This is a genomic window from Flagellimonas sediminis (assembly GCF_010500845.1).
Taxonomy (GTDB): Bacteria; Bacteroidota; Bacteroidia; order Flavobacteriales; family Flavobacteriaceae; genus Flagellimonas; species Flagellimonas sediminis.
On sequence record NZ_JAAAMI010000007.1, the window covers coordinates 1 to 56,506 of the forward strand.

61 protein-coding genes and 1 tRNA gene (1 of these 62 cut by a window edge) are annotated in these 56,506 nt (G+C 42.5%); 30 read left to right on the forward strand and 32 right to left on the reverse strand.

Annotated features, from left to right (window positions below):
• Positions 1-122: 122 nt before the first annotated feature.
• Positions 123-196, reverse strand: a tRNA-Arg gene (locus GTK07_RS13360).
• Between the two features lie 63 nt (positions 197-259).
• Between GTK07_RS13360 and GTK07_RS13365 the strand changes: the two genes are divergently transcribed.
• Positions 260-772 carry an adenine phosphoribosyltransferase gene (locus tag GTK07_RS13365; RefSeq protein WP_163635756.1) on the forward strand — a complete coding sequence of 171 codons (513 nt, stop codon included), beginning with the start codon at positions 260-262 and terminating at the stop codon, positions 770-772.
• Here the strand turns inward: GTK07_RS13365 and GTK07_RS13370 are convergent.
• From GTK07_RS13370 to GTK07_RS13380, 3 genes are all read right to left on the reverse strand, one after another.
• Complete coding sequence (locus GTK07_RS13370; protein WP_163635757.1) at positions 769-918, reverse strand: SsrA-binding protein; 150 nt, start codon at positions 916-918, stop codon at positions 769-771. The genes GTK07_RS13365 and GTK07_RS13370 overlap by 4 nt on opposite strands.
• A gap of 557 nt (positions 919-1,475) precedes the next feature.
• Positions 1,476-3,164 carry a M56 family metallopeptidase gene (locus GTK07_RS13375; protein WP_163635758.1) on the reverse strand — a complete coding sequence of 563 codons (1,689 nt, stop codon included), beginning with the start codon at positions 3,162-3,164 and terminating at the stop codon, positions 1,476-1,478.
• Positions 3,164-3,523: a BlaI/MecI/CopY family transcriptional regulator gene (locus GTK07_RS13380; protein WP_163635759.1), complete on the reverse strand. Its 360-nt coding sequence runs from the start codon at positions 3,521-3,523 to the stop codon at positions 3,164-3,166. Before GTK07_RS13380 ends, GTK07_RS13375 begins: the two co-directional genes overlap by 1 nt.
• Positions 3,524-3,672: 149 nt before the next feature.
• On the opposite strand from GTK07_RS13380, the gene GTK07_RS13385 reads away from it, so the two are divergent.
• Entirely contained in the window at positions 3,673-4,611 is a 939-nt protein-coding gene (locus tag GTK07_RS13385) for a calcium/sodium antiporter (protein ID WP_163635760.1), read from the forward strand.
• Positions 4,612-4,667: 56 nt separating this feature from the next.
• Here the strand turns inward: GTK07_RS13385 and GTK07_RS13390 are convergent, their stop codons facing one another.
• Entirely contained in the window at positions 4,668-5,678 is a 1,011-nt protein-coding gene (locus GTK07_RS13390; RefSeq protein WP_163635761.1) for a glutamine synthetase beta-grasp domain-containing protein, read from the reverse strand.
• Between the two features lie 211 nt (positions 5,679-5,889).
• Between GTK07_RS13390 and GTK07_RS13395 the strand changes: the two genes are divergently transcribed.
• The 7 genes from GTK07_RS13395 to GTK07_RS13425 all read left to right on the forward strand — a co-directional run bounded on the left by GTK07_RS13395 (position 5,890) and on the right by GTK07_RS13425 (position 12,811).
• A complete protein-coding gene (locus GTK07_RS13395; protein WP_163635762.1) occupies positions 5,890-8,076 on the forward strand; it encodes a glutamine synthetase III family protein in 2,187 nt (728 codons plus the stop codon).
• A 75-nt stretch (positions 8,077-8,151) separates the two neighbouring features.
• A complete protein-coding gene (locus GTK07_RS13400; protein ID WP_163635763.1) occupies positions 8,152-9,330 on the forward strand; it encodes an AIR synthase related protein in 1,179 nt (392 codons plus the stop codon).
• Positions 9,331-9,375: 45 nt separating this feature from the next.
• Positions 9,376-9,816 carry a QcrA and Rieske domain-containing protein gene (locus GTK07_RS13405; RefSeq protein WP_163635764.1) on the forward strand — a complete coding sequence of 147 codons (441 nt, stop codon included), beginning with the start codon at positions 9,376-9,378 and terminating at the stop codon, positions 9,814-9,816.
• Positions 9,809-10,273, forward strand: coding sequence for a thioredoxin family protein (locus GTK07_RS13410; RefSeq protein WP_313790814.1), 465 nt, complete (start codon positions 9,809-9,811; stop codon positions 10,271-10,273). Before GTK07_RS13405 ends, GTK07_RS13410 begins: the two co-directional genes overlap by 8 nt.
• Complete coding sequence (locus GTK07_RS13415) at positions 10,270-11,268, forward strand: FAD:protein FMN transferase (RefSeq protein WP_163635765.1); 999 nt, start codon at positions 10,270-10,272, stop codon at positions 11,266-11,268. The genes GTK07_RS13410 and GTK07_RS13415 overlap by 4 nt, the downstream gene beginning before the upstream one ends.
• Before the next feature lie 9 nt (positions 11,269-11,277).
• Positions 11,278-11,487, forward strand: coding sequence for a DUF4266 domain-containing protein (locus GTK07_RS13420; protein ID WP_163635766.1), 210 nt, complete (start codon positions 11,278-11,280; stop codon positions 11,485-11,487).
• 10 nt (positions 11,488-11,497) lie between these two features.
• Complete coding sequence (locus GTK07_RS13425) at positions 11,498-12,811, forward strand: DUF3570 domain-containing protein (RefSeq protein ID WP_417939397.1); 1,314 nt, start codon at positions 11,498-11,500, stop codon at positions 12,809-12,811.
• Here GTK07_RS13425 and GTK07_RS13430 read toward each other — a convergent pair.
• Entirely contained in the window at positions 12,780-13,457 is a 678-nt protein-coding gene (locus tag GTK07_RS13430) for an ATP-binding cassette domain-containing protein (protein ID WP_163635767.1), read from the reverse strand. The genes GTK07_RS13425 and GTK07_RS13430 overlap by 32 nt on opposite strands.
• Before the next feature lie 354 nt (positions 13,458-13,811).
• On the opposite strand from GTK07_RS13430, the gene prfA reads away from it, so the two are divergent.
• Both prfA and pyrF read left to right on the forward strand, forming a co-directional pair.
• Positions 13,812-14,888, forward strand: coding sequence for a peptide chain release factor 1 (gene prfA / locus GTK07_RS13435; protein WP_163635768.1), 1,077 nt, complete (start codon positions 13,812-13,814; stop codon positions 14,886-14,888).
• A 56-nt stretch (positions 14,889-14,944) separates the two neighbouring features.
• Positions 14,945-15,772 (forward strand): orotidine-5'-phosphate decarboxylase, encoded by an 828-nt coding sequence (gene pyrF, locus GTK07_RS13440; protein ID WP_163635769.1) that lies wholly within the window; start codon positions 14,945-14,947, stop codon positions 15,770-15,772.
• Here pyrF and GTK07_RS13445 read toward each other — a convergent pair.
• From GTK07_RS13445 to purU, 5 genes are all read right to left on the reverse strand, one after another.
• Complete coding sequence (locus tag GTK07_RS13445; protein ID WP_163635770.1) at positions 15,769-15,963, reverse strand: hypothetical protein; 195 nt, start codon at positions 15,961-15,963, stop codon at positions 15,769-15,771. The genes pyrF and GTK07_RS13445 overlap by 4 nt on opposite strands.
• 447 nt (positions 15,964-16,410) lie before the next feature.
• Positions 16,411-17,112, reverse strand: coding sequence for a DUF4197 domain-containing protein (locus GTK07_RS13450; RefSeq protein ID WP_163635771.1), 702 nt, complete (start codon positions 17,110-17,112; stop codon positions 16,411-16,413).
• A 127-nt stretch (positions 17,113-17,239) separates the two neighbouring features.
• Complete coding sequence (locus GTK07_RS13455; protein WP_163635772.1) at positions 17,240-19,099, reverse strand: glycoside hydrolase family 13 protein; 1,860 nt, start codon at positions 19,097-19,099, stop codon at positions 17,240-17,242.
• Positions 19,100-19,188: 89 nt separating this feature from the next.
• Positions 19,189-20,541 (reverse strand): MFS transporter, encoded by a 1,353-nt coding sequence (locus tag GTK07_RS13460; protein WP_163635773.1) that lies wholly within the window; start codon positions 20,539-20,541, stop codon positions 19,189-19,191.
• Between the two features lie 172 nt (positions 20,542-20,713).
• Positions 20,714-21,562 (reverse strand): formyltetrahydrofolate deformylase, encoded by an 849-nt coding sequence (purU, locus tag GTK07_RS13465; protein ID WP_163635774.1) that lies wholly within the window; start codon positions 21,560-21,562, stop codon positions 20,714-20,716.
• 142 nt (positions 21,563-21,704) lie between these two features.
• Here purU and GTK07_RS13470 point away from each other — a divergent pair, with 142 nt between their 5' ends.
• Positions 21,705-25,157, forward strand: a complete 3,453-nt coding sequence (locus tag GTK07_RS13470; protein ID WP_163635775.1) for a methylmalonyl-CoA mutase family protein — start codon at positions 21,705-21,707, stop codon at positions 25,155-25,157.
• 7 nt (positions 25,158-25,164) lie between these two features.
• Here GTK07_RS13470 and GTK07_RS13475 read toward each other — a convergent pair whose 3' ends face one another.
• Positions 25,165-25,566: a hypothetical protein gene (locus tag GTK07_RS13475; RefSeq protein WP_163635776.1), complete on the reverse strand. Its 402-nt coding sequence runs from the start codon at positions 25,564-25,566 to the stop codon at positions 25,165-25,167.
• 123 nt (positions 25,567-25,689) lie between these two features.
• Between GTK07_RS13475 and GTK07_RS13480 the strand changes: the two genes are divergently transcribed.
• The 3 genes from GTK07_RS13480 to GTK07_RS13490 are packed head-to-tail and all read left to right on the forward strand — an operon-like array spanning position 25,690 to position 28,285.
• A complete protein-coding gene (locus GTK07_RS13480) occupies positions 25,690-26,142 on the forward strand; it encodes an Lrp/AsnC family transcriptional regulator (RefSeq protein WP_163635777.1) in 453 nt (150 codons plus the stop codon).
• A gap of 59 nt (positions 26,143-26,201) precedes the next feature.
• Positions 26,202-27,617, forward strand: a complete 1,416-nt coding sequence (locus GTK07_RS13485) for an alpha/beta hydrolase family protein (RefSeq protein WP_163635778.1) — start codon at positions 26,202-26,204, stop codon at positions 27,615-27,617.
• Positions 27,618-27,649: 32 nt separating this feature from the next.
• Positions 27,650-28,285: a DUF1684 domain-containing protein gene (locus tag GTK07_RS13490; RefSeq protein ID WP_163635779.1), complete on the forward strand. Its 636-nt coding sequence runs from the start codon at positions 27,650-27,652 to the stop codon at positions 28,283-28,285.
• Positions 28,286-28,339: 54 nt separating this feature from the next.
• Here the strand turns inward: GTK07_RS13490 and GTK07_RS13495 are convergent, their stop codons facing one another.
• The 5 genes from GTK07_RS13495 to GTK07_RS19280 all read right to left on the reverse strand — a co-directional run bounded on the left by GTK07_RS13495 (position 28,340) and on the right by GTK07_RS19280 (position 32,328).
• Positions 28,340-29,401 carry a porin gene (locus tag GTK07_RS13495; protein ID WP_163635780.1) on the reverse strand — a complete coding sequence of 354 codons (1,062 nt, stop codon included), beginning with the start codon at positions 29,399-29,401 and terminating at the stop codon, positions 28,340-28,342.
• 127 nt (positions 29,402-29,528) lie between these two features.
• Positions 29,529-30,812, reverse strand: coding sequence for an ammonium transporter (locus tag GTK07_RS13500; RefSeq protein WP_163635781.1), 1,284 nt, complete (start codon positions 30,810-30,812; stop codon positions 29,529-29,531).
• Positions 30,813-30,846: 34 nt separating this feature from the next.
• A complete protein-coding gene (locus tag GTK07_RS13505) occupies positions 30,847-31,185 on the reverse strand; it encodes a P-II family nitrogen regulator (RefSeq protein WP_119640875.1) in 339 nt (112 codons plus the stop codon).
• A gap of 270 nt (positions 31,186-31,455) precedes the next feature.
• The gene (gene crcB, locus GTK07_RS13510) at positions 31,456-31,830 is read right to left on the reverse strand and encodes a fluoride efflux transporter CrcB (protein WP_163635782.1); all 375 of its coding nucleotides are present in this window, start codon (positions 31,828-31,830) and stop codon (positions 31,456-31,458) included.
• A 309-nt stretch (positions 31,831-32,139) separates the two neighbouring features.
• Positions 32,140-32,328: a hypothetical protein gene (locus GTK07_RS19280; protein ID WP_235932871.1), complete on the reverse strand. Its 189-nt coding sequence runs from the start codon at positions 32,326-32,328 to the stop codon at positions 32,140-32,142.
• 40 nt (positions 32,329-32,368) lie between these two features.
• Here GTK07_RS19280 and GTK07_RS13515 point away from each other — a divergent pair, with 40 nt between their 5' ends.
• Positions 32,369-32,755 (forward strand): pyrophosphohydrolase domain-containing protein, encoded by a 387-nt coding sequence (locus tag GTK07_RS13515; RefSeq protein ID WP_163635783.1) that lies wholly within the window; start codon positions 32,369-32,371, stop codon positions 32,753-32,755.
• A gap of 38 nt (positions 32,756-32,793) precedes the next feature.
• On the opposite strand, the gene GTK07_RS13520 is transcribed toward GTK07_RS13515, so the two are convergent.
• Positions 32,794-33,861, reverse strand: a complete 1,068-nt coding sequence (locus GTK07_RS13520; RefSeq protein ID WP_203583799.1) for a branched-chain amino acid aminotransferase — start codon at positions 33,859-33,861, stop codon at positions 32,794-32,796.
• Positions 33,862-33,967: 106 nt separating this feature from the next.
• Between GTK07_RS13520 and GTK07_RS13525 the strand changes: the two genes are divergently transcribed.
• The 10 genes from GTK07_RS13525 (at position 33,968) to GTK07_RS13570 (ending at position 43,458) form a co-directional block, all read left to right on the forward strand.
• On the forward strand, positions 33,968-34,438 hold the full coding sequence (locus GTK07_RS13525; RefSeq protein ID WP_163635784.1) for a DUF4920 domain-containing protein: 471 nt from the start codon (positions 33,968-33,970) through the stop codon (positions 34,436-34,438).
• Between the two features lie 3 nt (positions 34,439-34,441).
• Positions 34,442-35,104: a tRNA (5-methylaminomethyl-2-thiouridine)(34)-methyltransferase MnmC2 gene (gene mnmC2 / locus GTK07_RS13530; protein ID WP_163635785.1), complete on the forward strand. Its 663-nt coding sequence runs from the start codon at positions 34,442-34,444 to the stop codon at positions 35,102-35,104.
• Between the two features lie 136 nt (positions 35,105-35,240).
• The gene (locus tag GTK07_RS13535) at positions 35,241-36,203 is read left to right on the forward strand and encodes a TIGR01777 family oxidoreductase (RefSeq protein WP_163635786.1); all 963 of its coding nucleotides are present in this window, start codon (positions 35,241-35,243) and stop codon (positions 36,201-36,203) included.
• A 135-nt stretch (positions 36,204-36,338) separates the two neighbouring features.
• Entirely contained in the window at positions 36,339-36,914 is a 576-nt protein-coding gene (locus GTK07_RS13540) for a nucleotide exchange factor GrpE (protein ID WP_163635787.1), read from the forward strand.
• 6 nt (positions 36,915-36,920) lie between these two features.
• Complete coding sequence (gene dnaJ / locus GTK07_RS13545; RefSeq protein ID WP_163635788.1) at positions 36,921-38,036, forward strand: molecular chaperone DnaJ; 1,116 nt, start codon at positions 36,921-36,923, stop codon at positions 38,034-38,036.
• A 182-nt stretch (positions 38,037-38,218) separates the two neighbouring features.
• The gene (locus GTK07_RS13550; RefSeq protein ID WP_203583800.1) at positions 38,219-39,157 is read left to right on the forward strand and encodes an ABC transporter ATP-binding protein; all 939 of its coding nucleotides are present in this window, start codon (positions 38,219-38,221) and stop codon (positions 39,155-39,157) included.
• Positions 39,147-40,487 (forward strand): ABC transporter permease, encoded by a 1,341-nt coding sequence (locus GTK07_RS13555; RefSeq protein WP_163635789.1) that lies wholly within the window; start codon positions 39,147-39,149, stop codon positions 40,485-40,487. Before GTK07_RS13550 ends, GTK07_RS13555 begins: the two co-directional genes overlap by 11 nt.
• A 6-nt stretch (positions 40,488-40,493) precedes the next feature.
• Positions 40,494-41,381 (forward strand): mechanosensitive ion channel family protein, encoded by an 888-nt coding sequence (locus GTK07_RS13560; RefSeq protein ID WP_163635790.1) that lies wholly within the window; start codon positions 40,494-40,496, stop codon positions 41,379-41,381.
• A 45-nt stretch (positions 41,382-41,426) separates the two neighbouring features.
• Positions 41,427-42,284: a DUF6268 family outer membrane beta-barrel protein gene (locus tag GTK07_RS13565; protein ID WP_235932872.1), complete on the forward strand. Its 858-nt coding sequence runs from the start codon at positions 41,427-41,429 to the stop codon at positions 42,282-42,284.
• A 10-nt stretch (positions 42,285-42,294) separates the two neighbouring features.
• Positions 42,295-43,458, forward strand: coding sequence for a sigma-54-dependent transcriptional regulator (locus GTK07_RS13570; protein ID WP_163635791.1), 1,164 nt, complete (start codon positions 42,295-42,297; stop codon positions 43,456-43,458).
• A 4-nt stretch (positions 43,459-43,462) separates the two neighbouring features.
• On the opposite strand, the gene GTK07_RS13575 is transcribed toward GTK07_RS13570, so the two are convergent.
• A complete protein-coding gene (locus tag GTK07_RS13575; RefSeq protein ID WP_163635792.1) occupies positions 43,463-44,170 on the reverse strand; it encodes a hypothetical protein in 708 nt (235 codons plus the stop codon).
• A gap of 178 nt (positions 44,171-44,348) precedes the next feature.
• On the opposite strand from GTK07_RS13575, the gene GTK07_RS13580 reads away from it, so the two are divergent.
• Together GTK07_RS13580 and GTK07_RS13585 are read left to right on the forward strand one after the other, a co-directional pair.
• On the forward strand, positions 44,349-45,233 hold the full coding sequence (locus GTK07_RS13580; protein WP_163635793.1) for a PPK2 family polyphosphate kinase: 885 nt from the start codon (positions 44,349-44,351) through the stop codon (positions 45,231-45,233).
• On the forward strand, positions 45,230-46,627 hold the full coding sequence (locus GTK07_RS13585; RefSeq protein WP_163635794.1) for a M20/M25/M40 family metallo-hydrolase: 1,398 nt from the start codon (positions 45,230-45,232) through the stop codon (positions 46,625-46,627). The genes GTK07_RS13580 and GTK07_RS13585 overlap by 4 nt, the downstream gene beginning before the upstream one ends.
• Before the next feature lie 11 nt (positions 46,628-46,638).
• Here GTK07_RS13585 and GTK07_RS13590 read toward each other — a convergent pair whose 3' ends face one another.
• The 7 genes from GTK07_RS13590 to GTK07_RS13620 form a co-directional block, all read right to left on the reverse strand.
• A complete protein-coding gene (locus GTK07_RS13590) occupies positions 46,639-47,223 on the reverse strand; it encodes a TMEM175 family protein (RefSeq protein WP_163635795.1) in 585 nt (194 codons plus the stop codon).
• A 6-nt stretch (positions 47,224-47,229) separates the two neighbouring features.
• Complete coding sequence (locus GTK07_RS13595; RefSeq protein WP_163635796.1) at positions 47,230-47,838, reverse strand: PepSY domain-containing protein; 609 nt, start codon at positions 47,836-47,838, stop codon at positions 47,230-47,232.
• A gap of 118 nt (positions 47,839-47,956) precedes the next feature.
• A complete protein-coding gene (locus tag GTK07_RS13600) occupies positions 47,957-48,244 on the reverse strand; it encodes a hypothetical protein (RefSeq protein ID WP_163635797.1) in 288 nt (95 codons plus the stop codon).
• A 112-nt stretch (positions 48,245-48,356) separates the two neighbouring features.
• On the reverse strand, positions 48,357-48,785 hold the full coding sequence (locus GTK07_RS13605; RefSeq protein ID WP_163635798.1) for a PH domain-containing protein: 429 nt from the start codon (positions 48,783-48,785) through the stop codon (positions 48,357-48,359).
• Between the two features lie 25 nt (positions 48,786-48,810).
• Positions 48,811-48,987 carry a hypothetical protein gene (locus GTK07_RS13610; protein WP_163635799.1) on the reverse strand — a complete coding sequence of 59 codons (177 nt, stop codon included), beginning with the start codon at positions 48,985-48,987 and terminating at the stop codon, positions 48,811-48,813.
• Between the two features lie 46 nt (positions 48,988-49,033).
• The gene (locus tag GTK07_RS13615; RefSeq protein ID WP_163635800.1) at positions 49,034-49,855 is read right to left on the reverse strand and encodes an alpha/beta hydrolase; all 822 of its coding nucleotides are present in this window, start codon (positions 49,853-49,855) and stop codon (positions 49,034-49,036) included.
• A 54-nt stretch (positions 49,856-49,909) separates the two neighbouring features.
• Positions 49,910-50,467, reverse strand: a complete 558-nt coding sequence (locus GTK07_RS13620) for a dihydrofolate reductase family protein (RefSeq protein ID WP_203583801.1) — start codon at positions 50,465-50,467, stop codon at positions 49,910-49,912.
• Between the two features lie 282 nt (positions 50,468-50,749).
• Here GTK07_RS13620 and GTK07_RS13625 point away from each other — a divergent pair, with 282 nt between their 5' ends.
• Positions 50,750-51,682: a peptidylprolyl isomerase gene (locus GTK07_RS13625; RefSeq protein WP_163635953.1), complete on the forward strand. Its 933-nt coding sequence runs from the start codon at positions 50,750-50,752 to the stop codon at positions 51,680-51,682.
• A gap of 448 nt (positions 51,683-52,130) precedes the next feature.
• Here GTK07_RS13625 and GTK07_RS13630 read toward each other — a convergent pair whose 3' ends face one another.
• The gene (locus GTK07_RS13630) at positions 52,131-52,325 is read right to left on the reverse strand and encodes a cold-shock protein (protein WP_163635801.1); all 195 of its coding nucleotides are present in this window, start codon (positions 52,323-52,325) and stop codon (positions 52,131-52,133) included.
• A gap of 85 nt (positions 52,326-52,410) precedes the next feature.
• A complete protein-coding gene (locus tag GTK07_RS13635) occupies positions 52,411-53,049 on the reverse strand; it encodes a peroxiredoxin (RefSeq protein ID WP_163635802.1) in 639 nt (212 codons plus the stop codon).
• Between the two features lie 158 nt (positions 53,050-53,207).
• Between GTK07_RS13635 and GTK07_RS13640 the strand changes: the two genes are divergently transcribed.
• Positions 53,208-53,750, forward strand: a complete 543-nt coding sequence (locus GTK07_RS13640) for a YfiT family bacillithiol transferase (protein ID WP_163635803.1) — start codon at positions 53,208-53,210, stop codon at positions 53,748-53,750.
• Between the two features lies 1 nt (position 53,751).
• On the opposite strand, the gene GTK07_RS13645 is transcribed toward GTK07_RS13640, so the two are convergent.
• The 4 genes from GTK07_RS13645 to GTK07_RS13660 form a co-directional block, all read right to left on the reverse strand.
• Positions 53,752-54,294: a GNAT family N-acetyltransferase gene (locus tag GTK07_RS13645; protein ID WP_163635804.1), complete on the reverse strand. Its 543-nt coding sequence runs from the start codon at positions 54,292-54,294 to the stop codon at positions 53,752-53,754.
• A 1-nt stretch (position 54,295) separates the two neighbouring features.
• Positions 54,296-54,856, reverse strand: coding sequence for a thioredoxin family protein (locus tag GTK07_RS13650; RefSeq protein WP_163635805.1), 561 nt, complete (start codon positions 54,854-54,856; stop codon positions 54,296-54,298).
• Positions 54,857-54,934: 78 nt separating this feature from the next.
• The gene (locus GTK07_RS13655) at positions 54,935-55,315 is read right to left on the reverse strand and encodes a PUR family DNA/RNA-binding protein (protein ID WP_163635806.1); all 381 of its coding nucleotides are present in this window, start codon (positions 55,313-55,315) and stop codon (positions 54,935-54,937) included.
• 75 nt (positions 55,316-55,390) lie between these two features.
• A protein-coding gene (locus GTK07_RS13660; protein ID WP_163635807.1) for an ABC transporter ATP-binding protein crosses the window boundary here: on the reverse strand, positions 55,391-56,506 show its 3' portion. It continues 639 nt past the right edge of the window; 1,116 of the gene's 1,755 nt are visible here — the last part of the coding sequence; the start codon falls outside the window, past its right edge — the gene reads right to left on this strand; it ends in the stop codon at positions 55,391-55,393.

The following is a 56,506-nucleotide window of genomic DNA, read 5'->3' on the forward strand; positions in this document are numbered from 1 at the left end:
AAACAAAGCAGTTCAAACTTTTCGGGTCAACGAAATTTTTGGCACAATCGGTTCGTTTTCAGGTAATTTGAAGGAAATAAAAAACGGGAAATTCCACTCAATTTGTGAAAAATCCCGTTTAGTGACCTCGGCAGGATTCAAACCTGCAACCTTCTGAGCCGTAATCAGATGCGCTATTCAGTTGCGCCACGAGGCCTTTTTAATGGGCTGCAAATATATTTCTTTTTAACTTTATCACAAAACCTTAGCATACAAAATAATGGATTTTGCCTCATACATTCGTGATATAGAAGACTTTCCAAAACCTGGTGTTGTTTTTAAGGACATTACACCTCTTCTTAAGGATCCACAGGTGTTCCAAAAAGCAGGCGAAGCTTTGTTGGGGTTAACTTCCAATATGAAGATTGATAAAGTAGTAGGAGTGGATAGCAGGGGGTTCATTTTTGCGCCACTTTTGGCCTCACGATTGGGTGCTGGGTTTGTCCCTGTGCGAAAATCGGGCAAGCTTCCCTTTAAAACCCTGTCCGAAACCTACGCCTTGGAATATGGAGAGGGTACCTTGGAAATGCATAACGATGCCATCCTGAAGGGAGAAAAGGTACTGGTTCATGATGATGTATTGGCAACGGGTGGAACCGCTAGTGCCGTGTGCAAATTGGTCGAGAAATTGGGTGGGGAAGTGGTGCAGTGCAATTTTTTGATCGAGCTTACTTTTTTGAACGGAGCCGAAAAACTGAACGGTTTCCCTATAAGGGCATTACTTCAATATTAACGTTCATCCAAGGCTTTTGTGGTCACAAAATAACGCCAACCTATAATGGCCAATTGCAATTTGGTCGCCTTGGAGAGGTCCAACCCCTTTTTGGAATAGGAAGGCAGTAATGCCTTATTGATCTTGGCCAGTGTCTTGTAGAGCATGGAATCTTAACTAGACTACAAATATAGTCAGGAAGATACTAATGGTCCCAAACACTGTCCGCCGGTTCCGATAATCCAAAAAAAGGTTGGCCCAAAGCTTGACATATATAGGGAGGTTTAAATAAAAATAACGGCTATGATATGGATGAGGATCATAACGAAAAACTTAACAATTGCGATCATGGTTTGAGTGATTTACTGGTTAAAAAAACAACTATAAACCGGTTATATTTTTTGAAGATATAATGATAAAAGTCAAGCTTCCAAACATTTATGGTTAAATCTATACAATTGCATACAAGATTGTAGTTAAAAAAATGCTTTGCTCCTACGATAGTAATACCATGCCTTGTAAAAAGTTATAAAGTGTAGCCTTAAAATGTAATATCTATTATATATTGATACATTTATAGGGGTGTTTTTAGAGATGTTTTAAAAACCTAGGGACGTTTCGTTTAAAAATGGCCCGTTTTTGGCCTTTTCGTTTTTTTTGGCACAAAAAAAACCGCCAGATTTCTGACGGTTCTTCCTCAAATTTTGGGTTGTTTAAATCGAGTTTAGTCGCCTTTTTTGGTCGTGATCACCACAACCCCGTCCTTGGCTTTTTTGCCGTACTTCTCTATTGCTTCATCTCCTTTTAAAACTTCCATACTTTTAATGGTATCGGGGGAAAGTTTTTTTATCTCCTCGGCTTTCACTTTTTTACCGTCCAGATAATAAAGAGGCTCTTCACCGCCATCGGTATCAATAAAGAAGAAACTGCCATTATTTCCCATGACTTCTATGTCCTCGTCCTCGTCAGAATCTTTAATGATCATTACATGTCCGCCATCTTTTTTTAGACGTTTTACCTTAATTTTTCTGGAGACCTCTCCTTCATCATCGGAAGTTACGAATACAGCAGTTCCCTTCTCGATCTCCATTTCCTCGATTTCATCATCGGATAGTTGTTTGCCATTCCTTATTACAACTCTCTTTGAATCATCTTTTCGAATAACGATTTCTGTATTATCGTCGGTGGTCCAGTGGACTTTGTCACTGTCCATTTTACGGATTTTTATTTTTTTATGCATCATGCTGCCAAAGGATACTAGATTGGCATCATCATCATACAAAACGGCCACAGGATCAATAGGACCATCCGAATTGGTAGTATAGTTTCCACTGAATTTCTCCCCCTTTCCATTCTTGCCGCTAATTTGCAATGAAAGTTCCACAATTTCCCTGTTATCGTTTCGGACCGCTGTGTAGCTAAAGTCGATTCCGTCTTTGGCAAGGTCGCTTTTGATTTTGTCCAGCTCATCGTTGGATGTGTCTTTATCAATGGTAAGTTCCACGGATTTGTCCTCTAATACACTTTCAATACTGTCCCCATTGGTATACTGGTACACATTTTCAATACTGAAACTGACCAGGAAAAGTCCCAACAAGGGCAGCACCAATAGGGTTTTAAAGACACTGATTCTTTTTGATTGATCTTGATTTAACATGACTATTCGTTTTTTGATTAATGAATTATAGAATGAATTGCTAAGCTTGAAATTTTGATGGTCCACAGCTTGTTTCAGCATGAGGTATTGATAATCCTTTTTGCTTTCCGCACTTTTAAGGGTGTGGTGGTCTGCCAAAAATTCCAAATTTTGTTTAATGGCCGGTTTATATAGCCACAATACAGGGTTGAACCAGAATGCGATTTTTAATAGTTCCAATAAAAGGATGTCCAAGGAGTGGAACTGTCGGGCATGCACTTTTTCATGGGCCAATACTGTGTTCAATTCCGTTGGACTGAAAAGTTTTGGATTATAGAATAGGTAGTTGAAAAATGAAAAGGGGGTGATTTTTTTCTCGGTCTCCACATGCAGGTAGGGATGTTCTCGCCACATTTTGGCGTGAGTCGCTAGTTTTTTTAAGGAACCCAGTTGTAGAATGAAGCGCACCATCATTATGGAGGAGACCAATAAATAAAGGGCCAACAAAATATTTTCGAGGGTGAAAGCAGTTTCCGCTGAATTTATCAATGCGTTCCCTTGACTTGCCGCCGAACTGTTTATGATAAGGGGTTTGGTGGCAATAATGGTACGCTGGATCTTGATTAAGGGAAAGGTGAGCGACAATACCAGGCCAGACAGAAGAAACAGCCTGTTTTCGGTAAAAAAGGTATCCCGCTTCAGGAACAGATGGTAAATGGCCAAGAAACCACCGGATATTAGGGCTGATTGGGCCAAATAAATGAACATGGATTCCATTAATTCTTCTTTTCGATTAGGTCTATGATTTCCTTCAATTCTTCCACCGAAATTTTTTCCTCGTTGGCAAAATAGGATACCAAGCTTTTATAGGAATCGTCATAATAATCGGCAATGGCAGCGTTCACATACTTTTTTCGGTAGTTTTCCTTGGTTACGGTAGGAAAGTAGCGATGGGTGTTTCCAAAGGCTTCATGGTCTACAAAGCCTTTTTCCTGAAGGTTCCTAACAATGGTGGAAAGAGTGTTGTAATGGGGTTTTTCTCCCTCAATTTCCTCAAGAATCTCTTTTACGAAGGCTTTTTTCATCTTCCAAAGAATCTTCATTACCTCTTCTTCCTTATTGGTCAATTTTTGCATGTTGCACAGTTTGATGTTCCAAACATAATACTAATAACATAGTTAAACAACTATTTTTATAGTTTGTTAACTATTTTTATAGTTTTAATTTTGAAAGGTTCTTTTCTTAACTGGTAATCTTCCGCTATCTTTATACCAAGTTATATTCTTTGGGAAATCTATTATTTATTGTTTTGGGCCTTGTACTCCTCATATTTGGGGGTAATTGGCTGTTGAAATCGGCTGTGGCCCTCTCCTTGAGGTTGGCCATTCCCAAAATCGTGATCGGTATGACGGTGGTTTCCTTTGCCACCTCCGCCCCTGAACTTATTGTGAGCGTACAAGCCGCCCTTGAAGGTTTTCCTGATCTGGCCTTGGGCAATGTGGTAGGTTCCAATATTGCCAATTTGGGATTGGTGTTGGCCATAACCGTGATCATGGGAAGTATTGATGTGCGGAAAGGGTTTTACGCCACCGATTGGCCCATGATGATGATTGCTTCGTTTCTGTTTTTCGGCTTTATTTATTTTGATGGCGTTCTGCAGCGTTATGAAGGAGTCATGATGGTAACCTTGCTTTTTATTTTCTTGGTCTATTTATTAAGGTACCAAAAGACTGCAGTGGTGGATGAACTGCCAGAAGATGACATAATCTTGCCTTTATATAAGATTGTCCTGTTTTTGGGCGTAGGTGGAGTGGCTCTTTGGGGTGGCTCTGAGCTGCTCATTAGGGGAGCGGTGGGAATGGCCTCAACATTTGGGGTCAGTGACCGCGTCATAGGAATCACCGTGGTCTCTGTCGGGACCAGTATCCCAGAGTTGGCTGCCTCTGTTATCGCAGTATTGAAAAAGGAAAAAGCCATTTCCCTTGGCAACCTGATCGGTTCCAATATTTTTAACTTGCTGGCCGTTTTGGGGCTCACCTCGATCATAACTCCCATAACCGTTATGGATCAGGGATTGTTATCCAGTGATATTTTCTGGATGTTGGGGATATCCTTCTTGATTTTACCTTTGGTATTCTTTCCGAAGGGACTCCGGTTGGGATGGAGGGATGGAATATTGTTGTTGCTGGTCTATGCGGTTTTTGTCTTTATGACCCTAAAATAAAAACCGCCCCAAAGAGCAGGACGGTTTTCATCTATAATCAACAACTAATTTATTTACTATACATCGGCGGATTTAACCGTTTGAATGATACGGGAAGCCACTTTGTATGGGTCAGCGTTAGAAGCAGGTCTTCTGTCTTCCAGCCAACCTTTCCATCCTTTTTCTACGGTCATGATAGGAATCCTGATAGAGGCACCCCTGTCAGAAACACCATATTTGAAATCGTGGATGGAAGCGGTTTCATGCTTACCGGTCAAACGCTGATCGTTGTATGCGCCGTAAACGGCAATGTGCTCAGCGGTAACAGGTCTGAAGGCTTCACAAATTTTCTCATAGATTTCTTTGGAACCACAGGTTCTCAAAGTGGTGTTGGAGAAGTTGGCATGCATACCAGAACCATTCCAATCTCCTTTAATAGGTTTTGGATGGTATTCAATGTAATAGCCATAATCCTCGGTCAATCTGTCCAAAAGATAACGTGCGGCCCAAACCTGGTCACCAGCGGTTTTACCACCTTTGGCAAAAATCTGGAATTCCCACTGTCCGCAGGCAACTTCTTGGTTGATACCCTCAAAATTGATTCCAGCTTCCAAACACATATCGGCATGACGCTCAACCAATTCCCTTCCGTGGGTATTTTTACCACCTACAGAGCAATAGTACATACCTTGGGGTCCTGGGTAACCGTTGATTGGGAAACCAAGCGGCAGCTGGGTCCTGGTGTCCATGATAAAATATTCCTGCTCGAATCCGAACCAAAAATCGTCATTTTCATCATCGATAGTGGCTCTTGAATTGCTTTCATGCGGAGTTCCGTCAGGGTTCAAAACCTCGGCGATTACCAAATAACCATTGATCCTTCCCGGGTCTGGGAAAATGGCAACCGGCTTTAACAAGCAATCTGAAGAACCTCCCTCTGCTTGTTCCGTGGAACTTCCGTCGAATGACCAAATTGGACAATCCTCCAACTTTCCGCTAAAATTGTCTTCAATCTTTGTTTTGCTCCTCATGTTGGCGGTAGGTTGATAACCGTCCAACCAGATATACTCTAATTTTGATTTGCTCATAATTCTGGTAGTTAATTGTTCTCAAAAGTAATGAGACACAAAAATAATTTTTTCATTTAATTATGAATGTTTTAAGGGGGTAAAATCACAAACTTCCCTTTATTATTTATATTACCCCTGTTTTAGTGGGGGATCTGTGAAAAAAAAGTAAATTTTACCTCTTATATTATTAAATTGTTAATTGTAGTTTTGGAGTTTAAACCATTTAGAAATGCCAAAGATCAGATTTCAAGCTTTGGAACAAAGCAGAAGAAGAGAGCATACTACGATAAGTGAATCCGGTAAAAGATCGGAGCTGTTCGGCAAGAATGTTTTCAATGAAGAGAAAATGCTCCAGTTTTTGACCAGGGAGGCTTTTGATAATGTAAAATCCGCCATATTCCAAGGCAATAAAATTGACAGGAAAATAGCCGATCAAGTGGCCGAGGGTATGAAGGCATGGGCATTATCCATGGGAGCTACACATTATACCCACTGGTTTCAGCCCTTGACGGGAGCCACAGCTGAAAAACACGATGCATTTTTTGATATACTACCTAACGGTCGTGCCATGGAAAAGTTTGGAGGCGCCCAATTGGTACAACAGGAACCCGATGCATCCAGTTTTCCCAGCGGCGGCATCCGAAACACATTTGAAGCACGCGGTTATACTGCTTGGGACCCGACCTCTCCTGCATTTATTTATAAGACAACCCTCTGTATCCCTACCATTTTTGTGGCTTATACAGGAGAGGCTTTGGACAATAAAGCGCCATTGTTGAGGGCATTGCATGCCATTGATCAGGCAGCGACAGGGGTGGCACAATATTTTGATAAGAACGTCCGAAAAGTACATGCCACTTTGGGATGGGAACAGGAATATTTTTTGATCGACAAGGCCTTGGTCAAATCCCGAATAGATCTTTCCACTACAGGGAGAACTTTGGTGGGAAGTTTTTCCGCCAAGGGACAACAATTGGATGATCATTATTTTGGTGTGATTCCACCGAGGGTCTTGAGCTTTATGAGCGATTTGGAAAAGGAGTGCACCCAATTGGGCATTCCTGTAAAAACAAGGCATAACGAGGTGGCACCCAACCAGTTTGAGCTAGCTCCCGTTTTTGAAGAGGCCAATCTTTCCGTTGATCATAACCTATTGTTGATGGATGTGATGGAAGAGATTGCAGACCGTCATAATTTTTCCGTGCTTTTCCATGAAAAACCTTTTGCAGGCATCAATGGATCGGGCAAGCATAACAACTGGTCCTTGGCCACCGATACCGGGGTAAACCTGCTCAGTCCTGGTACCACGCCCATGAAAAATCTTCAGTTTTTAACCTTTTTCGTGAACACCATCAAGGCGGTGGACACTTATGAGGAATTGCTCCGGGCATCAATAGCATCAGCCAGTAATGACCACCGTTTGGGAGCCAATGAGGCACCACCACCCATCATTTCCATATTTATAGGAAAGCAACTGAATGATGTACTTGACGAGTTGGAAGGGGTTTCCAAAGGAAAACTGTCACCAGAGGAAAAAACGGAACTCAAACTGAATGTGGTGGGCAAGATTCCCGAAATTTTGTTGGACAATACCGATCGTAACCGTACCTCGCCTTTTGCATTTACCGGGAATAAATTTGAAATGAGGGGAGTGGGTTCCAAGATGAATTGCGCCAAACCCATGACCATTCTCAATACTATTGTGGCCAAACAGCTCACCGACTTTAAAAAGGAAGTGGATGCATTGATAGATAAGAAAAAGTTGAAAAAAGACGAGGCCGTTTTCAATGTGCTTCGCGAATACATCAAAACATGCAAACGAATCAGGTTTGAAGGGGATGGCTACGGAATGGAATGGCAGGAAGAGGCACGTCGACGTAAGTTGAGCATCAATAAAAACACTCCTGAGGCCCTGCAAGTGATCACCAGCAAAGAAAGTGTGGCCCTTTTCAAGGAAATGGATGTGATGAACGAGGTGGAACTGACCGCTCACCAGGATGTAGAACTTGGGGCCTATATCTTTCATATTCAGATAGAAGGGCGCGTGTTGGGTGAAATGGTATATAGCCACATCATCCCGGCCGCGGTAAAGTATCAAAATCTTTTATTGGAAAACATAAACGGACTCAGGGAAGTGTACGGTGCTGCCCATAAAAAAGTGGCCGAGGCCCAACTCAACATCTTGGAACAGATCGGGGAGCACATCATCGAGATCAAAAAACTTACCGATGAAATGACCGATGCCAGAAAACGGGCCAATAGTATGTCTATGCGGAACAAAAAGGCCCAGGCCTATTGCAATAACGTAAAACCTTATTTTGATTCGATACGGGAACAGTCCGATGCTTTGGAGAAATTGATAGCCGACGAATTCTGGCCGTTTACCAAATACAGGGAAATGCTTTTTTCCAAATAAAGGTTTTGGTTGAAAAGAGGTGGTTTAGTACCCATAATTTGAAGGGTTTCCGTTATTTTTGCCCAAAGCTAATTTATGTCGTCCGACTCCAGTAAAAGATATGCGCAACGAGGTGTTTCGGCCTCCAAGGAAGATGTTCACAATGCCATCAAGAATATTGATAAAGGTCTTTTTCCCAAGGCTTTCTGTAAAATAGTGCCCGATTTTCTCACCGGAAGCGAAGACCATTGTTTGGTCATGCATGCCGATGGTGCAGGTACAAAATCATCCTTGGCCTACATGTATTGGAAGGAAACTGATGATATTTCGGTATGGAAGGGAATTGCGCAGGACGCTCTGATTATGAACGTGGACGACCTGATCTGTGTAGGGGCGACCGAAAATATTATGCTGTCCTCTACCATAGGTAGAAATAAAAATTTGGTGCCCGGCGAGGTGATATCCGCCATCATCAACGGTACTGAGGAGCTGATTTCGGACTTGGGCCAACATGGGATTACCATCCATTCCACAGGAGGTGAAACAGCCGATGTGGGCGACTTGGTCAGAACCATCATTGTGGACTCCACTGTTACGGCCCGTATGAAACGCAGTGAGGTTATAGACAATGCCAATATCAATCAAGGGGATGTGATCGTTGGGTTGGCATCATACGGCCAGGCAACTTATGAGAGTGGGTACAATGGGGGTATGGGTAGTAATGGACTTACCTCTGCCCGCCATGACGTTTTCGGAAAATATCTGGCCAAAAAATACCCCGAAAGTTACGATGCTTCGGTCCCAGAGGAATTGGTGTATTCTGGCCAAACGAAGTTAACGGATTCTGTGCCGGGAGCACCCTTGGATGCGGGGAAATTGGTATTGTCACCTACTAGGACCTATGCCCCGATCATCAAGAAAATCCTATCAAAATATACTTCTGAAGATATCCACGGAATGGTACATTGCAGTGGAGGTGCCCAGACCAAAATTTTGCACTTTGTGGACCGTTTCCATATCGTCAAGGACAACATGTTCCCAATACCACCTTTGTTCAAATTGATACAGGAACAATCCGGTACCGATTGGAAGGAAATGTACCAAGTCTTCAACTGTGGGCATCGGATGGAAATCTATGTAAATGAGCACGTTGCGGAGGATGTCATCTCCATTTCGAAAAGTTTTGATGTGGATGCCCGGATTATTGGTAGGGTAGAGCCTTCCGAAACCAAAAAATTGACTATCCAAAGCGAGTACGGCAAGTTTGAATATTAGCATACGAATCTTCCTGAAATAGCGTTTTATTATAAACCTCAAGCTATGGAAAGAAAGGAATTTTTGAGGAGTTTGGGTGCTGGTGCAGCGTTCGCCCTAGCTTTTCCCTGTCTGCAAGGATGTTCCAAGGACGAAGCCAACGGGAATATTGTGGAAGAGCCTACAGGTGTTGATTTTACTGTCGACCTAAATGCAGCCGAAGCGGCGAACTTGGCCAATAACGGTGGCTTTATCTTGAAAAATTTGGTGGTGATAGCCAAAAATCTGGAAGGTGAATTTATAGCCGCAAGCCAAGTATGTAGCCATGAATCCTATGACCAGGTTCGATTTGTGAACCAAAGTGGAGGCATATTTTATTGCGATGTGCATGGTTCCCGTTTTGATCAAGATGGTACGCCTTTGAACCAAGTGGACAGCGCACCCGCCAAGGCCATAAAAGTGTACAACACCGAGTTGAACGGTTCCATACTTCGGATTTATGAGTAAACCTTTTTGTCCCGAATCCATGAAAAAGATATTGTTCCTACTATTATTGGTTTTGGCCACTACGCTTCAGGCCCAAGAATGGCAGTCTAGTTTTTCGGATGCCATTTCCAAAGCCACGGAAGAGAATAAACCCATTGTTTTGGTGTTTTCCGGGTCGGATTGGTGTGCGCCCTGCATCCGATTGAAGAAGCATATTTTTGATAGCGATGAGTTTAAAGCATATGCTTCGGAACATTATGTGCTGTACAATGCCGACTTTCCCAGAAAGAAGCAAAACCAACTTCCAGAACCTTTGATGGCCACAAATAAATCCCTGATCGAGAGGTATAACCCGAAGGGTTATTTTCCCTTGGTGGTGGTTTTGGATAAAAATGAAAAAGTATTGGGAGAAACAGGTTTTGTGGCCCGTTCTACACCCGAAAAATATATTGCGACCCTCAATAAGTTCATCAAATGAAAAAGCTATTTGCTCTTTTGTTCAGCCTCTTCTGTATGCTGTCCCAAGGGCAGATGCTTCAGAAAGATGTGACCGTCAGAAAAGTCCTGAAGTTGATGGGAACCCGGTTCGAGATTACCGTGGTTGCCCCCAATGAGGAAATAGGCTACATCAATATAGATTTGGCCGTTTCTGAAATTGAGCGCATCGAAAAAATCATCTCTTCGTGGGATGAAAACTCCGAAACCTCATTGATCAATAAAAATGCAGGCATAAAACCTGTAAAGGTAAGTCCCGAACTTTTTGGACTAATAGAACGCTCTATAAAGATTTCTGAGATTACCGATGGAGCTTTTGATATCACGTATGCGTCCATGGACAATATTTGGAAGTTTGATGGCACCATGACCGCTCTTCCATCCAAGGAAGAGATTCAAAAATCCATTGCCAAGATCGGATTTCAAAAAATTGTTCTGGATCCTGAAAAGGAAACGGTTTTTTTGCCCGAACCCGGTATGCGGATAGCATTTGGAGCCATCGGGAAAGGATATGCCGCGGATCGTGCCAAAGAACTATTGGTTTCAAAGGACGTGAAAGGGGGTATCATCAACGCATCCGGGGATTTGACCACTTGGGGAACCAAGGTTACGGGGGAAAAATGGTTGGTAGGTATTGCCAATCCTTTGAGCAAGGATAAGGTGTTCAGTTGGTTGCCGATCATAGAGTCATCCGTGGCCACTTCAGGCAATTATGAAAAATTCGTGACCTTGAACGGTAAAAAATATTCCCATATCATCGATCCTAGAACCGGTTATCCCACTTCGGGAATCAGCAGTGTATCCATTTTTGCCAAGCAGGCGGAACTTTGTGATGCCCTGGCGACGGCCGTTTTCATTATGGGAAAGGATGTTGGGCTTCATATGATCAACCAAATTGATGGGGTAGAGGCTGTGGTGGTGGACTCCGAAAATAAAATTCACAAGACCACTGGTATTATGTTTGAAGTGAATCCGTAAATTTACGACATGCGAAAACCTCTCTTCTTATTGCTCCTTCTGATTTCTTCGAGTTCTTGCGTGGCCGTTCGGGAGTATGACAAGGTCTACCTGAACGATGTGGAAATGCAATTGGGGGCCAGGGCCAATGAACGTTTCGAAACCAATTTCCATATCTACAGGGAAGCGTCCTCAGGTGCCAATGGAGGTAAAACAGGTGGTGGTTGTGGCTGTAACTAACTCGATAATCATGAAGGGCAAGCCACAACAAATCAAAAGCATATCCTTTTTAGGAAATGTTCTGTTCGTGGTTTTCTTGTTGATGGGAGCCTTCGTTTTTGCCCAACAGAATGATACTTCTTACCAAAAGCGGGTGTTGGAGACCAGTGAGGTTGATTTGTTGTTCAGCTATTACAACCAAGATGGAACCCATGCGGCCGTTACAGGTGGGGAAGGTACGGAGGAACTGACCGATGCCACTTCAACCATTGTGTTGCGCATGCCCATGAACGAGGATGATGTGTTGACCATAGATGTTGGGCTTTCAGCCTATACTTCGGCATCTTCCAGTAACATCAATCCGTTGGATGGAGGCATCAATGTAACCCCTTTTGATGCTTCTTCTGGAGAATCCAGGAAGGATTTGTTGGCTTACATCAATCCAACGTATTCCCACAGTTCTGAAGATCGAAACACCATTTGGAGTGCAAATGCCTATGTGTCCTCTGAATACGATTATTTTTCTATCGGTTTTGGCGGTAGCTATACCAAATTGTTTAATGAGAAGAACACTGAAATCTCGTTGAGTGGAAAAGTGTTTTTGGATAAGTGGAACCCTGTCTACCCTATTGAGCTTCGGGAAGGTTTTTTCGATAATCGCATCACAGGAAACGGAACGTATGATCCCATTTTTTCTGAATTCGATAAGGAAACAAGAAACTCCTATTCCTTGTCCTTGAGCTTTTCCCAAATTCTCTCTGAAAAACTGCAAGGAGCACTGTTTTTGGATTTGGTTTCCCAAAATGGATTGCTCAGCACGCCTTTTCAAAGGGTTTATTTTGCTGATTTTGAGGATTTTTATATCGATGATTTTCAATTGGCGGACAACGTGGAGCAATTACCGGATACAAGGTTGAAGGTGCCTTTCGGAGGTCGATTGAACTATTACCTGAACGATTTGGTCGTGTTGCGTACCTATTATCGCTACTATTGGGATGATTGGGGCATAACCTCCCATACGGCAAGTGTGGAAGTGCCGTTCAAAGTTACCGATAAATTTACGCTGTACCCAACCTATCGTTATTACACCCAAACCGCAGCAGATTATTTTTATCCGAAGGAAGTTGCGCTTTCTTCCTACTCCTTCTATACCTCGGACTATGACCTATCCGGTTATGATGCCCATCAATATGGCATGGGCATACAGTATCGGGATATTTTCACTACGGCACGCGTGCTTAATTTTGGTTTGAAGACCGTTGATCTGCGTTTCAGCCAGTACGATCGCAGTGATGGCCTAAATGCGTTCATCATCACTTTGGGAACCACTTTTGTTGGGAATTAGAAGGTAAATACCCTTCGTAGATTAACTCATCTATATTACTGATTACCTTGGAGCAACCGTTTTTCAACAAATATATGTTGTCACTTATATTCAAGATGTGCTCATAAGAGTGGTCGGTAATCAAGATTATTTTATTTGACCTTTGAGCCTTGATCAATGACTTTATTTTATCAACATAAATAGGAGCTATAAAAGAAAAAGGCTCATCCAATAAAATAATATCATGGTCGCTCTTTAAAATCAAGAAGGTTTCAACGAGTCTTAATTCACCGCTTGAAAGTTGATGGGTGTAGAATTTCTCATAGTCTTTAAATCCATCAAAATGATCAATAAATTTATCCCAGTCAATATTAAATAGTTTGAATGCCGTTTTAAGTTTAATTTGAATTGGCAATAATCTATGTTGCGGTAGATATGCGATTCTGTTTGTTGAAAAAAATGGTTTTTTAATGCTTTGGCCATTAATTCGAATCGATTTGTATTTTGGTGGTAAACTGCCATATATGATATTTAGCAGTGAGGTTTTGCCTGAACCATTTCTTCCCATTATGCCAGTAACCGAGCCCGATAGTGCTTTAAGGTAAATACCTGACAATATTTTCTTGGTTCCATAATTCAGTTCTATGCTATCAACCTCTAAGACCATAAAAAGAAGGACCAATAGATTAAAAGAGTTAGAAGTGTATCATAAGTAAAGGATAGAAGGAAAAGGTGTCCCGTTGTTAGGCCAAAATTTTGATAAAATACCAATTCCCTTCTGAATTTAGGGTCCAAAAATTTTAAGAAATAGGATCCTAAAAGCATCAACTTAATTATCAAGACAGTTGACAAGTGCGATCCAATTACAAAGAGAATTGTACATAGTATCGTAGAAACAAGAAAGAGTGACCTGTAAAACAAGAAAGTGAGAATGTAGGTTTTAGGACGGAACAATGCATGCATGGTATTTACTAAATGTACAAATTAATCGTAAATTCGCAGTCTTAAGGAGGACAGGTTTATGCTAGACAAACTGAATATCGTAAAGCAACGTTTTGACGAGGTTTCCGATTTGATCATTCAGCCAGATGTAATCGCCGATCAGCAGCGTTACATCAAATTGAACAAGGAATATAAGGACCTTAAGGTCCTTGCCGCAAAACGTGATGAATATGTAACACTCACCCATAATTTACAGGAAGCGGAGGAGATCATTTCTGATGGAAGTGATCCAGAAATGGTGGAGATGGCCAAAATGCAGATGGACGAGGCCAAAAGTGCCTTGCCCAAATTGGAGGAAGAAATCAAGTTTTTATTGATTCCCAAGGATCCCGAAGATGCCAAGGATGTGGTAATGGAAATCCGCGCCGGAACGGGTGGGGACGAGGCTAGTATTTTTGCCGGTGACCTCTTCCGAATGTATTCCAAATATTGTGAATCCAAGGGATGGAAAACCAATGTTATTGACCTTAACGAAGGAACCAGTGGCGGGTACAAGGAAATCCATTTTGAGGTTTCCGGTGAGGATGTGTATGGTACGCTGAAATTTGAGGCAGGGGTGCACCGTGTACAACGTGTTCCGCAAACAGAAACACAAGGAAGGGTTCATACCAGTGCCGCAACCGTGATGGTAATCCCGGAAGCTGAGGAATTTGATGTGCATATTGAACCCAAGGATGTCCGAATCGATTTCTTCTGTTCATCAGGACCTGGTGGACAGTCGGTGAACACCACCTACTCCGCGGTACGTTTGACCCACCTTCCTACTGGGATTGTGGCTCAATGTCAGGATGAAAAATCGCAGCACAAGAACAAGGATAAGGCCTTTAGGGTACTGCGAGCCAGGTTGTACGATATGGAGTTGGCCAAAAGACAGGCCGAGGATGCTGCAAAACGGAATTCACAGGTAAGCAGTGGTGACCGTTCAGCCAAGATTCGCACCTATAACTATCCCCAAGGTAGGGTAACCGACCATAGAATTGGATTGACCCTTTATGATTTGCAAAACATCATGAACGGGGATATCCAAAAAATCATCGACGAGTTGATGTTGGTTGATAATACCGAAAAACTAAAAGAGGCTTCGGAGATTTTCTAAGCCTTTGTTTTGTGAAATAGATTTCTCTGGCCGAGCCAAGTCGAGAACCGTTTAGCATGAAGATAGAACACCTTGTTGCCGAAATACGAAAAAAGAAATCCTTTCTATGCGTGGGATTGGACACGGACCTGGAAAAGATTCCGGAACATCTTCTGAAAGAAGAAGATCCCATTTTTGCGTTCAATAAGGCGATTATTGATGCTACCCATCAATATTGTGTGGCCTACAAACCCAATATTGCCTTTTATGAGGCATATGGTTTACCTGGATGGAAATCCTTGGAGCGTACCATGGAATACTTGAATGCCGACTATCCTGAAATATTCACGATTGCCGATGCCAAACGGGGCGATATTGGGAACACTTCCACCCGTTATGCCAAGGCCTTTTTTGAAACCATGGATTTTGATTCCATCACCATTACGCCTTATATGGGAAAGGATTCGGTGGAACCGTTTTTGGAATTTGAGGATAGGCACACCATTTTGTTGGCATTGACATCCAATGAAGGTGCTTTCGACTTTCAAACCAAAAAACTGGAAGGAGAGGAACTGTATAAAAAAGTATTGAAGACCTCCAAGACCTACAAGGGCTCTGAACGGTTGATGTATGTGGTAGGGGCGACCAAGGCCACCTATTTGCAGGAAATAAGGGAAATTATCCCGGAAAGTTTTTTATTGGTCCCTGGAGTAGGGGCGCAAGGAGGTAGTTTGCAAGACGTGTGCAAATACGGGATGACCAAAAACGTTGGGTTGTTGGTCAATTCTTCGCGCGGCATATTGTACGCCTCCGCGGGAAGCGACTTCGCGCAAATAGCTGCTGTTAAAGCGGAAGAAATCCAAAAGGAAATGGAACACGAGCTTGAAAGGTATTTCCTGTCTTAGGATAGACTTTCCAATACTTTTTTGATTCCTTGAGCTTTTCTTTTGAAGAATTCGCCCAAGCGTGTATCTACATGGGCAACCTCGGCGGCTTTCGCTATAAAATTGTTGTACATCACTTCCAAAACGGAAATGGCTTCACTTCCACTGGTGATCGGGGTTACGGTTCCGACTCTGCAATATTGATTGTTCATGATTTCCAAGATTTGTTAATATCAAAGATACGTTGAAATGCTGCCCATGGATTATGGCTTGGAGCGGTATACATCTAGAAATCAGGTCTTTTATCTAAAATTTAACGTATGAGGTCCAAAATGGGATTTATTCCTACAATGGGTTAGGATAGAATTAACGTACGCAAAATGGCTGGCACCAACTAAGAAATAGTCGTGGGAGTGGAAACAAGTTTGTTCAAAAAGGAGATTGGGAAAGAAGGAAACATAAAAAAAGCCAGTGGGAACACTGGCTTTTTAACTAACTAACTCAAAAAAATGCTAACTCAGATAACTCGTTACAAAATTCTCTTTAAACCTTCATGTCAAGGTTAACTTAACTTTAGGTTTTTGTTATAATTATTTCATTTCATTGAGTATATAACGGAGATGTTTTCAACTTATTGCATTATTCAAAAAAAATTATAATTAATCCTGCAAAGCAAACACTTTTTTTAACAGATCTGTTGTTCGAGACGAAACTTTTGTCCTAATTTCCTTTTCTTCTACAGCGATCATGGTGTACACTCCGGACAAGGCTTGATTCGTGGTATAATCAGTTAGATCTGGGTTTACGTCATTGGTCAGGGGTAAGTTGTTGTACTTGGTGATGATGTTGGTCCAGATCTTATCGGCGCCCACTTTTTGGAACGAATTCTTAATAATGGGGTTGAATTTATTGTACAGCTGTGTCTTGGTGGCCTGTTGTAAATATTGGGTGGCGGCATTATCGTTCCCCAACAAAATCTGCTTGGCATCGTTGAATGTGATGCCTTTTACTGCGTCTACAAAAATAGGAGTGGCTTCTCCTACCGCATCTTCCGCAGCCCTGTTCAATATTTTCAGACCTTCATCCGCTAGGCTTGATAATCCAATATCCCGCAAGGTTTTATCTACTTTTTGAAGCTCTTCGGGCAATAAAATCTTGACCAATTCATTTTTGAAGAATCCGTTTTCAAGGGCCAGTTTGTTCACCTGTTTTTCAATGCCCATGTTCAAAGCTTCGCGCAAACCTTGGGCAATTTCCGCATTCCCTATTCCAGTTCCTTGGGGCAATTGGTTTACAACTTGTTGTAGTTCGGCACATCCTGCCAATTGGAAAAGTAGAATGAAGGCTAGTATTCGTTTCATGATAAATCTTTTTGGTTAAGGTGAAATTACTGCGAAACCATCAAAGGACGACTTGGTTCTTCTATTTTTTAGATAAAATCACGCACATCTTTTTTGTTAAAGATGACTGTTGAATGCAAACTTGGAGTTAATTCAGTTCCAATACCAAGCTCGATTTTGCCTTTATTTCCAACATGGTACCTAGTGAAACTGTTTCACCCGTAATGGCGTTTTTACCATTTTGATGATTTTGAATCCCTTCTTTAAACCGGGTCATATCAACTTGTTGGTCTTTAATGGAATTGTTCAATACCACCATTACTGTTTCCTGTGGCTTGTCTGGAAAATACCTGAAGTACACATAAACATTGTCCGTAGGAGAAAAGTGAAGGGTCTTTCCTTTGTGGATTACCGATTTACTTTTACGCCAGTTCAACAGTTTTTTGGAATAGTTGAAATATGCTTTTTGATTTTCAGTCCTTCCCGATTCCAAGAAAGCATTTTGCGGATCGTCCGGCCATCCCCCGGGAAAATCTCTTCGGATATCCCCATCTCCCTTGCTTTTTTCACCTAACACCCCGATTTCGTCTCCATAATAAATTTGGGGAATTCCCCTCAAAGTTGCCAGTAGAGAGATGGCTAATTTATACTTGTCCAGATCCCCGTCAAAAGCCTGATTGATGCGATTTACATCATGGTTGCCCATCATGATCAAAAGGTTGTTGATGTTCGGATAGAGAAAATCCAACGTTAAATGATCATAAACCTTAAAGAGTCCATCGCCCCAATTCTGTTCTGATTGATTAAATACTTCAGGGAAAATATCGTACAAGGGAAAATCCATCACCGAAGGCAAATTGGAATTGAAACTTTGGATAGCACCAATAGCGCTGTCTTTTTGCCAAAATGCGATATGGGGCGTTTCGTGCATAAAAATCTCTCCAACAATATTCAAGTTGGGGTATTCTTCCATCACCCGAGTAACCCATTCGGTAATGCCTTCTTTATCATTGTAGGGATAGGTATCTACCCGCATACCATCCAAATTGGCATTCTCGATCCACCAAATGGCATTTTGCACCAAATAATTGACTACCATGGGATTGCTTTCATTCATATCCGGCATGGTGTAATCGAACCAACCGTCCATGCATCCTTTGGCATCATATGTTGATGCATACGGATCTATTTGGCTGGTTTGGATGTAATTGCTTCGTTTAAAACCGTTTTCACCGCCTTCCCAATAATGCAACCAATCTTGGGCTGGCAAATCCTGAATTAGCCAATGGCTAAGACCCCAATGATTGGGTACATAATCCATAATGTGTTTCATGCCACGCTGATGCAATTCTTCTGTCAGGCGGATAAAATCCTCATTACTGCCATAACGCGGATCCATTTGGTAGAGGTCGCTGCAGGCGTATCCGTGATAAGAATAGGTCTTTTCGTTATCCAAGGTCAGCGGAGTGCTCCAAAGTGTAGTGGCCCCTAGCTCATCAATATAATCAAGATGATCGATAATCCCTTGGATGTCTCCCCCGTGCCTGCCGCCTTGATCACTTCGATTGGTGAGTTCGATGGTTTTGGGATGACTGTCATTTGAGGGGTCTCCGTTGGCAAACCTATCTGGCATTAAAAGATAGATTACATCCGAAGAATCAAAGCCTTTTCGGTCTGCAGAGCCTTCCCTTCGTTCAAGGAATTTGTAATCCATGGTTGAGATGGTTCGCTTTCCCTTTTTGAACTTTATTTTGTAGCTGCCTGGTTGTAAATTTTTGGTATCCAAAGTGATAAACAGGTAATTCGGGTTTTCAGTCTTTTCAATTTTTTTGATGGTAATTTCTGGAGTGAATTCCGGTTGAAGGTCACTGATTTGATTGCCATGAACCAAGACCTGAATTTCAGGATTTTTCATACCTGTCCACCAAAAAGGGGGCTCTATACGTTGCACTTGGCCCATGCTGCTGGTCAAGACCATCAACATCAATATTGAAATGTTGTATTTCATGTGTTTGAATATTTAATGAGCCAATTTCAAGTTTGAAAAAGGGTCAGTTTTTTTAGGTAACAATTTTTTGAAGAGGGGATAAATCCCAATTAAATGCTTACGACTTCGTCATCTTTGTCATCCACCCTCGCCACCAAAAGCGCAGCGATCAAAAAGGAAATCCCACTTGTTACGAGGGCAAAAATGGGTTGTTCGTTATATAGGTATTTCACCATGGGTCCACCGATCAAAGCATTTATGATTTGGGGAATCACAATGAAGAAATTAAAAATACCCATATAAACACCCATTTTTTGTGGAGGAATGGAGCCGGCAAGAATAGCGTAGGGCATGGCCAGAATACTCGCCCATGCCACCCCGATTCCTATCATGGAAAGGATCAGCCAATTTTCATCCGGCATAATGTAAATGGATAAAAACCCAAATGCACCAATAATTAAGGATATGGCATGTGTTTTCTTACGCCCTACTTTTTTGGCTATTGCAGGAAGAAAGAAGGCAAAAATTGCCGAAACACCATTATAGATCCCGAACAGGATGCCCAACCAATCCCCTGCATTTTGATACGCCATACTCTGGTTGTCATTGGGATCCAGGCCATAAATGTGTTGCGCAATGGCCGGAAGGGAAAAAACCCAAAGACCAAATAGCCCAAACCAGGAAAAAAATTGCACCCAGCTCAATTGTCGCATGGTACGGGGCATTTTTCTGAAATCCGTAAAAATGTCGCTAAGTTTACCGGGAGCTTCTTCAATAGTTGCAGCACCTTCCGCTTGATGCAATTGGGCCATTTCTTCCGGGGTGTATTCCTTGGTAGTGAATACCGTGACCAAGACACTGGTGATGAGTACAATGGCACCTATAACAAATGAAAGCAAAAGGTTAAAAGGTACTTCACCAACTCCTGCGGTGTTTTCCAGTCCGATCCAATTGGTCAATACATAGGGCAACCAAGAACCTACCACTGCACCTATTCCGATGAGAACGGTTTGGAGGCTATAACCCAGGGTGCGTTGGTCAGAGGGTAAAATATCCGCGATCAAGGCCCGAAATGGTTCCATGGCCACATTAAACGATGCATCCATAATCATAAGCATTCCAGCACCTACCCAAAGAGCTGGCATAAAGGCAGTGAACATATCCGCATTGGGCATTAAAACAAGTCCCAATGAGGCCAGAAGGGCTCCAGTAAGGAAATATGGCCGTCTTCGTCCCAAGCGGTTCCATGTCTTGTCGCTGTAATGTCCAATAATGGGTTGCACAATGAGTCCGGTGAGGGGCGCTACGATCCAGAACCAAGATAGTTCATGGACATCGGCCCCAAAAATTTGAAGAATTCTACTGGCGTTGGCATTTTGAAGGGCAAAGCCCATTTGAATACCAAGAAATCCGAAACTAAGGTTCCAAATTTGCCAAAAATTTAATCGACGCTTTTCAAACATGTTGGGTAATCGAGAATAAACAACCGAATTAGTAAAGGTTTGATTGTCATTCATGATGAACAAATCTTAAAACCAGTACAGTTAAAGATATGTTTTTTTGAAGTATTGCAGGGAAAATTAGATGCAAGGTCAATCCACAAAATCAAAAATACCAACTGAATGTATTTAAGAATCAGGAAAAAATCACCGTTTTATTATTGTAAACCATGGTCTTTCTTGCCACGTGGAGTTGTACGGCACGTGAAAGTACAATACGTTCCAAATCCCTTCCCTTGGCAATAAAGTCATTAACAGAGTGCGTATGGGAAACGGTTGTAACATCCTGTTCAATAATAGGTCCTGCATCCAAATCCGCAGTAACATAATGGCTGGTGGCCCCAATGATCTTTACACCACGTTCAAAAGCGGCATGATAGGGTTTGGCCCCCATAAAGGCGGGTAGGAACGAGTGATGGATATTGATGATCTTTTGAGGGTATACATTGATGACCTTTGGCGATATAATTTGCATGTATCGAGCCAATACAATAAAATCCACTTGGTGTTCCTTCAACAGATATAATTGTTGGTCCTCCGCTTCGGTCTTGTTCAATTTGGTGACCGGAATATAAAAAAAGGGAATGTGGAACTGTTCCGCAACGTATTCCAAATCTTTGTGGTTACTCAAAATGAAGGGAATGTCCACGGAAAGCTCACCAGAATTGTAGCGGCTCAACAAATCGTAAAGACAGTGGTTGTATTTGGAAACGAAAATCGCCATTTTAGGTTTGTACCCATCCAAATACACCTCCCATTCCATTTGAAATTGATCGGCCAATTCGTTTTCAAATTCTTCTTTGAACTGGTCCAAAGGCAACTCTTTTTCAAATTCACTTTGCAACCGCATAAAAAAGACCCCGGCCTGTTTGTCCACATGTTGATCGAGGTAAATAATGTTCCCTTCTTGTTGATGGATAAAAGTGGTCACCGACCGAATAATACCCGCTTGATCGGGACAGTGTATAAGAATGGTAAGCTTCATGTCCAATATTTGACCAAGTAAAATTATAGGTTTCAGAAAGTGAAGCCTAAACTTCGTTCGGTTTTTGTAAAATCCTAATCAAAATACATTTTGACTTGCATTTTCTGTAAATTGCAGGGCAAATTCAGACCTTTTATTGCAGATGGAACAAATAACACCCTACAAACCCAAGAACAAAATCAGGATTGTGACCGCGGCATCGCTTTTCGATGGGCATGATGCGGCCATCAATATCATGAGGAGGATCATACAGGCTACTGGGGTTGAGGTGATTCACTTGGGGCACGATAGAAGTGTGGCCGAAGTGGTGGACTGCGCCATTCAAGAAGATGCCAACGCCATTGCCATGACTTCCTACCAAGGTGGACATAACGAGTATTTCAGGTATATGTTCGATTTGCTGAAGGAAAAGGGTGCTGGACACATCAAGATTTTTGGAGGCGGCGGCGGGGTCATCCTCCCCGAAGAAATCAAGGAGTTGATGGCCTACGGAATCGAGCGCATCTATTCACCAGATGATGGTAGGGAAATGGGCCTTCAGGGGATGATCAATGATTTGGTAAAACGTTGTGATGAAGCTGTTCCTGATTTATCCATTCCGAAGGAAAAAACATTGGAGTCGTTGTTGGAACAACGTGATCCAAATACGTTGGCTAGGTTAATTTCTTTGGCCGAGAACAGACATGAAACCTTTGAAAAGTTCCAGCCTCAAATAGAAAAAAAGCAGGGAAAAGTTCCAGTACTTGGAATTACCGGTACTGGTGGAGCAGGAAAATCAAGCTTGGTGGATGAACTGGTGCGCCGTTTCCTGATCGATTTTCCAAAAAAACATATCGGGATCATTTCCGTAGACCCCTCAAAAAGAAAAACGGGCGGAGCCCTTTTAGGTGATCGCATCCGGATGAATGCCATCAACAATGAACGGGTTTATATGCGTTCCTTGGCTACCCGTCAATCCAATTTGGCCCTTTCCAAGCATGTTGCCGAAGCGGTACAAGTCCTTAAAGCAGCTCATTTTGACCTCATCATTTTGGAAACTTCAGGCATTGGGCAATCCGATACGGAGATTTTGGAGCACAGCGATGTTTCCCTATATGTGATGACGCCGGAATTTGGTGCGGCAACCCAATTGGAGAAAATTGACATGCTGGATTTTGCGGACATTGTGGCCATCAACAAGTTTGATAAACGAGGTGCTTTAGATGCCCTTCGCGATGTAAAAAAACAATATGCTCGCAATCATGGATTGTGGCATGCCAAGGAAGATGAACTTCCCATTTTCGGGACCATTGCCTCCCAATTCAACGATCCGGGTATGAACAACCTTTATAAAAAGGTAATGGATACTCTGGTAGAAAAAGCAGGCGCCCCTTTGGATTCGACTTTTGCAGTTTCTGGTGAAATGGCTGAAAAAATATATGTGATCCCACCGGCCAGAACCCGATACCTTTCAGAGATAGCCGAAAACAATCGTTCCTATGATGCCCAAACCAAGCAACAATCCGAGATAGCACAAAAACTATACGGCATTTTCCTGACACTGGCCTCTGTATTGGAAGTGGAACCCGAAACAAACGAAGCGCTTTTGTTGGATAAATCTGGGTTGAATGAAATGGAAATCAATAAACTGGCTTCCAATCAAGCTGCCAAGGAATTAGTGGGGCTGTTGATCAAGGAATTCGACAAAGTAAAAATGCAGTTGTTGCCGCAGCATTGGGAAACCATCCTGAAATGGAAAGAAAAAGTGAATCGCTACGCTTCGGAATACTATACGTTTAAGGTTAGGAACAAGGAGGTGAAGATCAAGACCCATACAGAATCCCTTTCCCATAGCCAGATTCCGAAAGTGGTATTGCCCAAATACAAGGCCTGGGGCGATATTCTTCAATGGATTTTGCAGGAGAATGTTCCAGGGGAATTCCCATATACGGCAGGGCTATATCCGTTTAAGCGGGAAGGGGAGGACCCCACCCGAATGTTTGCGGGTGAAGGTGGCCCCGAGCGAACGAACAGACGCTTCCATTATGTAAGTTTGGATATGCCCGCAAAAAGGCTTTCCACGGCATTTGATTCGGTGACCCTGTACGGAAACGATCCAGACTACAGGCCCGATATTTATGGGAAAATCGGGAATGCAGGAGTCTCCATTTGCTGTTTGGATGATGCCAAAAAGCTGTATTCAGGATTTGACCTGAGCGACCCGATGACTTCCGTGAGTATGACCATTAATGGTCCGGCCCCCATGCTCTTGGCGTTTTTCATGAATGCGGCCATTGACCAAAACTGCGAAAAATACATCCGTGAAAATGGATTGGAGGAAGAAGTGGGGAGGCAGATCAAGGCTATTTATAAAGGTGTGGAACGCCCTTCCTATTTTGGACAACTTCCCGAGGGGAACAATGGTTTGGGATTGCTATTGTTAGGTGTGACCGGCGACCAAGTGCTCCCGAAGGAAATCTATGAAAAAATAAAGTTGGCAACTTTGCAGCAAGTTCGTGGTACAGTACAGGCCGATATTTTAAAGGAAGACCAAGCCCAGAATACCTGTATATTTTCAACGGAGTTTGCTTTAAAGTTGATGGGTGATGTTCAAGAATACTTCATTGACCATAATGTCCGAAACTTTTATTCCGTTTCCATTTCCGGTTATCATATTGCAGAGGCAGGGGCAAACCCTATAACACAATTGGCCTTTACCCTCTCTAATGGTTTTACCTACGTGGAATATTATTTGAGCAGGGGGATGGATATCAACAAGTTTGGTCCCAACCTGTCCTTTTTCTTTTCCAATGGTGTGGACCCGGAATATGCCGTGATCGGAAGGGTAGCCAGAAGGATATGGTCCAAGGCCCTGAAAGAAAAATATGGGGCCGATCCCAGGGCGCAGATGCTGAAATACCATATCCAGACCTCGGGTAGAAGCCTTCATGCCCAAGAAATCGATTTTAACGATATTCGTACCACATTGCAGGCACTTTACGCCATCTATGACAACTGCAATTCACTGCATACCAATGCTTACGATGAGGCCATCACTACCCCTACGGAGGAATCGGTTCGCAGGGCCATGGCCATACAATTGATTATCAATAAAGAATTGGGATTGGCAAAAAATGAAAACCCTTTGCAAGGATCCTTCATCATTGAAGAACTTACCGATCTGGTAGAGGAAGCGGTGCTTATGGAATTTGATAGGATTACCGAAAGGGGAGGGGTGTTGGGTGCCATGGAAACCATGTACCAGCGTTCCAAGATCCAAGAGGAGAGCCTGCATTATGAGACTTTGAAACATTCTGGGGAATATCCCATTATCGGCGTAAATACTTTTTTGAGTTCCAAGGGATCTCCGACCGTTTTACCGGCTGAGGTGATCAGGGCAACGGAGGAAGAAAAACAAAACCAGATCAAGACCTTGCAAAACCTTCACAAAAGGGAAAAAAATCAGTCTGCAATACAATTGAAGGAACTGCAAGAGGTAGCCATCAACAATGGAAACATTTTTGAAAAACTGATGGAAGTGGCCAAGTATTGCTCTTTAGGTCAGATTACCGAAGCCTTGTTCCAAGTAGGTGGGCAATATCGTAGGAATATGTAGCGGAGTATCAATCGTTTCTGTTGGACAGAGACCTTCTCCACTTTTTAAAGGTGATCCGGAAGGTTTTGATTTCACGGCGAAGAAGGTTTAGATATTCCTTTTCCTTTACACCATCCCTTTCAAGCCCATTGCAATAGGCTAAAATGTTTCGGGTCATGATGTTTACAAAGGAAAGACTTCTCATTCTTACGGAGTAGGAGTTGCTCAAAGCGGCCTGCTCCACCTCTTTGGTGATCAGAAGGGCATCGGTAACCAAGGATTTGGTAATGTCGTCTCGAAAACTATCGATTTGGCGAAAGGACAGCATTTCCCTATTATGCGCAAAATAAGAGGCAACCGCTTCGCTCAAATCTCGTAGAGCCAAGGATTTACGGTATACAAGCAAGGTATTAAGAGAACTTCTCTCCATCTTTTCAAAAGCAATTTTGTACCATAAAATTACGGACGATTGAAAAATTCTTACTTTTGTTTTTTAAGTAATGATTTCATTTGGCTTTAAAAAGCAAAATTTATCGCCTTATTTTCTTTTCAAATGAAGATAGATGATCTGAACTGGCAAATCCTTGGGCACCTGCAACGAAATGCAAGGGAATCTTTTGCCAATATTGGACGTAAGGTTGGGCTCACTTCGCCAGCGGTCGCAGAGCGGGTCAAGAAGATGGAGGATATTGGGATCATCGAGGGCTACCGGGCCAATATTTCCTATGTGGAGGCAGGTCATCAGTTGAAGGCCATTATTATGTTGAGAGCTTTCATGGGCAAACTAAAGCCCTTTTTGGACAAGGTGAAATCCTTTCAAGAAGTGGTCAATTGTTATAGGATCACGGGTAACGAAAATATCATTATGGAAGTGGTATTGCGGGACCAATCGCATCTGGAAAAATTCATTGACGAACTTATTGTATATGGTGAATGCCGAACCCACATTGTGCTATCCAATGTTGTGGCCCATGCACCTATAAAGAAGGGTAAGGTCTCCAAATAGGTTTCGTCAAAAAAATAAGGGCCAAATGGTTTTGGCTAGATTTTTGTGCAACAATTGCTATGAAGAAAATTTATTTTACCGCCATTCTGTTCACCATTTTAGGACCTTTCATCAATGCCCAAAAAATGGTTTTGAAAAAGGGTGAGATCATTGAAAACCTGATGGTCAATGATTCCCTTAAAAGTACATTTTCCCTTTACTTGCCAACTAATTTCAGTACGGATACCCAATGGCCCCTGCTGATGGTTTTTGATGTGCACGGTAAGGAAAAGCAGGCAATGTCCATGTTCGTGCTGGCTGCCGAAAAGGAAGGGTACGTTTTGGCCGCCCCAAAAATGGTGGATACGCTTTCATTGACCAATAATATGCTTTTAACGGGCAAGACCATTGAAGAAGTGGTGAATATTTTACCGATTAGGAAAGGTAGGGTTTATGCCGCGGGAGCTTCTTCTGGCGGCCGGTTTGCGACCTTGGTGCCCGTTTTTATTCCTGGGGTGAAAGGTGCCATTTCAATTGGTTCTTCTTTGGCAAATAGGGAGTTGTTGAACATCAAGAGTCCTTTTCATTTCATCGGTATGGTCAGCAAGGACAATTTTGAATACACATCGATGTTGACAGATACCAAATTGTTGGACAAAATGAAGTTTCCGAACCAAATGCTGCTGTTTGATGGAAACAAGGATTGGCCCGGCGTTGAATATCTGGAAAAAGGAATGCAACTTTTTACCTTGGATGCCATGGGGCGTAATCTGATTCCCAAGGATTCAGTTTATGTGGAAAAAGCCTATACAGAAGATTTGGCCAAAGTGAACCATCTGAAAAGCATCGGGGATTTGCTTTGGGCAGAACAATATATGACCGAGATGATGTCCATTTACGGAGCCCACAAAAATTTGGACTCCCTTAGATCGGTTCAGAAGGAATTGAGAAAGGACAAGCAATTCAGGGCCATGGGCCGCAATGAAAATGCTGCATTTCTCAAGGAATCCTTGTTAAAAGAAGACTTTCAATATTATATGGAAGAAGATGTGTACACCCATAATTTCAATAATTTGGGTTGGTGGAACCATCAAATGGGCGAAATTCAAAAATATAAGAACGCAACAGATCCTTATGAAAAGGAAATGGGAAATCGGTTATTGGGATTCGTCAATGCTTTGGCGGAGGATAATATAGATGTGATACAATCCAACAACGTGATCGATGAGGATGCCTTGGCATTTCTATTTATGTTAAAGACCATTTTGGAGCCTGATAATTTTGAATACTATCTGAAAACCATATCCTTGAGTGCCAAAAACGAGGATTTTGGCACTTCTTTGTTCTATTTGGAAGAAGCCTTCAAAAAAGGGTTCAAGGACAAGGAAAAGCTTTACAATTTGGAAGGTACGGCCTTGTTCCGTATTACTCCTGAATTTAACGATTTGATATCCAAATACTTGAAGGATGCTCTTTATGAAATAGATGAAAATTAATTTTCCTGTTACCTTTGTTTAAAATCCTTCAGATGAAATATTGGAGTCTACTATTTCTTTTGTCCTTGGTGTCTTGTGGACAGGGAAAAAGGTATCATGATGAATCCACGGAATCCACAAAATCTGCCCTTGTGGCTGATATTTTAAAATTTCAGGAAGAATTGGATGCCAGTTTTAGGGATCCTGAGGAATCTCCCCTTCCAGATAAATACCGAAAGGATTTTGAAGGGTTGGACTATTTTGAGCCCGATACTACTTATGTGGTGAAAGCCAAGTTGGTGCGTACCCCGGATGCCGAACCTTTTTTTATGCCGACCACTACTGATAGAAAAACACATGAGGTTTTATATGGTATTGCCCATTTTACCTTGAATGGGGAAGCACGGCAACTGGAAATTTATCAAAGTTTGGACTTGATCCAACAGGAAAAGTACAAGGACTATCTTTTTTTACCTTTTAATGATGCTACCAATGGAGAAGAAACGTATGGTGGAGGTCGCTATATAGATCTTTCCATTCCGGATGGGGATACCTTGGTAATTGATTTCAATAAGGCTTACAATCCGTATTGTGCCTATAACAAAAAGTACTCCTGCCCTCTAGTGCCAAGGCAAAACTATTTGAGAACTAAGGTGAGAGCAGGAGTTAAAGACTTTCATAGCGACTAAAAAAGCCTTAAACCAACGGAATAAGGCTCTTTAGTTTCTACATATGATTTGTTTCTAGAAAGAATAGATGGCTGCAAAAAGTACAGAGGCCAAGCTTTTCGTTGGAGACAGGTCATTATCGATAAAAGTATCTTCGGAAGAGCTGTCCAAACGAATTTCTGGTTTTAGAATAAGGTCTCCAATGGTAGCACTACCGGTCAAGGTAACCGCGAAAACATTTCCATCTCCCTCTGGATCTGCCCCAACTCCTGTTATTTCTTCACCAAAGAAATCTCCTGCCATAAAATATTCACCGCGTAGCCCAAGGCTGAAAGTTTCGGATACGGCATATTGTGGATAAAGGGCAACACCGGTGAAAGAACCACCATTGTCTTCAATGGAGAAGTGGGCCGCATTCAATCCTAGATAGAAATCTTCGGAAAGATCAAATCCACCTGTAAAGTCGATTTCGTAGCTACTTTGGCTATAAACAAAGTTCAAAAACTGACCTGAATAACCCAATTGGGCACCTACGGCGTAATCACCGGTCGGGTTGAATTCGGTAAGGTCTGTTGGGTTCATTACGGCCAACATGGCTGACCATTCGTTGCCAAGATCAAAATCAGCTTTCAAACCGGTATGGCTAAAAGGGCCATAAGAGAATAAGTAAGAAGTACTGTAGTTGAAGTTTGCCACGGGAGAAATTACCTCGTATCCCAAGAAAGTGTTGAAGTTACCAAAGGTAAGGGTCACGGCATCACTAACATTCCAATATACATACAATTGGTTAACGATGTCACCGGTTGCAGAATACATAGGAGAAGCAAAGACGGCATCCGTACCGCGAGGGCCAAATACCAAATCGGCTACAAAACCTACTTTTTCACCTTCATAGGCGGCAACTAGGTTGGCCATGCCCAATGAAAATCCGGGCAAGTTGGCAAAAGAGGAACCTGGAGCAATGGCATCCTCGTCATTTGGAGCGGTCATGTTGGCCCTATAATAGGCATCTACCGATCCGCTGAAGCTAAATTTTGGTTTTTCTTCCTCTTCTTGTGCAAAAGCAGAAATTGATACCAGGGAAAGTATGGCAAAGGCCAAATTTTTTACGAAATTTGTATTTATAATCGCTTTCATATCATATTCATTTTGAGTTGTCCCTTTGGGATAAATTGTTGTTTAAATTGTGAGTTTTTGATTGAAAAGGTTATCAACGGAGCGTTTGGCAGAACGCTCCGTCTTCTTTTCTTGATGTTGTGAGTTTTTAATTGTTCTGAGAGGTGATATGCTCTGGATAAGCTTCCACACCATGTTCGTGAATATCGAGCCCTTCGATTTCCTCTTGTTCCGATACGCGGAGACCGATAGTTTTCTTCAAGATGAAAAGGATCACAAAGGTGCCAAGGGCGGCCCAGGCGATGTAAGCCAAAGATCCATAAGTCTGTACCCAAAGAAGTTTGGCACTTCCACCGTATAACAAACCACCATCCAAAGCGAACAGGCCGATCAGAACGGTTCCTAGGAATCCGCAGACACCGTGTACGGAAATAGCACCAACCGGATCATCGATCTTCAATTTTTTATCGATGAACTCAATGGAGAAGACCACGGCCAATCCACAAATAAGACCAATGGCAAGACTTCCAACGGCGCTAACGGCACCACAGCCTGCTGTAATACCAACCAATCCGGCCAAAGCACCGTTTAAGGTCATTGAAATATCCGCTTTTCCGTAACGGACCCAAGTCAAAAGAAGTGCGGCGATGGCGCCCATGGCAGCGGCCAAGTTGGTGTTGATGATCACACTGGTGGCGGCAACGGTATCGTCACCACCCCATGCTAACTGGGAACCTCCATTAAAACCGAACCATCCCAACCAAAGGATCAATACTCCAAGAGCACCGAACATCATGTTGTGACCAGGGATAGCCTGTGCCTTGCCATCTACATATTTGCCAATACGGGGACCTACCATGATGGCAGCAACCAAAGCGGCACCCCCACCAACGGCATGTACAACGGATGAACCGGCAAAATCGATAAATCCTGCGGTGTTCAGCCAAGCATCATCATCAAATGGCCAGTACCAACTACCGGAAATTGGGTAGATCAACGTGGTCATAACGGCTGAGAAAATAAGGTAAGTGGAAAACTTGGTCCTGCCTGCAATGGCTCCTGATACAATCGTGGCAGCGGTTGCACAGAATACGGTCTGGAAGAACAGGTTGTACCAATCCGTGGCACTGAAAAAGAAATATCCTTGATCGGATGGGCTGGATCTGAAAAAACCTCCGGCCACAAGGTCGCTACCATACATAATACCATAACCTAGGGCCCAGAACATGACCGAGCCTATGGCAAGGTCCATGAAGTTCTTCATAATAATGTTACCTGAGTTCTTACTGCGGGTAAAACCTACCTCAACCAAGGTAAATCCTGCTTGCATGAAAAATACTAAAACAGCTGCAATGGTAATCCATAGGGCACCCATATCGCCTGTGATGGCTTCTACAGCTTTTTCTATCGCTTCTTGTTCTTGTAGAATCATAATCTAAATTTTTGAGTTGTTTTTGGTTATACTTTTAATTGATTCCGGCGCTACCGCTTTCCTTGGTTCGGATCCTGTAGGCCTCGATCATGTCGGAAACGAAGATTTTTCCATCTCCAACGTTACCTGTGCTTGCAGTGTCCAATAAGACGTTCACGGTTCTTTCCAGAAAGTCATCGGATACCACGATAACCAAATACCTCCTCTGTATATCGCTGGTGCTGTAAGAAATACCGCGATATACATGTCCTTGTTTTTCGTTGCCAACCCCTGTTACATCCCAGTAACTAAAGAAATTGACCTCAATCTGATGCAGTGCTTTTTTCACTTCATCAAACTTTGATTTTCTAATAATTGCCTCGACTTTTTTCATAATTAAGTAGTTAATTGATGTCTCAAATATATAGTAATTCGCAAAAGACTATTAAAAAAGGGAGGGTTATCAGTCCATTTTTACGGGTATAAAAAAAAATACCCCTAATATTTTAGGGGTATCTAATTTTAAATAAACTTTTGTTATTTATTTGTTGATTTTTTTTTAACATTATCACTTTGGAAATTAATTTTTATCATTAAATACCAATAAAGAAGATGTTAATGTTTAAGTTTTAACAAAATTTAACTATAAAAATGTAATTTGTAACTATCCCAGATGTTTAGCCAGCCAAAGCCCCAAAATCACTGCAAGAACGCCAAAACAGATGCTTGTGACCATATAAATGCCCAAATTCAGAAGGTCGCCGTTCCTTAAAAGAGAGTGTTTTTCAAAAGCGAAGGCAGAGAAGGTGGTAAACCCGCCACAAAAACCCGTGGCAAAAAATAAAGTGCTATTGTAGGTAAGGATATTTCCCTTTGCGGACAAGCCTAAAACAAGTCCAATGAGCAAGCAGCCCAAAATATTGACAAGAAAGGTGCCTAAAAAGAAATTATGGAGTAAAGGATTTAAGGGTTTGGAAATTAGGTAGCGAAGTACACTGCCAAATCCCCCACCCAAAAAAACAAGAAAGGCCTGTTTCATGCCCTAAAGGTACAAACTATACCGCTTCCTTGTATTCGGTTTCGGATGCCTCTCGGGGGAAGAGTCTTGGTAATGAGGTTTCCGAAATTTTTCGAATTGGTTTTCTTAATCTTTCGCCTGCCCCGTTGACGCTAAAGATCAACAGTATTGCATTAATAGCGAGTAAAATGAAAAGGATGCTTAAGAATAACGTCATTTTTTCTGCTAAATTAATGTTAAACAAAAGTACGTCTTTTCCTATAGTATACGAGTCAAACCAGGTTTAATGTTGTGTAAATGAGCATTTTTGTGGTAAACTCAATTCATGTGTTAATTTTTAAGAAAGTATTTGATAAGGAACAGGATTATTATGAAAGTTATAAAGGAAACAAGAATCCAGATGACGCCTTTGTAATTTTTTCGATGGAGTTTTTTGTCCTTTTTATAAGATAGGGTGACAATCACTACAAAGACCAGAAAAAAAAGAATGGCGAAGATGAGCTGTCCCGTGCTGAACATATTTTTTATTTTTATACAAATCTAAATCAAATCGAGAGTAATGGAAAGTAAAATAAAGGCAGTGGAACTTTTTCACAATTCCTTCGGGCTTGGGGTGTTGCATGAGCCTGTGGCAGATCTGGGGAAAGAGAAAAATATGTTGAGGTTCAATTTGATGGACGAAGAGAACAAGGAGTACCTGGAAGCTGCCAATAATGGAGATTTGGCAGAGGTTGCCGATGCGCTGGGGGATATGTTGTACATTCTCTGTGGAACAATTTTGGAGCATGGCTTGCAGTACAAAATAGAGGAAGTCTTTGAAGAAATACAAAGAAGCAACATGAGTAAGTTAGGTGCCGATGGGAAACCGATCTATAGGGAAGACGGCAAAGTGCTAAAGGGTCCCAACTATTTTAAACCGGATATTCAAGCTATTATGGACAAATAAAAAAAAAGCACCTTTAAAAGGTGCTTTTTTTTTATTTGTTATTGAACAGGATACCGCCATCCGAATTTGTCCTCAGCTCGGTTATATTGAATATCGGTAATGCGTTTTTTCAACATGGATGCATAGCTGTCGGTCAGTTCTGGAAGGGTGTAATCCTCGCCATGATAACCAAAACCGGAAATTGGCGAAACTACGGCCGCTGTACCGGCTCCGAACATTTCTTTAAGGGAGCCGTTTTTGGCGGCTTCCACCAATTCGTGAACGGAAATCTTCCTTACCTCAGTTTTGATGCCTTCATCCTTGGCAATGTCCAAAATGCTTTTTCGGGTGATTCCGTCCAAGATACGATCATTGGTCGGGGCGGTCATCAAAGTATCGTTAATGCGAACAAAAACGTTCATGGCACCCGCTTCTTCAATGAATTCGTGGGTATTGTCATCCGTCCAGATCACTTGTTGGTAGCCCTTGGCGGCCGCCAATTGGGTTGGGTAGAATTGGCCGGCGTAGTTTCCACCTGCCTTGGCATAACCTACACCACCATTGGCGGCACGGGAATAGGTCTCTTCGATCAACACTTTCACCTTTCCTGAAAAATAGGAACCTGATGGTGCACAGGCGATGATAAATTTATATTCGTTTGCTGGGGAGGCATGAAAACCATTCCCTGATGCAAAAACAAAAGGCCTAATATATAAGGAACTGCCTGCGTTGGTAGGTATCCAGTCACTTTCCAATTGGATGAGCGCGTGGAGGCCATCCATAAAATGGGATTCTGGCAGTTGTGGAATGGCCAACCGTTCCGCTGATTTGTTCAATCGCTTGAAATTCTCCAAAGGGCGGAACAACCATACCTTGCCATCCTCATCCTTATAGGCTTTCATTCCTTCAAAAATGGATTGGCCATAATGGAAGATTTTAGATGAAGGGTCCAGGGAAATGGGTTGATAGGGAACAATCTTTGGAGCTTCCCATTCACCATTTTTATAATCACAGACCAACATGTGGTCCGTATAAACGCTTCCAAAGGACAAATTGTCAAAATCCACCTCGTGGATTTTGGAGGTTTTAGCTTTCTCTATAGCTATGTTGTTAACCATTGTTTCCATATCACTTACATTTACAATGTTAAAATTAGCTATTTATTGTTAGTTTTGAATGCTATGCAAATCTAAATATCATACTTGATCTACAAACTTTTAAAACTTATTAAAAATGAAGATTTTTAACACTATCGCTATTGTATTGTTATTGATTTTGGGAGTTTCCTCATGCAAGCAAGAGGCTATAAAGGGTGATTATTACGGTCAGGAATTTGCAGTTTCCGGAAAAGCTGCCAAGACTTCTGCCACTTATGATGGTATCGGTGCCAAGGACTCCCTTCAGACTCAGATGATCGGGGAGATTACCGAAGTGTGCCAAGCAAAAGGTTGTTGGATGAAGGTAAAGTTGGATGCCGACAATGAGGTTTTTGTTCGTTTTAAGGACTATGGATTCTTTGTGCCCAAGGATGCCGCTGGCAAAACTGTGGTCATGAACGGTGCCGCTTTTTTTGAGGAAATGTCCGTTGACGACCAAAAACATTTTGCTGAGGACGAGGGTGCATCGGAAGATGAGATCGCTTTGATCACTGCCCCAAAAAAGACCCTTCGCTTTGAAGCAGATGGTGTGCTCATTGCCAATTAAATCTTGAAAAGAAAGATCATCGATACCGCGGATGGCTCCAAAACCATCCAAATTGAAGATTGGGACGAGCAGTATCATTCCAAGCACGGTGCCGTTCAGGAGGCCTATCATGTTTTTATTGAGCATGGACTAAGACTGTTCCAAAATGATGAGATCCATATTTTGGAAATAGGCTTCGGAACCGGGCTTAATGCCCTCATTACGTTATTGGAGGCTCCCAAGCAGCATCTCAAAATCCAATATGTTGGGGTGGAAGCCTATCCCGTTACTATGGAGGAAGTGGAACATTTGGATTACTGTAATCAATTAAACGCAGAAAGTTCAAGTGAACTTTTCAAGTTGATGCACCAATCCAATTGGGAAGAAATGGTGACTATCAACGATTCCTTCCATCTGCTCAAACAAAAGAAGGATTTTAGGGAAATCAAGGAACAAAATTTGTTCAACCTTGTTTATTTTGATGCATTTGGTGCTCGGGTACAGCCAGACCTTTGGACAGAAGACATCTTCAAAATCATGTTCAATGGCTTGGTACAAGGTGGGGTTTTGGTCACTTATGCGGCTAAAGGTAGTGTACGTAGGGCCATGCAGGCGGTGGGTTTTACGGTTCAGCGTTTGCCCGGACCACCAGGGAAACGAGAAATGCTCCGTGCCGTCAAAAAATGAGGCTTGCCAATATACTGTTAATGCGGGTGACTTGAATTGTCTTAAATTGTTTTAAAGTTTGAACAATTGTGTTAAACCTAAATTAACGTCTCATAAACAGCCACTTAAAGCATTAAATTTGTTTCAAAATGATAGTATGAGGGTGTTGATTACAGGGGCAACGGGTCTGGTGGGCCAAGCAATCACCAATGTCTTGCATTCCAAAGGCATTCCCGTTAACTATTTAACCACAAGCAAAGATAAAATCACCAAGTTGGATGACTTTAAAGGTTTTTATTGGAATCCATCCAAAGGTGAAATTGATGTGGACTGTTTCGAGAATGTGCAGGCCATTATCAATTTGGCTGGGACCACCATTGCCAAAAGATGGACCCCCATCCACAAGAAAAAAGTAATATCCAGTAGGGTAAAAAGTTTGAAGGCCCTAAAAAAGGGGCTACAACAAGTTGGAGTCAATGATGTGGAATGTTTGGTTTCCGCATCGGCCATTGGTGTTTACCCTGATTCCCTTTCCCATTATTATGAAGAGGACGAAAAAGATCTTGACAAAGGATTTTTGGGCAAGGTGGTCAAAAAATGGGAGGCCGAAGCGGATACGTTCAAGGAATTTGGTATCAATGTGGCCAAAGTCCGGATTGGGGTTGTATTATCTACCGAAGGCGGGGCCCTTCCCAAAATGGCCATGCCCATCAAGAATTTTGTGGGTTCACCGCTGGGCAGTGGAGATCAATGGCAATCTTGGATCCATATTGAGGATTTGGCACAACTGTTCGTCTTTATTGTGGAGAATAACCTGAAAGGAGTATACAATGGGGTGGCACCCAATCCGGTGACGAACACCAAAATGACCAAGGAAGTGGCCAGGATATTGGAACGTCCGTTGTGGATGCCAAACGTTCCCAAATTTGTGCTTCGGGCAGTGTTGGGCAAAATGGCGACATTGGTGTTGGCCAGTCAGCGTGTTAGCAGCAAAAAAATTGAAAAGAAGGGATTTACCTTTCAATATGCCAACATTTGTACAGCTCTTTTGAATCTTTATTCTGATGAAAAACAAGAGGAGTCCTCGCCCTTGGAAACCGCTAAAAACGAGCTGGTCTGACCTTAAAAGGTTCAATACGATATGTTTATCAATCCGCCTAGGCGGATTTTTTTATGATTTGTGGTGACATTTTGACATTTTTGGACAATTGGCAGTACTTTTGCCATTTCAAAACGGAAACAAAACAGACATAAAATGAGCAATAACAGTAAGGTTGAGGAAATGGAAGACGAGCCAAAAAATGGCCAAACTACCGATAGTACTGAGCTGAACGAGGAAAATAGTGATATGGACCAAACCAATGACCAAGAGGAAGCGGTTTCTGTTGAGGATCAATTGAGGAAAGATTTGGCCAATGAAAGGGATAAGTTCCTGAGACTTTTTGCCGAGTTTGAGAATTTTAAGAAAAGAACCTCAAAAGAGCGTATGGACCTGTTCAAAACGGCAGGACAAGAAGTCATAGTGTCCCTATTGCCCGTTATGGATGATTTTGACCGCGCCCTTAAAGAACTAGCCAAATCCGAGGACAAGGAAATGTTTACAGGCGTGGAGCTCATCAGCAATAAATTTAAAGAGACCCTAAAGAACAAAGGCTTGGAAGAGGTTGAAGTGAACCAGGGCGATGCCTTCGATGCTGATGTGCACGATGCCATCACCCAAATTCCAGCACCGGATAAAAAACTGAAAGGCAAGATCATCGATGTGGTCGAAAAAGGGTTCAGACTCGGAGACCGCATCATCAGACATCCAAAAGTTGTGGTAGGTAACTAGAGTTATATGAAGGAGGATTTTTACGAAATATTGGGAGTCTCCAAGGGAGCATCCGCAGCGGAAATAAAAAAGGCCTATCGAAAGAAGGCCATTGAATACCACCCTGACAAGAACCCTGGTGATGCCAAGGCGGAGGAAATGTTTAAAAAGGCCGCGGAAGCATATGAAGTTCTTGGTGACCCGGACAAACGAGCCAAATACGACCAGTTCGGTCATGCCGCTTTCGATGGCAGCGGTGGCTTTGGTGGTGGAGGCATGAACATGGAGGATATCTTCAGTCAATTTGGGGATATTTTTGGGGGTGCCTTTGGCGGCGGATTCAGCGGATTTGGAGGATTCGGTGGCGGACAACGTAGGATGAAGGGGAGCAATCTTCGAATCCGAGTAAAACTGAATCTGGAAGAAGTGGCCCATGGGGTAGAGAAAAAAGTGAAGGTGCGTAGAAAGGTGCAGGCAGATGGGGTTACGTATAAAACCTGCCCAACCTGCAATGGAACCGGCCAGATCATGAAGATCACCAACACCATTTTGGGGAGAATGCAAACCGCCACAACATGCAGTACCTGCGGTGGTTCGGGTCAGACCATTGATAAAAGACCTGCCGGCGCGGATGCCCAAGGACTCATCATAGAAGAGGAAACCGTTTCCATCAAAATTCCACCAGGCGTAGAGGACGGCATGCAACTGAAGGTTTCCGGAAAAGGAAATTCAGCCCCAGGGAACGGAGTTCCCGGAGATTTGTTGGTGGCCATTGAGACTGTGGAACATGATACGTTGAAACGGGAAGGAGACAATCTGCATTATGACCTTTATATCAGTATTTCCGAGGCCGTTTTGGGCAGTTCTAAGGAAATCGATGCTATTGGTGGTAAGGTGCGCATTAAGTTGGAGGCAGGAATTCAGTCTGGTAAAATATTGAGATTGAGGGGAAAGGGAATCACAAGCCTGAATGGGTATGGTAGCGGAGACCTTTTGGTACATGTGAACGTATGGACCCCTAAGGAAGTGAACAAAGAACAAAAGGAGTTTTTTGAGCGCATGCAAAATGACGAGAATTTTATGCCAAAACCAGAAAAATCCGATAAATCTTTCTTTGAAAAAGTGAAAGATATGTTCTCTTAATTAGAAAAAATATTTCTGTTTAAATAAAAAACGTATATTTGAAACTGATGTTGGGTGACCGATATCTAATTTTCTTTTTCATAGCAATTTTTTTCCCATCCTTGAATTTTTTAAGGGTGGGTTTTTGTTTTTAAGGGATATCAGGTATTGGGCAATTACATATCTTTGAAAAAATAGTTTACATGGATCATATCCTTGTTGCCAAAAATGTTTCCAAAACCTATGGAAACTATACAGCGTTGAGCAACATTTCACTCGAGATTCCTAAAAATTGCATTTACGGACTTTTGGGCCCGAATGGGGCAGGGAAGACCTCTTTTATACGTATCATCAACCAGATTACGCATCAAGATGCTGGGGAGATTTTTTTCAATGGGGAACGTTTGTCCCCCAAGCATATTTCCCAGATTGGCTATTTGCCAGAGGAAAGAGGGTTGTACAAAAGTATGAAGGTGGGCGAACAGGCCCTTTACCTTGCCCAGCTCAAAGGATTGTCCAAGCACGATGCCAAGGAAAAGCTCAAGTTTTGGTTCGAGCGGTTGAACATTGGTGATTGGTGGAACAAGAAGATTCAAGAACTTTCCAAAGGAATGGCGCAAAAGATCCAGTTCATTGTTACCGTTCTACATGAACCCAAGCTGTTGATCTTTGATGAACCTTTCAGTGGGTTCGATCCCATCAACGCCAATATCATAAAAGATGAGATCCTTAAACTGAAGGAACAGGGCACCTCCATTATCTTTTCCACCCACAGAATGGAATCCGTTGAGGAACTGTGCGAGTATATCGCCTTGATACATAAATCAGAAAAGATATTGGATGGAAAATTGGCAGATATCAAGAACGCATACAAGGACAATATTTTTGATGTGGGCCTACAAGTGGAAGAAAATGGGGAAGCGTTGATGAAATCGCTGGCGGATAAATTCAACATCCTTTCCTCCAACTTGGACCGACAAGATCGACAATTGGATTTTAAGGTGCAGTTGCCTTCATCCCATACGGGTGACATTTTAAGGGAATTGTCCACAATGGGGAACTTGTATCGTTTTGACGAAACCATCCCATCCGCGAACGACATTTTTATCCAAACTGTAAACAACAAGGAAAATGGCAAATAAACTCGGATTGATCATAAGGCGGGAGTATTTGGCCAAGGTCAGGAACCGTTCCTTTATTGTAATGACCATATTAAGTCCCTTGTTGATCGTGGGCATGATCCTATTGATCGCCTATCTGGCCAAGATCAATGATAATGAGACCAGGGTCATCTCGATTTTGAACGAAAGTCAATTTTTTAACCAAGAATTTAAACCCTCCAAAAGCTTGACCTTTGTGCAATTGGACAACTTAACCTTGGAACAGGCAAAGGATTCCACCAATGCGTTGGAATATTATGGATTGTTGCATATTCCTGAAGGCGATACGGTGGAAGAAGTGGCCCGTGCCACTTATCTGTTCACCAAGGACAACCCAAATTCCAGTGTGACCCAAAAATTGGAATCGATTTTCCAGAGGCAGTTGCGCCAGGACCGGCTCAAAAAACTAGGGGTGTCTTCGGATCAGTTTTCAAGCGTGGAAGCCCCCTTCGAGATCAATCTGGCCACTTTTGATGGTGAAAGGAGTATAAAGGGTATCAATGAGATCAAGGCCTTTATCGGTGGTGGTTTCGGATATGCCATCATGATGTTCATTATTATTTATGGAGGATTTGTGATGCGGAGTGTGATCGAGGAAAAGACCAGTAGGATCATAGAGGTCATTATTTCGTCGGTTAAACCTTTCCAGTTGATGTTGGGTAAGATCATTGGCAATTCCTTGGCGGGATTGACGCAGTTCACTATTTGGATCATATCGGCATCGGTATTGTTGTCGTTGGTCGTGATGATATTGGGGATTGACCTAAGTGCCCTATCCGGGGACACGAATATGCCGGCTGGCCCTATGGGCGGAATGTCGCAATTGGCCCCAATGGATAGTGATATGATGATGTACACCAAAGAGATTTTGGATATTCCCTGGGGAATTCTGGTCATATCGTTTTTCATCTATTTTGTACTCGGTTATTTGATCTACAGTTCCATTTATGCTGCCATTGGTGCCGCGGTGGATAATGAAACGGATACGCAACAGTTTATTTTTCCGATTATAATGCCCTTGATGTTGGCCATTTATGTAGGGTTCTTTTCCGTGTTCAGCAATCCACACGGGCCCATTGCCGTTGGTTTTTCGCTCTTTCCGCTTACATCGCCCATTGTTATGTTGATGCGACTCCCTGGAGGAATAGGAGAAGGAGGTGTACCTTTATGGCAATTTTTGTTGTCCATTTTCCTATTGATTGTTACCTTTTTGGGTATTGTTACTTTGGCGGCCAAAATTTATAGGGTCGGGATATTGATGTACGGTAAAAAACCTACCTACAAGGAATTGGTAAAATGGTTGAGATATTGATTCGATATGCAAAAAGGTTCTGAAGAATTAAAGGAGATCATTAAGGATGATATTTGGGGATCTATCAAGGAGTTTCTAGACCTGGGCTTTCATATTGGCCAAGGGGAGAAGTCCATAAACTTAACACTTGGGTTGCTTCTTTTGCTTACGGTTGCCCTGGTGGCCACCAAGTTTCTTTTAAAATGGTTGCGGTATCTGCTTACCCGAAAGATGGAGTTGGAGGACCAGCAAAAGTTTACCAGTGTTTTTAAGTTCACCAATTATGTAATCTATATTGTGGCCGTACTGGTCACCTTGAGTGCGGCGGGGATTGATATCACCTTGGTGATTACCGCATCTGCCGCCTTGTTCGTTGGTTTGGGTCTGGCCCTTCAGGAATTGTTCAAGGATGTTCTGGGAGGAATTTTTATCATTATTGATAAATCCCTGCAAGTGGGTGACGTGGTGGAGGTCGATGGCAAGGTTGGAAAAGTTTTCGAGATCAAGTTACGCACTACGAGGGCCATTACTAGGGACGATAAGGTATTGATCCTACCGAACCACAAGTTTATCAGTGATATTGTTTACAATTACACCCAAAACCATAAGACCACTCGTGAAAAGGTGTCCGTTGGTGTGGCCTATGGAAGTGATGTGGTTTTGGTCACCCAGTTGTTGGAGCAAGTGGCCGCATCACAAAAGCAAATCTTGAAAAACCCGAAACCCTTTGTCCTCTTTGATGATTTTGGAGATTCGGCACTGATGTTCTCCCTTAATTTTTTCACCAATGACAGTTTTAGGGATCCAAGGATTAAAAGCGAACTACGGTACAAGATCAACGCCAAGTTCAAGGAGAACAACATAAGCATTCCTTTCCCACAACGCGATGTACATATTATTCAGTCAAAATCATAACAAGACATAAAAACCTCATTTCACCATAGTGCAAACTGGGGGCTGTTGGCCTTCATTGTAATATTCTGTTGCAGCCTGGGCACCGCGCAGAGCACCGATGTTCTTAGGATAGAATACCTGAACATGCCCCCGAACGATACGGGCATAAAAACGCAACGCTACAAGGCGCTTTTCAATTTGCCCATAAAGATCAACGCAAAAAATGATTATCTCATCACTGGGTTGGAATATAACCGTTTCGATATGGGTTATACGGAAAACTATCCCTTTGATAAAAAGGAGTTGATCAGGTTCCATATCATTGATATGAACTTTGGGTATATCACCAAATGGAACGAGAACTGGAACATCGTTGCCATTCTTACGCCTAGGTTGGCCTCCAATTTTATCAGCGGAACGGTCACCGATGACTTTTTTTTGAACGCCACGGCAACTTTTTGGAAAGAAAAACCCAAAGCCGAAAAACCCTATCGTATCGTCCTGGGCCTTACCTATAATAGTACTACGGGGCTTCCGGTGCCATTGCCCTTGATTAGCTATTACCGTAGGTTTCATCCAGATTGGGCCTTTACCCTTGGAATCCCGCGTTCTGACCTAAAATATTACGTATCCAAAAAACATGTTTTCGAAATGGCACTATTCTTGGACGGGTACTTTATAAATCTCCAGAACAGTATTCTTTTGGAGGACGGCCAAGTGGCCTCAAAAATTTCGCTTACCTCATTGTTGGGCACCGTTGGTTACCAATACAATATTTCAAACCGAATGGCCATTTTTGCCATGGTGGGCAGATCGGTGGTGCAAGAGGGCAAATTGAGGAATGATGAGCAAGGGAATGTATTTTTGTTGAATGATGAGTCAAATTTTTATATTAGGACTGGCTTCAAGATTGGAATTTTTTAAAAGATAAGGTATGTCAAAGATTTTGGTGATAGAGGACGAATCGGCGATCAGAAGGGTTTTGGTCAAAATATTGGCCGAAGAAAGCGATAGCTACAACGTAATGGAAGCCGAGGATGGCCTGCAAGGTATAGAGACCATCAAAAAGGAAGATTTTGACCTGGTACTCTGCGACATCAAAATGCCCAAAATGGATGGGGTAGAAGTATTGGAAGCTGCAAAAAAAATTAAACCGGAAATCCCTTTCATCATGATTTCAGGTCATGGTGATTTGGACACGGCCGTGAATACCATGCGCTTGGGTGCCTTTGACTACATCTCCAAACCGCCTGATCTGAACCGTTTGTTGACCACCGTTCGGAACGCTTTGGATAAAAAGGAATTGGTCACAGAAAACAAGATTTTGAAGAAGAAGGTCTCCAAAAATTATGAAATGATCGGAGACAGTGAGGAAATAGGGATAATAAAGGAAATGATTGAAAAGGTGGCCCCAACAGATGCACGGGTATTGATCACGGGCTCGAACGGTACCGGAAAGGAATTGGTGGCTCATTGGTTGCATCAAAAAAGTCCACGATCGGCGGCCCCTTTTGTGGAAGTGAACTGTGCCGCAATTCCCTCAGAATTGATAGAGAGTGAACTGTTCGGTCATGTAAAGGGGGCATTCACATCTGCCGTTAAGGATCGTGCCGGCAAATTTGAAGCCGCCAACCAAGGGACCATTTTCTTGGACGAAATTGGGGATATGAGTCTTTCCGCACAAGCGAAGGTGCTGAGGGCCCTTCAAGAGAACAAGATTTCTCGCGTGGGTTCCGATAAGGACATCAAAGTGGATGTTCGGGTGCTTGCAGCTACCAACAAAGACCTAAAAAAGGAAATAGAAGAAGGTAGGTTTAGGGAGGATCTTTACCACCGGTTGGCCGTCATATTGATCAAGGTGCCCGCTTTGAACGATAGAAGGGATGACATTCCATTGTTGATCGAACATTTTTCACAAAAGATAGCCTCGGAACAAGGATCTGCCCAAAAAGCATTCTCCAAAAAAGCCATTGATTTGCTAAAAGGTTACGATTGGACCGGTAACGTGCGGGAACTCCGCAATGTAGTGGAGCGGTTGATCATTCTTGGGGGCAAGGAAGTCTCCGAAGAGGACGTGAAACTCTTCGCCAGTAAGTAACTTTCTATTTACAGTTGCCTAATTTTTCGAGGGCTTCAGCAGAAAGTGTCATCACCCGTTGATGGTATTCTTTCTTATGTGGGGATAGCTTTGTGTTCAATAGGATCAATCGTGATTCTTCATAAATATTGGTGATAAAACGGTGCGCATCTTCGCAATCCACATCGGTGACGACTTTTTCCAAAGATGTTTCAAAACCTAGGAGACAGCTATGTACCTGCTCTTTCACCGATTTATTCTGGGTCAAAAACAAAGGAGTTTCATTATCCAGTACCTCTTTGGTATTCATCACCAAGATGTCATCATTATAATTGGATGCGTTTTCCTGCTCAAATACTTTAAGGACCTTAATGCCGATCATAGTGTTTTCCAATGCCTTGTGCAGGGCCAATTTGGACATTTTTATGGATTCGGCCCTGGTCGCCAATTTCAATTCCGTAACGGCGCCCTCCAAGCTTTCAATGGTGCCATCGCAACCACAGTCCAGAAAGTTTCCACGGGTTTTTTCGATACCGTTCAAGGCTTTGTAGGCATGGTATTTTGCCATGTCCAAGGTAGTGGCCACAACAGCGTCCTCAATCTTATTTTTTATGTACGTTAAGTTGGAGTTGGCATATTCACAGGCGTTCCGTGTAGAAAAGGCTGTGGTGAGCCAAAAGCCAAGTGGCCCAAGGGCAAATGCAATAAGTAGGACGGTTTTCCTTGTTTTCATAACGCTTCTTGATTTGGGACAATGCGTCTTTGATTATCACTAAGTTACGTGGGTAAATTCTGTCAAGGAATATAAAATCGATAAAATACCTGCTATACCCATGAGTGGTAAAATTATCGATGAACAACATCTTTTTGGGTAGTTGAGCAAATGGTGAAAATGACTTATATTCATTCCTATGGAAAAAATAAACACACAGAGGTTTTTGGTGCAGCACAAAGTACAACTGGCCAAGGAACCCACCTTTGATGACCTAGGTGCCACCAAAAAGGAGCTGAAAGAAGAATTAAAGGATATACGCAAGAAATTGGGAGAGTTTCAGGATACCCTTTATGCCCATGGCAAGTATGGGGTACTGGTCTGTTTACAGGGAATGGATACTGCGGGCAAGGACAGCCTTGTTAGGGAGGTTTTCAAGGATTTTAACGTTCGGGGCGTGGTAGTACACAGTTTTAAGGTACCCACTTCCCTTGAAAGGAAACACGATTATTTATGGAGGCATTACATTGCGTTGCCGGAGCGGGGCAAATTCTCCGTGTTCAACCGCACGCATTACGAAAATGTGCTGGTAACCAAAGTACACCCTGAATATATTTTGGGAGAAAGCTTACCAGGGATCGAATACGTATCGGATATTGATACCGAGTTTTGGGAAAAGCGCTACCAGCAGATCAACGAATTTGAGCAACATGTAGCAGAAAACGGAACCATCATCTTCAAATTTTTCCTGAATCTTTCCAAAGACCAACAGCGTCGTAGATTGTTGAGAAGGATAGAACTCAAACAAAAAAACTGGAAATTTTCACCGGGCGACCTTGCAGAACGGAAACTCTGGGAAAAGTATCAGGAATGTTATGAGGAAGCCATCAACAAAACATCTACCCAACACGCTCCTTGGTATGTGATCCCAGCCGATAGTAAAAAGGGGGCAAGGGTGATTGTGGCCGCCATTATGCTGGAAGCGTTAAAAAAATACAAAGATATAGAGGAACCCGAGTTGGATGATGAAATAAAAGCTAATTTAGAAATCTTTAAACAAGAATTGGAAAAAGAATCCCAATGAGAAAAGTTCTCCTATTGGCCATTTTGTTGGCCAGTATCCCCTTTTATTCACAGACTGAAGACGAAAAACAGATCAAGGCCATTTATGATATGGCGTTGACCAAAGGAAAGGCCTATGATTGGCTTAATTATCTGTCCAATCAAATTGGTGGCCGCCTTTCGGGATCAGTACAGGCCCAACATGCTGTGGACTATACCAAAACACAATTGGATGCACTTGGTTTTGACAAGGTTTGGTTGCAGCCCGTAATGGTGCCCAAGTGGGTGAGGGGAATTCCGGAGTTCGCCTATTTTGAAACATCACCTGGACTTACTACCAACGTACCCATTTGTGCCTTGGGAGGTTCCGTGGCAACACCTGATGGTGGCCTAAAGGCCAATGTAATAGAGGTGAAAAGTTTGGAAGAACTGGAAAAATTGGGCAGGGCCAAGATCGAAGGTAAAATCGTTTTTTACAACAGGCCTATGGAACCCACCCTGATCAATACTTTTGAGGCCTATTCAGGTTGCGTGGACCAACGTGCCTCCGGAGCGGTGGAAGCTGCAAAGTTTGGGGCTTTGGGCGTCATTGTTCGTTCCATGAACCTAAGGTTGGACGATTATCCGCATACAGGTTCCATGCATTATGGCGATACTCCAGTAAATCAAAGGATTCCTGCGGCCGCCATCAGTACCAATGCTGCAGAATTGTTGAGCGCCACCTTAAAATTGAACCCCAATACCAAGTTTTATTTTAAACAGAACTGTAAACAATACGAAGATGTACAGTCCTACAACGTGATCGGTGAAATTACAGGCAGTGCCTACCCAAAAGAGATTATGGTCGTTGGTGGACATTTGGATTCCTGGGACCTTGGCGATGGCTCCCATGATGATGGAGCTGGCTGTGTGCAGAGTATGGATGTTTTGCGCTTGTTGAAAGAGACTGGATACAAACCCAAACGAACCTTGAGGGTAGTACTGTTCATGAACGAAGAAAACGGTATGCGTGGCGGGAACAAATATGCCGAAGTGGCCCGGAACAATAATGAGGAACACGTTTTTGCCCTGGAAAGCGATTCAGGTGGTTTTACCCCAAGGGGATTTACCATTGATGCCTCCGACGAAAACATAAAGCAGATTCAAGGCTGGAAAGATTTGTTTGCACCTTATCTGATCCATGTTTTTCAAAAAGGAGGCAGCGGTGCGGACATTGGACCGTTGAAGGATGATGGGATTGTTCTGGCAGGATTGAGACCAGATACCCAACGTTATTTTGACCATCACCATGCCGAAAATGACACCTTTGAACATGTGAACAAGCGCGAATTGGAACTAGGAGCGGCTACTATGGCCAGTTTGGTCTATCTTATCGATAAATATGGAACGGTCCCCAGTCAGAGGATAAAAGGTTAGGTAAAGCGGGATTATTCCGGTTGACTTTTCAGGATTCTCTCTATCCGTTTATCGGGAACCAGCCAAATGATGGCCACTAAAACGAACATGGCCCCAGAAATCCATTCGTTTACCCATGCCATTCCAATTCCGATGATATAGAAAAGTGGAGATAATTTTCCCTTCAAATCCTTGCCGACGGCATGTTTAAGGATGGAACCTTCACCCTGAGAATGTATAATGGAATGTTGAAGAATAAAATAGGCAATGGCAGCCATTAATAGGATAAAACCGTACAATGCCATTGGCTCCGTGGCAAAATGGTTTTCTCCCACCCACCCAGTAACAAAAGGAACCAGTGATAGCCAAAAAAGCAGGTGAAGATTGGCCCAAAGGACTCTTCCGGTCACCTTTTTAACCGTGTGCATCATGTGGTGGTGGTTGTTCCAGTAAATGCCCAGATATATAAAACTGAGCACATAGCTCAAGAATACGGGCAATAGAGGGGCAAGATCATTGAAATTGTTCCCGTGTGGTACCTTGATTTCCAGGACCATGATGGTGATGATAATGGCCAACACCCCATCACTAAATGCTTCCATTCTTCCTTTGGTCATAATTTTTCAGTTTAAAGGTTGGTAATTGTGTTGTTTAACTAATTTACCTGATTTGGTCTTGCCAGCTTGCCGCATTCGTTTTGGGCCGTACCAAAGCCAAAATCCTGTTATGGTGAAAAGAAGTAAGCTTACCCCCATCACCGTTGTATAGACTAATTTTATATACCCATTTGTATCAAGATATCGGTCCAAAATAGAACCATCGTGAACATTTTCCAGAAAATCTGATTTTCTTTGCGCTACGGAAAGTACTTTTCCTGTTGCGCCGTCCAACTGCACTTCATAATAGGAATCCACAAATAGGAATTTAACGGAACCTTTTTGTTTGCGCATGTCTATACGGTCCAACTCCAAGGATAGGTCGGGGGAAACCAAATCATGCAAGACGGTACAGGCTATGGTATGAAGGCTATCCACTGGTAACCAATCTTTTAGTTCTACCGAGGTGCCTTTTTGGGTTTCGGGAAGAATGATGCCGTTGGAATTTTTTTTCCAACCTAGAAAAAGCCCGGTTACCGAAATGAAAAAAAAGAAGATGAATAATAAGGCTCCTGTTGTCCGGTGTACCTTTCTAAAAATCCGAAGTATCTTGGCTTGTTTTGTCCGTTTGCCCATTCTTGTTTGGTTGAAGCCTAAAGATCATGAAAATATATCAAAGGCTAAAGCACCGGACAAAGGATTAACACTTGGCCCCGACCCAATAATTGCCCTAGTCCATTTGAAGAAACGGTATTCAGCTTCCAGCTAATGGGGAACCGAAAACCCCAACGGCCAATTCGGCCCAAAGCAGCAGGAAAAGTACAATAACGGCCGAGATCCATAATAGCTTCTTGTTGGTCGTTTTCCCTTTTCTAAGAACTAGGTCCACAGCAAAACCTACACCTACAAGTAGAATACCCGCCACGATAAAATCATTCAAGGACCAATTTACCTCACTTGAAAATTGCATGGCAATGAAAGGGATCATTAAAAGTAGGGCAACGGTGCCCAAAATGGTCAGGGGTCGTTTGATGGAAATCATGGCCAAATAATTTTAATTCACCCCTAAGTTACGGTACAGATTAAGCTTTTAAAAGGATTTAATAAAGATTAACCATCATCATGCAGTGGCGGCCCATTTGCCAAAAATGTAATTATTCCGAAATTTTTATGTTCGGGTTCTTTTCCAATATCTTTTCAATGAACCTCTCATTGGTATCGGGGCTGATATAGATTTCATCAAACCGATCAAATTTTACAATGAGGCCTTTCCTGGCAGTTGCAGGCTTTAAGCCGACCCATAAGGTTTTCCCTTTCACGATTTCCCTGATACGGTCATAGCTAATTTTCCCTCTCATTGGGCCACATTGGTAAACAAGGCCGTCGGCAGCAAGTTCGTATCGGGTGCCAAAATACATCCAGAGTAAAAGGAAAATCACTCCCAAAGCCATAGTAAGAGCAAAATAGTCAAGGGAACCCACGTCCCCTGATAAAATGTCGGAGGAGATGAGGATTAAAATCAAAAGGACAACCCCAATTATTATGGAGCTGAACAATATATCCTTTCTACTGTTGAATTTCATTGATATTTCCTTTGTAATTGGATTTCTATTTCTGCTTTTTCTGACCATGTAGGGTCACTAGCATGGCTAAAATGAGAAGTACGCTAGAACTGATACGCATCCAAAAACCAGTGTCCAATTCATTGCCTTGCAAAATGAAATTAAGCAAGATCAAAATCAAACTGAAAAAGATGAGGGCCAGGGGCAGTGTTTTGTTTTTCATTATAAATGTATTAAAACCGGTTGAAATGGAGCGGACCCCTTCATTTTCAGTCGCTATTCTTCGCAAAAAAGTTTTTAAAGAAAACGAGCTGGTACTCAATGGAATTTTTCCAATAAGGCCAATTGTGTTCACCAGGTCGTTCTATATAGTCATGGGGAATTTTCATTTCCAACATTTTGTTGTGAAGGGCCTTGTTCACTTCATAAAAGAAATCATCGGTGCCGCAGTCAAAAATGATGGTTAGACTATCGGTAGGATAATCGTCCAGCATATTGATTACCGTCATCTTCTTCCAATTGTCCTTGTGGTTGACAGTGTCCCCGATCTGTTCAGAAATCTCCCAGTTTTTCTTAAAAGGGGTAATATCCACCCCGCCACTGGTGCTGCCCATCGCTCCAAAAACATCGGGATGTCGTAATCCCAAATAAAAGCCACCATGCCCACCCATGCTCAGCCCGGTAATGGCGCGATGGTGGCGGTCGGCTATAGTGCGGTAATGAACATCAACGTAGGATACCACCTCTTTGCTTACATGGGTTTCATATTTACGCTTTGGGTCGATGGGGCTATCATAATACCAGCTATTGTAACCACCATCTGGGCAAACCAATATCATTTGATGCTCATCGGCATAATCCTTCAAGTTCGGGTCAATTTCCAACCAAGAAGAGTAGGAACCGCTATAGCCATGTAACAGATAGACCACTGGGTATTTTTTATCGGAATCTGGGTAATTGTCCGGTTTTATGACGACACATTTAATGCTCTTCTGCATGGATGGGCTGTAAATGGCTACGGTATCTACGGTAGAGGCAGATAGCATAGATAAAGGCATTATGGTGAAAAGCAGGAGTAGGACTTTCTTCATGTTTAATAGTTTTAAGAATAACCGATCAGGTATAGCCATTTGCATTGGACATACTTATTTCTTGATTTTATAACAAAGTTCCACCATCCCGTTTTTGTATGCGGTGGTATCTTTTAAATGCAAGGTTAGTTCCTCTCCGATCTGATCAAAAAATGGAAGTCCGTCCCCAAGCAGTATGGGTAGGATGCTTATTCGAATTTCATCCACCAATTTCAGTTTTATAAAATCTTTGGCAAGTTGTGCACCACCTACGATCCACACGTTTTTATACTTTGGTTTTAACCGCTCTTCAACAAGTTTAACGGGGTCACCTGAATAGAATTCTATGTTGGGTCTTTGGTTGGTCAGCTCACGATGGGTAATCACAATTGTCGGTTTGTCCCCATAAGCCCATCCGTAGGATTTGGAAAGTTCCAAGGCATGTTCATAAGTTTTGGAACCCATAACATAACAATCGATGGTCTTTAGGAAAGCTTCGGGGTCTTGTCCTGTGACACCTTTATCGTATTGGTCCGAAGTATCGAACCAACCGATGCTATTGTCCTTTTTTGCAATGAATCCATCAAGGCTAGATACCATATGAAGGGTCAGGATAAAGGATTGTGGTGTCATGGAAACGGGTTTATTTCATTTAAAATATAGTTATGGAACATCCTGAAAGTGAACTCTGCCACCATCTAACAGATTTAAATGTAACACTTTTTTAAAAAGGAAATAAATCAATTTGGCAACTTGGGTTTTGCAATCCTTGTAGCTTAAACAGTTCTAAAAATTAACCTTTTGAAATACTTTAATCCTTCCCGGTTCAAGGTATTGCACCATAAAACCCTTACCTTTGCGACCTTGGAAAAATCCAAGGTTCAGAAATCGAATAATCCTATTAAAAAGAAAAAAATGCAGGACGGAATTTACGCTAAGTTCAATACCAAAAAAGGAGAAATATTGGTGAAACTTACCCATGATAAAACCCCGGGAACGGTGGGCAACTTTGTTGCACTCGCAGAAGGGAATATGGAGAATGACGCAAAACCTCAGGGAAAACCTTATTATGATGGATTGAAATTCCACAGGGTGATCGCTGACTTTATGATCCAAGGCGGATGCCCACTAGGTACCGGAACAGGAGATCCTGGTTACAAGTTCGATGATGAATTTCATCCAGAACTCGTGCATGATGCCCCAGGGGTTCTGTCCATGGCCAATGCCGGACCAGGTACCAACGGAAGCCAATTCTTCATCACCCATGTGGCCACCCCTTGGCTGGACAACAAGCATACGGTTTTTGGACACGTAGTGGAAGGCCAGGATGTAGTGGATGCCATTGCTCAAGGAGATACCATAGATAGTTTGGAAATTGTAAGGGTAGGGGACGAGGCCCATAACTGGAACGCCATTGAAGCCTTTAGGGTTTTTGAAGGTACCAGGGCAAAACGCATAGCAGAGGCAAAAGCTCAAGCAGAAGCCGAAATGGAAAAGTTGGCCGCAGGATTTGACAAGACGAATAGTGGTTTACGCTATAAGATCATTCAAAAGGGTAATGGGCCCAAAGCTGAAAAAGGCAAAACGGTTTCGGTACACTATGAAGGAGCATTGCCGAACGGTAAAGTTTTCGATTCCTCCTTCAAAAGAAACCAGCCCATCGATTTTACTTTGGGTATTGGACAGGTAATCCCTGGATGGGACGAAGGTATCGGATTATTGCAAGTGGGCGACAAGGCCAGATTTGTAATCCCTTCGCACTTGGCTTACGGGAGTACTGGAGCAGGAGGGGTTATTCCTCCCAATGCAACCTTGATCTTTGATGTGGAATTGATGAAAGTGAAGTAACAATCCTCACATGGTAAATAAAAAAAGCTTCCAGAAATGGGAGCTTTTTTATTTGGCTCTGTTTACACTCAAAAAGAGCAAACATAAATTTAGGGCCAATAGGCATAGCAAAACGCTAAAAAAGGTATTCATGGTCGTGTGTGTTTATCTTATAACAATCCAACGAAAAAATACCCTACCTATTGCTCAAAATGTATAGATTGCTTGTTTTCTGTTATTTTTTGGACCCATTCACGCTCAAAAAGAGCAATAGGGCATTAATGACCAAAAGAAACGAGAGTACTCCAAAAAAGGTGTTCATTGTAATTATAGGTTACTGGTTATTGGGGGAGCTAAACTTGTTTACATTAGTTAGATTAGGAATGCAGAATAGGTTGCGTAAAAATTCAATAAAAAAATAAAGCCTAGGCAAAACCTAGGCTTAACTATAAAAAAGTGTGTTTCTACCTTAATCTATAACTTGTACATTTACGGCGTTCAATCCTTTTTTACCTTGCTGTAGTTCAAATTCCACAGCATCACCTTCCCTAATTTCGTCTACCAAACCTGAGACATGTACGAAGTGATCTTTGTTTGAACCTTCTTCAGTGATAAAGCCATATCCTTTAGAATCATTGAAGAATTTTACTGTTCCTTTACTCATAATAAAAATTAAAAAAATTAATTGAGCCGCAAAGATACATTTAAATAATTGATAATTAGGGTTTTTTATTCATTAAATAAAAAAATTATGCTGTTGGGTCAGGGGTCAGGCGCAAATAAGGCTTAATTTCCTCTACCCCTTTGGGGAACATTCCCTTGGCCTCTTCGGTAGGAATGGCTGGGCTCACCACTACTTTTTCACCGTGCTCCCAGTTGGCGGGAGTGGCTACCTTATGGTTGGCGGTCAACTGTAAGGAATCTACAACGCGCAACAGTTCATAAAAATTACGTCCTGTTGAGGCAGGGTAGGTCAAAGTTAATTTTACCTTTTTATCCGGACCGATGATGAATACCGAACGCACGGTAAAAGTATCATTGGCGTTCGGATGGATCATATCGTACAGGTCGGAAACCTTTCTGTCCTCATCCGCAATGATCGGAAAGTTTACGTTGGTATGTTGGGTTTCGTTGATGTCCTTGATCCATTCCTTGTGCGATTCGGCCCCATCCACGCTCAAGGCCATCATTTTTACGTTTCTTTTGTCAAATTCCCCTTTAAATTTGGCCGCTGTGCCCAGTTCAGTGGTACAGACAGGTGTAAAATCCGCAGGGTGGGAAAACAGAATTCCCCAACCATCACCCAAATAATCATAAAAATTAAGGGTTCCTTCAGAGGTTACCGCTGTAAAATCCGGAGCGGTATCACCCAATCTAAGAGTTGCCATATATTTTGTTTTAGTGTTGATACGTGATTATCCTACAAATTTAGTAGATAAATCGGGACCATGGCTTATTTTAGGTTAAAAGTGTATTAAAAATCTATACATCTCCGTAGTTAGAAAAAAGGAGGTTATAACCGTTCAATGTTTGTTATTTTTGAAATATGGAAAACGAAACTTTGGAACAACTCTGCTACCCTATCGGTCATTTTGAAAAACCGTCGATCATAACGGAAAGTCTTTTGCAAGAATGGATTTCCGTTCTGGAGCATTTGCCCCAACGATTGGAGGAAATGGTGAAACCACTCACAGAAACGCAATTGGACACCCCTTATAGACCAGGGGGCTGGACCGCAAGACAGGTGGTGCACCACATTTCAGATAGCCATCATAACAGTTATATCCGTTTTAAATGGGCATTGACAGAGGAAAGTCCCGTCATTAAGCCCTATGATGAAAAAGCGTGGGCCGAACTTTTTGATACCCGTACCGCACCCATTCAAATGTCGCTCGATCATTTAAGGGCCGTGCATGCCAAGTTGGTCTATTTGCTAAAGGGACTTTCCAAGGAGGATTTTAAACGGCAATTTATCCACCCTGATGGGAATGTGGCCACCAGCTTGGACGAAAACGTGGGCAGGTATGCCTGGCATAGCAACCATCATTATGCCCATATCGCAAATTTGATCCAGAGAGAAGGTTGGTAAATCATAGGTTTTTGGTAAGGATCCACATGGGCTTTTCGGAAGGCTTGGCTCCAAGTAAGGTAACTTCACTTTCCCTTTTGATCACATACCCATTTTTTTGATAAAATAGAATGGGGTTCCCTTTCTGCATGGTATCCAACCAAACTATTTTTTTCTGGATAGAACGGGAATACTCTTCAATATATTGAAGCACCAATTTGCCCAACCCCTTGCCTGAATGTTCTTGGAGAAGGTATATTTTTTCAGCTTTTAAGGCTGTTTCTTTCGGAATCTCATCAATTCCGCAATCTTTCACCAATTTAAGGATGCCCACTGTGTCACCTTCGTATTGGATCAGAAAATGTTGATTGTTTTGATCTTCTTGCTCACGTTTTACGGCTTCTTGGGTCAATCCGTGGGCAATGTAAGGAGTAGGGTCCTCGTTCTCCCATAAATGCAAATAATGTTGACGATATGATCGGGTGCCGATGGCCACATAAATATCCAAATTGGTTTGGTCAACAGGGATCATTTGCACCTTCAAGACAGGCGGTGTCAGTTGCATGCTAATCTTGTTTCCATTTAATGTTACAGCCTAAACTTGGCTTTTGGTCCGGATCGATTTGCTTTCCGGCCAAAAGTGCATCCATGGCATTTTTTAGATCGGTACCGGATAACGGAATACCGTTACCGGGCCTGGAACTGTCCAACTGGCCCCGGTATACCAATATTTCATTCGCATCAAAAAGATAAAAATCAGGGGTGCAGGCCGCATCGTAAGCTTCGGCAGTTTCCTGGGTCTCGTCGTACAAGTACGGAAAGCTGTATTCTTCCTCCTTGGCCTTGATTTTCATCAGCTCCGGGGTGTCTTGGGGGTAATGGGCCACATCGTTGCTGGAGATGGCCACAAAACCAATTCCCATGGGTTCATACGCTTTGGCCAGTTTTGCGATCATCGGGTTCACATGGATAACAAAGGGGCAGTGGTTGCAGATGAACATGATCACAGTACCTTTTTTGCCCTTCACCTGTTGTAACGAAAGTATTTCATCGGAAACCGTGTCCAATAATTCAAAATCAGGTGCCTTTGTTCCCAAGGCGAGCATATTACTGGGTGTTCGAGCCATGGTTGCTGTTTGTTTGTTCAAAAATAAAAAACGGCCTGCAAAATAACAGGCCGTACAGAATTTTTTAAAAAGGTAATACTAGATGTCGTCAAAGTCCACATCGGTAAAACTACCGGTGGCCGTACCATTTTCGCTAAAGCTGGTTTCTTCCTCGTCCTCTTTCTTGAAATCTTTTTGATGACGTTCAGAAATCACTTCCTGGCCCCGTTCATCGATGATGTAGTCCATCATTTCCTCCATAATTTCCTTGAAGGCCGTGAAATCTTCCTTATACAAATAAATCTTATGCTTTTTGTAGTGGAAAGAACCATCGTCATGGGTAAACTTTTTGCTTTCGGTGATGGTTAGGTAATAATCCCCTGCCTTGGTGCTTCTAACGTCAAAAAAATAAGTTCTTCTCCCTGCCCTTAAGACTTTCGAGTAAATCTCTTCCTGATCCATTAATTCTTTCTCGCCCATATGGTATAGTGTATTTGGTACTATGTTGAAATATGTTACCAAAAATGTAAAAAAAATGCTAATTCAGCAACTTTTTTATGATTCTTTGCCAGAGAGTTGGTTCATGTAAAGCTCTTTATAATAGCCCTCCATGTTGTTCAACTCCTCATGGGTGCCTTCCTGTATGATCTTTCCGTTATCCATAACAATGATCTTATCCGCATTTTTGGCGGAGGAGACCCTGTGGCTCACGATCAAGGTGGTCTTACTGGCAGAAACTTTTTTCAGGTTGTTCAGGATTTCTTCTTCTGTTTCGGTATCCACGGCAGATAAACAGTCATCAAACAAATAGATTTTAGGATCTTTCAACAAGGCCCTAGCAATCGATACCCGTTGTTTTTGCCCACCACTTAGGGTAATACCACGTTCCCCAAGGATGGTGTCATATTTTTTTGCAAATCCTTCTATGTTCTTATGGACAACGGCTTGTTTGGCTACTTTCACTATCTCATCAAAAGAAGCATTTTCGTTACCAAATCGGATATTGTTCTGAATCGTGTCCGAAAAAAGAAAAGCATCCTGGGGTACCGCTCCAATGGCGCCACGCAAACTGTCCAGATTTAGATGTTGAACGGGAACACCATCTACCAAAACCTCTCCGGAAGTGGGATCATAAAGCCGAGCCACTAAATCAAGTATTGTGGACTTACCTGCGCCGGTTTTACCCAATATGGCCACTGTTTCCCCTGCTTTCACTTTAAAGGAAACATTGTTCAATGCCGTTATGTTGGTATCCTCATAGGTGAATGTTACGTTCTTGAATTCAATGTCGCCATGGATAGGGGACGGTTTAATTACGTTATTTTGTATGGATGGCTCAAAATTCAAAAATTCATTGATCCGTTTTTGTGACGCTTCGGCCCTTTGGATGATTGATGTCAACCAGCCTACAATGGCCACGGGCCATGTTAGCATGTTCACATAAAGGATGAATTCCGCAATGATCCCTACAGATTCAATTTCACCGTTGATGTACTGTCTTCCACCAATATAAATCACAAAAATGTTGCTGATACCGATCAACAGAATCATCAAGGGAAAAAACCATGCATTTACACGGGCCAAAGCCATGCTGGTATCCTTTCCTTCGTTGGCCAAATCGCGCAATTCCGCATTGATACGAGGCTCAATACTATAGGCCTTGATCACTGA

Coding starts and splice junctions, on each gene's coding strand:
- GTK07_RS13365 (WP_163635756.1), top strand. CDS start 260: ATGGATTTTGCCTCATACATTCGTGATATAGAAGACTTTCCAAAACCT.
- GTK07_RS13370 (WP_163635757.1), bottom strand. CDS start 918: ATGCTCTACAAGACACTGGCCAAGATCAATAAGGCATTACTGCCTTCC.
- GTK07_RS13375 (WP_163635758.1), bottom strand. CDS start 3,164: ATGGAATCCATGTTCATTTATTTGGCCCAATCAGCCCTAATATCCGGT.
- GTK07_RS13380 (WP_163635759.1), bottom strand. CDS start 3,523: ATGCAAAAATTGACCAATAAGGAAGAAGAGGTAATGAAGATTCTTTGG.
- GTK07_RS13390 (WP_163635761.1), bottom strand. CDS start 5,678: ATGAGCAAATCAAAATTAGAGTATATCTGGTTGGACGGTTATCAACCT.
- GTK07_RS13395 (WP_163635762.1), top strand. CDS start 5,890: ATGCCAAAGATCAGATTTCAAGCTTTGGAACAAAGCAGAAGAAGAGAG.
- GTK07_RS13400 (WP_163635763.1), top strand. CDS start 8,152: ATGTCGTCCGACTCCAGTAAAAGATATGCGCAACGAGGTGTTTCGGCC.
- GTK07_RS13405 (WP_163635764.1), top strand. CDS start 9,376: ATGGAAAGAAAGGAATTTTTGAGGAGTTTGGGTGCTGGTGCAGCGTTC.
- GTK07_RS13410 (WP_313790814.1), top strand. CDS start 9,809: ATGAGTAAACCTTTTTGTCCCGAATCCATGAAAAAGATATTGTTCCTA.
- GTK07_RS13415 (WP_163635765.1), top strand. CDS start 10,270: ATGAAAAAGCTATTTGCTCTTTTGTTCAGCCTCTTCTGTATGCTGTCC.
- GTK07_RS13420 (WP_163635766.1), top strand. CDS start 11,278: ATGCGAAAACCTCTCTTCTTATTGCTCCTTCTGATTTCTTCGAGTTCT.
- GTK07_RS13425 (WP_417939397.1), top strand. CDS start 11,498: ATGAAGGGCAAGCCACAACAAATCAAAAGCATATCCTTTTTAGGAAAT.
- GTK07_RS13430 (WP_163635767.1), bottom strand. CDS start 13,457: ATGGTCTTAGAGGTTGATAGCATAGAACTGAATTATGGAACCAAGAAA.
- prfA (WP_163635768.1), top strand. CDS start 13,812: ATGCTAGACAAACTGAATATCGTAAAGCAACGTTTTGACGAGGTTTCC.
- pyrF (WP_163635769.1), top strand. CDS start 14,945: ATGAAGATAGAACACCTTGTTGCCGAAATACGAAAAAAGAAATCCTTT.
- GTK07_RS13445 (WP_163635770.1), bottom strand. CDS start 15,963: ATGAACAATCAATATTGCAGAGTCGGAACCGTAACCCCGATCACCAGT.
- GTK07_RS13450 (WP_163635771.1), bottom strand. CDS start 17,112: ATGAAACGAATACTAGCCTTCATTCTACTTTTCCAATTGGCAGGATGT.
- GTK07_RS13455 (WP_163635772.1), bottom strand. CDS start 19,099: ATGAAATACAACATTTCAATATTGATGTTGATGGTCTTGACCAGCAGC.
- GTK07_RS13460 (WP_163635773.1), bottom strand. CDS start 20,541: ATGTTTGAAAAGCGTCGATTAAATTTTTGGCAAATTTGGAACCTTAGT.
- purU (WP_163635774.1), bottom strand. CDS start 21,562: ATGAAGCTTACCATTCTTATACACTGTCCCGATCAAGCGGGTATTATT.
- GTK07_RS13470 (WP_163635775.1), top strand. CDS start 21,705: ATGGAACAAATAACACCCTACAAACCCAAGAACAAAATCAGGATTGTG.
- GTK07_RS13475 (WP_163635776.1), bottom strand. CDS start 25,566: ATGGAGAGAAGTTCTCTTAATACCTTGCTTGTATACCGTAAATCCTTG.
- GTK07_RS13480 (WP_163635777.1), top strand. CDS start 25,690: ATGAAGATAGATGATCTGAACTGGCAAATCCTTGGGCACCTGCAACGA.
- GTK07_RS13485 (WP_163635778.1), top strand. CDS start 26,202: ATGAAGAAAATTTATTTTACCGCCATTCTGTTCACCATTTTAGGACCT.
- GTK07_RS13490 (WP_163635779.1), top strand. CDS start 27,650: ATGAAATATTGGAGTCTACTATTTCTTTTGTCCTTGGTGTCTTGTGGA.
- GTK07_RS13495 (WP_163635780.1), bottom strand. CDS start 29,401: ATGAAAGCGATTATAAATACAAATTTCGTAAAAAATTTGGCCTTTGCC.
- GTK07_RS13500 (WP_163635781.1), bottom strand. CDS start 30,812: ATGATTCTACAAGAACAAGAAGCGATAGAAAAAGCTGTAGAAGCCATC.
- GTK07_RS13505 (WP_119640875.1), bottom strand. CDS start 31,185: ATGAAAAAAGTCGAGGCAATTATTAGAAAATCAAAGTTTGATGAAGTG.
- crcB (WP_163635782.1), bottom strand. CDS start 31,830: ATGAAACAGGCCTTTCTTGTTTTTTTGGGTGGGGGATTTGGCAGTGTA.
- GTK07_RS19280 (WP_235932871.1), bottom strand. CDS start 32,328: ATGTTCAGCACGGGACAGCTCATCTTCGCCATTCTTTTTTTTCTGGTC.
- GTK07_RS13515 (WP_163635783.1), top strand. CDS start 32,369: ATGGAAAGTAAAATAAAGGCAGTGGAACTTTTTCACAATTCCTTCGGG.
- GTK07_RS13520 (WP_203583799.1), bottom strand. CDS start 33,861: ATGGAAACAATGGTTAACAACATAGCTATAGAGAAAGCTAAAACCTCC.
- GTK07_RS13525 (WP_163635784.1), top strand. CDS start 33,968: ATGAAGATTTTTAACACTATCGCTATTGTATTGTTATTGATTTTGGGA.
- GTK07_RS13535 (WP_163635786.1), top strand. CDS start 35,241: ATGAGGGTGTTGATTACAGGGGCAACGGGTCTGGTGGGCCAAGCAATC.
- GTK07_RS13540 (WP_163635787.1), top strand. CDS start 36,339: ATGAGCAATAACAGTAAGGTTGAGGAAATGGAAGACGAGCCAAAAAAT.
- dnaJ (WP_163635788.1), top strand. CDS start 36,921: ATGAAGGAGGATTTTTACGAAATATTGGGAGTCTCCAAGGGAGCATCC.
- GTK07_RS13550 (WP_203583800.1), top strand. CDS start 38,219: ATGGATCATATCCTTGTTGCCAAAAATGTTTCCAAAACCTATGGAAAC.
- GTK07_RS13555 (WP_163635789.1), top strand. CDS start 39,147: ATGGCAAATAAACTCGGATTGATCATAAGGCGGGAGTATTTGGCCAAG.
- GTK07_RS13560 (WP_163635790.1), top strand. CDS start 40,494: ATGCAAAAAGGTTCTGAAGAATTAAAGGAGATCATTAAGGATGATATT.
- GTK07_RS13570 (WP_163635791.1), top strand. CDS start 42,295: ATGTCAAAGATTTTGGTGATAGAGGACGAATCGGCGATCAGAAGGGTT.
- GTK07_RS13575 (WP_163635792.1), bottom strand. CDS start 44,170: ATGAAAACAAGGAAAACCGTCCTACTTATTGCATTTGCCCTTGGGCCA.
- GTK07_RS13580 (WP_163635793.1), top strand. CDS start 44,349: ATGGAAAAAATAAACACACAGAGGTTTTTGGTGCAGCACAAAGTACAA.
- GTK07_RS13585 (WP_163635794.1), top strand. CDS start 45,230: ATGAGAAAAGTTCTCCTATTGGCCATTTTGTTGGCCAGTATCCCCTTT.
- GTK07_RS13590 (WP_163635795.1), bottom strand. CDS start 47,223: ATGACCAAAGGAAGAATGGAAGCATTTAGTGATGGGGTGTTGGCCATT.
- GTK07_RS13595 (WP_163635796.1), bottom strand. CDS start 47,838: ATGGGCAAACGGACAAAACAAGCCAAGATACTTCGGATTTTTAGAAAG.
- GTK07_RS13600 (WP_163635797.1), bottom strand. CDS start 48,244: ATGATTTCCATCAAACGACCCCTGACCATTTTGGGCACCGTTGCCCTA.
- GTK07_RS13605 (WP_163635798.1), bottom strand. CDS start 48,785: ATGAAATTCAACAGTAGAAAGGATATATTGTTCAGCTCCATAATAATT.
- GTK07_RS13610 (WP_163635799.1), bottom strand. CDS start 48,987: ATGAAAAACAAAACACTGCCCCTGGCCCTCATCTTTTTCAGTTTGATT.
- GTK07_RS13615 (WP_163635800.1), bottom strand. CDS start 49,855: ATGAAGAAAGTCCTACTCCTGCTTTTCACCATAATGCCTTTATCTATG.
- GTK07_RS13620 (WP_203583801.1), bottom strand. CDS start 50,467: ATGACACCACAATCCTTTATCCTGACCCTTCATATGGTATCTAGCCTT.
- GTK07_RS13625 (WP_163635953.1), top strand. CDS start 50,750: ATGCAGGACGGAATTTACGCTAAGTTCAATACCAAAAAAGGAGAAATA.
- GTK07_RS13630 (WP_163635801.1), bottom strand. CDS start 52,325: ATGAGTAAAGGAACAGTAAAATTCTTCAATGATTCTAAAGGATATGGC.
- GTK07_RS13635 (WP_163635802.1), bottom strand. CDS start 53,049: ATGGCAACTCTTAGATTGGGTGATACCGCTCCGGATTTTACAGCGGTA.
- GTK07_RS13640 (WP_163635803.1), top strand. CDS start 53,208: ATGGAAAACGAAACTTTGGAACAACTCTGCTACCCTATCGGTCATTTT.
- GTK07_RS13645 (WP_163635804.1), bottom strand. CDS start 54,294: ATGCAACTGACACCGCCTGTCTTGAAGGTGCAAATGATCCCTGTTGAC.
- GTK07_RS13650 (WP_163635805.1), bottom strand. CDS start 54,856: ATGGCTCGAACACCCAGTAATATGCTCGCCTTGGGAACAAAGGCACCT.
- GTK07_RS13655 (WP_163635806.1), bottom strand. CDS start 55,315: ATGGGCGAGAAAGAATTAATGGATCAGGAAGAGATTTACTCGAAAGTC.